Here is a 57,671-nt window from a genome sequence, read left to right as displayed (position 1 = left end):
CCGGTGGCCGGGTGGTCGGTGGCCGGGTGGGCGGCCGTCGCCGCGGAGTCGGGCAGGCGGAGGAAGACCGTCATGACGGCACTGGCCAGGTACAGGACCGCGAAGGTCCACATGACGCCCCGGACCCCGAGCGGCCCGAGGAGCAGGCCCACCAGGGCGGGGCCGAGGAAGGTGCTCGCGCCGGCGCCCAGGTTCAGGGCCGACAGCGCCTGGCCCTTGTGGTCGGGGGCCAGGGAGGGCAGCAGGGCGGAGAGCGGCACGTACCCGGCCAGCGTCGCGCCGAAGAGGCTCACCAGCACCATGGCCAGGGCGTAGTTGTCGCCGGCGGCGGTCGTCCCGTAGTAGAGCAGCAGGGTGGTGACGGCGCAGCCGACGCCGCCGAACCAGGCGATGGTGCGCTGCCAGCCGAAGCGGTCGCCGACCACGCCGAAGATGAGGTTGAAGAAGATGTTGGTGGCGAACATCGCGGACAGCAGTTGCAGCCACTCGCTGAGCGCGAATCCGAGCGTGTCGGTGAAGAAGACCGGCAGGAAGACCAGGAACCCGAACTGGGGTGTGGTGTTGATGGCCCGGACGAGTGCGCCCGTCCCGACGCGGGGCCGGCGCCAGATGATGGCGAGCGAGCCGAGCAGGGTGGCGACCGGGCGCTCGCCGGCGGGTGCCAGGCGTGCTCTGCCGGTGGGTTCGCGTACCAGCAGCAGGGCGATGGCACCGCCCGTCACCACCAGGCCGAGGGCGAGCCACAGCGTGGCGTACGCGCCGGCGCGCGGCACGGCGAGGCCGGCGAGCAGGGAGCCGAGCGTGGGCAGGCCGCCGGTGAAGGCGAACCAGAACCATCCCACCGCGGAGCCGAGCCGCCGCCGGGGGGTGACGGCCGTGACCCAGATCAGGAAGCCGTAGGCGAAGAGCGGGTAGCCGAACCCGCGCAGCCCGTACCCGAGCAGCAGGAGGGGGAAGTCGACCGTGGGGAGGGCGAAGACCAGGAAGACGGTCTGGAACACCACCCAGAGGGCGAGGCCGAGCATCATCACCCGGCGCGGCCCCCACAGGTCGGACAGCGCGCCGGAGAACCAGGCCGCCACGCTCGCGGTGGCGCCGTAGACGCTGAACAGCAGCGCGATCCGCTCTTTGGACACCCCCTCCTCCAGCAGGTAGGGCGAGAGGTAGCCGGACTCGACACCGTCGCCGACCATGAAGACGAGAACGCCGAGGAACCCCCAGGCGAGTGCCCGGGGAATGCCGATCCGCTCCAGCAGGCGCGGGCGGGGCATGTCGTCGGCGGACGACGAAGGGGCCATGACGGCCGTCACGGGAACCACCTCTTCCGAGGTTCGGGGGAAGCCGGGGAAAGCGCGACGGAACGTGCGCTGAGGCGACACGATGAAACGGCGCGGCGGGGGCGTCAACGACCGGCAGGAACACCCCGCGAGCCGGGCACACCGTGGCGTGAAATCGCCCCCACGACCCCCGCGTGGGAGCTCTTCGGTCAGGTGTCGGCGCAGCTCAGCTCCGTGGCAGCGGTGCGGAGGGCGGCCGCCGGCCGGGTGAACTCGGTGTGATGTTCACGCGGTGCCCGCCGCCTCCTTCCGGCGTCGCGGGCCGGCTGCTCAGCGCGGGGCTTCGACCGTGCGGACGTCGACGCCGCTCTCCCGCAGCCGCCGCACCTCCGAGGCCGGTGCCGCGTCGTCGACGAGGACCAGGTCGAAGTCGGTGAGCGGCGCCAGGGCGTACAGCCCTTGGTTGGCGAACTTCGTGTGGTCCACGAGCAGCACCCGGCGTGCGGCCGACGCCATCATCGCCCGCTTGACCTGCACCGTCTCCGGTGACATGTGGTAGCAGCGTCCCCCGGTGACGGCCGTGGTCGACATGAACAGCACGTCCGCCCGGAAGGACTCCACGCTCTGCGCGGTGTGCAGCCCCATGAAGGCGTCGTAGGCCGGGAAGTAGGTGCCGCCCAGTGCTATCAGCGAGATGCCCGACTCCCTGGCCAGCGCGGAGACGGCCGGCAGGGAGTTGGTGATGACGGTCAGCGGCGTGTGGTCGGCCATCTGCCGGGCCAGGCTCAGGCAGGTCGTGGAGTCGTCGAGCATGACGATCTGCCCGGGGGCCAGCAGTGCGGCGGCGGCCCGGGCCAGCCGGTGCTTGGTCCGCGCCATCGTCGTCATGCGCTCGCTGACGCTGCCGTGGAACTGCGTCGACGGAAGAGAGCTCGCACCGCCGCGCACCTTGCGGAGCCACCCTTGTGACTGCAGCGCGTCGAGGTCTCGGTGGACCGTCATCACACTGACGCCGAACTCCTCCGCCAGCGCGGACGTCCGCACGAACCCCTTGGCCGTCACCAGATCGCGCAGCGCGCGGCGGCGCTCCTCCTGGACATCCATCCGGGCCATGCCGCCGTTCCTTCCGGGTCACGCGATCAGTGCGGGGCAGGCGCGTCACCGGGGGCCGGACGGGTGGTGCGAACCTCACGTGAAGTTAACACGGGCGGGGCGCGCCGCCTCCTGCCGGAGCCGGGCGGGCACGGGACCTCACACCGGCGTCCGGGTGCCTTGCGGGAAAACGCCGTGGCCGATTGACGGCCCTGTCGGCGGCGCGTTTCGCTGTCGTCCGTGAGCCGGCCGCGGCTGTGTGCCGCGGTCACTGCGAAGGGGCAGGTATTCCGGTCATGTCGGTTCTCAGCATCGATGTCGGTACGTCGGTCATCAAGGCGGTCATATTCGACGGCCAGGGGCGGGAGACGGCGGTTTCCCGCATCAGCACGGAGGTGCTGCGCCCCCGGCCCGGGTGGGCGGAGCAGGACATGGACGCCGTGTGGGACAGCGTGGTCCGTACCGTGCGCGGTGCCCTGGCGCAGCTCGGCCCCGGCCAGGAGCCGGTGTGGCTGGTGACCTTCACGGCGCAGGGCGACGGCTGCTGGCTCGTCGACGGGGACGGCCGGCCGACGGGGCCGGCGGTCCTGTGGTCCGACGGGCGGGCGGGGGAGCTGCTGACCCGCTGGGCGGCGGACGGCGTCCTGGAGGAGGCGTACCGCCGCAACGGCTCCCTGACCTGCGGGGGCATGCCCAACGCGGTGATCAGCTGGCTCGCCGCGCACGACCCGGAGCGCCTGGAGCGCTCCCGGACGGCGCTCACGGCGGCCGGCTGGCTGTTCCTCAAGTTCACCGGAATCACCGCGATCGACGCGTCCGACGCGTCGGCCCCCTTCCTCGACCACGCCACCGGCGACTACGACCCGGCGGTCCTGGACCTCTTCGGGCTCGCCTGGGCGCACCGCCTCCTGCCGCGCGTCCTGGGCGAGGACGAGCGCCTCGCCCCGATCACCGCGCGGACGGCGGGCGAGCTGGGGCTGCCCGCCGGGCTGCCCGTCGTCATGGCCCCCTACGACGTCGCCGCCACCGCCCGCGGCGCCGGCGTCGCGGGCGTGGGCCAGGCGTGCGCCATCCTCGGCACCACCCTGTGCACGGAGGTCGTCACCCCGCAGGTGGACACCGGCGGCGAGCCGTGCGGCATCAGCATCGCCTACGGGGACCGGGGCCGGATCCTGCGCGCCTACCCCACCCTGTCCGGTACCGAGGTCCTGGACTGGGCGGCGCGCGTCCTCGGTGCCGACGGGCCTTCGGCCCTGGGTGAGCTGGCGTTCGGCGCGCGCCCGGGCGCCGGCGGGGTGGCGTTCCTGCCGTATCTCTCACCGGCCGGTGAGCGCGCTCCGTTCCTCGACCCGGGGGCCCGCGGCGCGTTCTGGGGCCTCTCCCTGCACCACACGCGCGCCGATCTCGCCCGTGCCGTCTTCGAGGGCCTGTCGATGGTGGTGCGCGACTGCCTCCAGGCCTCGGGGGCCGCGGTCCGCGAACTGCGGCTGTGCGGCGGGGGCTCGGTCAGCGACGACTGGTGCCGGCTGATCGCCGATGTCACCGGGGTGCCCACGGCCCGCAGCACCGACACCGAGCTGGGCGCCAAGGGCGCGTTCCTCACCGGGCTCGTGCTCAGCGGGGCGGAGAGCAGCATGGACAGCGCGGCCGCCACGTACGTGCGAATGCGCGCGAGCTGGGAGCCCGACCCCGGGCGGAGCGCGTTCTACGACGAGCTCCACGCGTCCTTCCTCGCCTGGCGCGGCGCGGCCCGCTCCCTCGGCTGGGCACCGCCGCTCCCCTCCCCCACCGCCCCCACCGCTCCGAAGGTCACGCATGTCTGACGCCCGCTCCCCCCGCTCCCCCGGCCCTCTCGATCCCGACGGCGTCCACCTCGGGCTCGACCTCGGCACGCAGAGCGCCCGCGTGGTCGCGGTGGACGGCGCCGGCCGGCTGCTCGCCGCCGCCTCGCGCCCCCTGACCGGCCACCGCGACGGCGTGCGCCACGAGCAGGACCCCGAGCAGTGGTGGTCCGCCCTCGCCGGTGCCTGCCGCGAGGCCCTCACCGGCATCGCCCCGGAGCGGATCCGCGGCCTGGCCCTCGACGGCACCTCCGGGACCGTCCTCCTGGCCGACGGCCGGGGCAGGCCGCTGACCCCGGGGCTGATGTACGACGACGGGCGTGCCCGCGCGTACACCGAGCGGGTCGACGCGGCCGGCGGCGAGGTGTGGCAGGAGCTGGGTTACCGCTCCATGCAGCCGTCCTGGGCCCTGCCGAAGCTGTTGTGGCTGCTCGACCACTGTCCGCCGCCCGCCGGTGCCCGGCTGCTGCACCAGGTCGACCTGATCACGTGGCGGCTGGCCGGGCGGCAGCTCGCGAGCGATGCCAGCCACGCCCTGAAGACCGGTTACCACCTCGTGGACGAGCGCTGGCCCGAGGCGGAACTGGGCGCGCTCGGTGTCCCGGCCGCCCTGCTGCCCGAGGTGGTGCGGCCGGGCACGGTCATCGGCACGGTGTGCGCCGACGCCTCGGGTGTCACCGGCATCCCGGCCGGTACGCCGATCGTCGCCGGGATGACGGACGGGTGTGCCGCCCAGATCGGCGCCGGTGCCCTCACCCCGGGCGCCTGGAACTCCGTCCTCGGCACCACCCTGGTCCTCAAGGGTGCCAGTCCCCACCTGGTCCGCGACCCCGGCGGGGTCGTCTACTGCCACCGCGGGCCCGGCGGCATGTGGCTGCCCGGCGGGGCGTCCAGCAGCGGTGCCGGGGTGCTCACCCGGTGCTTCCCCGGTGCCGATCTCGACGCCCTCACCCGGCGGGCCGCCGCGTCCGGGTCGACCGCCGTCGCCTATCCGCTGGCCGGGGCCGGCGGCGAGCGCTTCCCGTTCCGCGCGCCCGACGCCACCGCCTTCGTCCTGGGCGATCCCTCCGGTGCGGCCGAGCGCTTCCACGCCTTCCTCCTCGGCGTGGCCTGCGTCGAACGGCTCTGTTTCGACTACCTCGACCACCTCGGCGCCCCCGTCGGCGGCCCGCTCACGCTCACCGGCGGCGGCGCCCGCAACCGCTACTGGTCCCAGCTGCGCGCCGACGTCCTGGGCCGCCCCGTCCGGCTGCCCGAGCAGGCCGAGAGCGCCACGGGCATGGCGGTGCTCGCCGCGACCGCGTCGGGCGCCGGCCTGGAGCAGGCCGCGGCCACCATGGTGCGGGTGCGGGAGGAGCTGCGTCCGGATCCGGCCCGCACGGCCCGCCTGGTCCCCCGCTACCTCGACTTCGTCGACGAACTGACCCGGCGCGGCCGGCTGGACCCCGCCGTGGCGGAGCACGCGCGCAGAAAGGCAGAGCAGTGACCGACTTCGTCCTCGTACGCCACGGTGAGACCGAGTGGCACGCGGAGAACCGCTACGCGGGCCGCACCGACGTCCCCCTCACCGGCCTCGGCCGCCGGCAGGCCGCGGCGCTCGGCGTCTGGGCGGCCGGGCAGCGGCTGGACGCCGTGCTGTGCTCGCCGCTGTCCCGGGCCGGGCTCACGGCACAGCCGGCCGCGACCGCACTCGGCCTGTCGCCGCGCGTGGACGAGCGGCTGTACGAGGTGGACTTCGGGCGCGGCGACGGGCTGACGCGCCGTGAGATGGCCGCGGAGTTCCCGGCCGAGCTGGCCGCGTTCCTCGACGACCCGGTGGCCCACCACCTGCCCGGCGGCGAGGACCCCGTGGCGGCCGCCGCGCGGGGTGTCGACTGCCTGCGGGACGTCGCGCGGGACCTTCCCGACGGCCGCGTCCTGGTGGTGGCGCACTCCACCCTCGTCCGCCTGGTGCTGTGCGAGCTGCTCGGCATCCCGCTGTCCCACTACCGGCAGGTGTTCCCGGCCCTGGAGAACGGGGCCCTGACCGAACTGCGGCTGAGCGGGGGCCGGGCGTCCCTGCTGCGGCTCAACGTCCCCCTCACCCCCGGCCTCGACTGAACCTCTCGGACTCGACCGACCCTTCGGAGTACTGCCGTGACCACCACTGTCCTCGCCGCCGGCGACCACTTCGTCCTGCCCCGCCTGCTCACCGGTGAGCTGCGCGCCGCCGTTCCGGGCGCCGACCTGGACGTGCGCGAGCTGACGCTGCCCTGGCCGCACGTCCCCTTCGGGCCCGTCGCGGATGTCGACGAGGCGTCCGGAACGGAGGAGGAGCTGATCGAGGCGCTGCGCGGCGCGCGGATCTGCGTCACGCAGATGGCACCCCTGACCGAGCGGGTCCTGGCCGCCTGCCCCGGTCTGGAGCTGTACTGCGTCAGCCGTGGCGGCCCGGTCAACGCCGATCTGGCCGCGGCCACCCGGCACGGCGTCGCCGTCTGCAACGCGCCCGGCCGCAACGCCGTCGCCACGGCGGAGCACACCCTCGCCCTGCTGCTGGCCGCCGCCCGGGGCGTCGGCGACGTCCACACCGACCTGAAGCGGGGCATCTGGCGCGGCGACTACTACGACTACGACAACTGCGGCATCGAGATCAACGGTTCGGTCGTCGGCCTGGTCGGCTTCGGGGCGATCGGCTCGCGGGTGGCCCGGGTGCTGGGCGCCATGGGTGCCCGGGTGCTGGTCCACGACCCGTACGTGCGCGAGGAGGCGGTCGGGGGCGTCGCCGAACTGGTCTCCCTGGACGAGCTGTTGAGCCGATCCCGGATCGTCTCCCTGCACGCGCGGGTGACCGAGGAGACCAAGGGCATGATCGGCCGGGCGGAGATCGCGGCCATGCCGCGCGGCTCCGTCCTGGTCAACTGCGCGCGCGGCGCGCTCCTGGACTACGAGGCGGTGTGCGACGCGCTGGACGCGGGCCAGCTCGCCGGGGCCGGCTTCGACGTCTTTCCCACCGAACCGGTCCCGGCCGGGGCCCGGCTGCTGTCCACGCCCGGCGTCGTGCTCACCCCGCACATCGCGGGCGCGAGCCAGGAGGTGGCCCGCAAGGCGGCCCGGATCGTGGCGGGCGAGGTGGGCCGCTTCCTGCGCGGCGAGCCGCTGGCCCACTGCGCCAACCCCGAGGTCCTGGGCTCCTGAGGCCCCGGGGCCGCGGCTACGCGCCGGCGCTCCGCGGGCCGGCCCGGGAACCGGCGAAGGTGTCGCACGCGTGTCCGCATCAGAACGGAGCACGGGCGCGCCGCAGTCCCAGGGGGCACAGATGGAACACGAACGGGAGCGACCCCGGGGCATCAGCCGGCGCGGGCTGCTGCTCGGGGGCGGTGCCGCGGCGGTGGCGGGCGCGGCGGGGTACGCCGGGCGGGACGAGCTCGCGCGGTGGTGGTGGCGCGCCTCGGGACGGGAGAAGCCGCGCAGGGACGGGGAGCTCGACCACGCGGGCGCCGAGTGGCACGCCGCCTCATCGGCGAACTGGCGGCGGGCGCGGCGGCCGGCCGACTACACCGTGGACCTGGTCGTCATCCATGTGGTCCAGGGCAGTTACGGCGACGCCCTCCGGGTCTTCCGCGATCCTCTGCACCGGGCGGCCGCCCATTACGTCGTACGCAAGGACGGACGCGTCGCTCAGACCGTCCGCGAGCTGGACGTGGCCTTCCACTCCGGGAACCGGCGGTTCAACGAGCGCAGCGTCGGCATCGAGCACGAGGGGTACGTGGACCGGCCCGGGGACTTCACGGAAGCCATGTACACGGCTTCGGCCCGGCTCACGGCCGGGATCTGCGCCCGTTACGCGATTCCGGTGGACCGGTCCCGCATCGTCGCCCACTCCGAGGTACCGGGCACGGACCACACCGACCCCGGGCCGCACTGGGACTGGGACCGGTACCTGAGGCTCGTGCGGGCGGCCGCGGGCTGAGACCCGCCGGCGCACCCGCCCCGCCCGGCGATTCGCATACGTCTTCGAGGCTTAAGCGGATGGGTGCCTTCCTTGATTCTTTACCTTCGTCCCTTGCACGTTCGGGCTCCGTCGACCGCTTCTATAGCGGAGGACGACGAGGGGACGCCTCCACCGTGTCCGTCCCGACTGGAGGGGTTTCCTCTTTCGTGAATGCACATCTCACAGACCTGCTCGCCGCCGTGGTGGCCGCACGTGTCTTCGGCGGCGACCTCCGGTGCCTGCTGCGGCGCGCCACGGCGGTGGGCGTCCGGATCGGCCTGAGCGAACTGCGCCGGCCCCACCCGCCGCGTGCGCGCCGGCGCGGAGGGGTGCGATGAGCCATCTCCCGCGCCGTACCGCTGCCATCCCGATGACCACCCTGCCCGCCGACTACCGGGCCTTCCACGAGCTCTACCGCGGCCACTACGTGCACTGGGCCGAGGTCGTCCTCGGCAACCGCCACGACGCGGAGGAAGCGGTGGACCAGGCTTTCGAGCAGCTCTTCATGTCCTGGAACCGGATCCTGACGCTGGAGGCGCCCAACGCCTACGCCTGGGCGGTCGTGCGCAACCGCACCTTCGACTGCGCCCGGGCCCGGGACAAGCGCCCCACCGTGATCGACACCGCCGCCTTCGAGACGACCGCCCTGCGCCACGCGGTCGACCCCATCGGCGAGCTCGAACACAGTCTCGCCGTCTACCAGGCCATCCGGGCCTTACCCGAGCGCCAGCACGACGTGATCGTGCTCCTGTACTGCCTGGGCCACACCGTCGCCCAGGTCGCCGACATCATGGGCACGACCTCCGGCGGGGTCCGCTCCACCGCCCGCTTCGCCCGCCACCGCCTGCGCCAGGCCCTCGGCTACGACCACGACACCACCGCCCGGGAAGGCCGGGACGACAATGAATGATCACCTGCTCGACCGTGCCCTGGCCCGCGTCCGCCAGCAGCACCGCCCTTATACCCTCACCGACACCGCCAGGGCCCAGGCCCGCCTCACCGCGCGCATCTCCGCCCGGATGTGGCACGGGGCCCTGACGTTCGACGACCAGATGGCGCCCGCCCGCACGGCCGCCGCCCGGGCGGCGGACCGCAGCCGGCTGACGCACCGGGCCTACCGCCATCAGCTGCGCACCCTGTGCCGCACCGTGGTCACCCAGGACCTCCCCAAGCTCGGGGAGTTCCTCGCCCACCGGATCCTCGAACCCGACGGCGCGCTCGTCCTCGGGTGCGTGCTGCAGCTCGCCGAGCGCGACCAGTCGGCCCAGTTCTGGTGGCAGTTCGCCGCCGGCGCCGGCAACCGCGGTGCCGCCTGCTGCCTCTACCTCCACCACATGGCACTGGGCGAACGCGAGGAAGCCGAGCTCTGGCACCACCAGGCGGGGCTCGAACCGCTCCTCCCCCAGGCCCCCGAGGCCGAGGACCGCACCGACCTGGACGCCGCCCTGCTCCTGCTGGACCACCTCCGCGACACCGGTGCCGACACGTTCTCCGCGGCCGCGAACGCCGTCATCGCCTACGTCCCCGACGCGCTCGACGACGTGGACGACGTCGACCTGCCCCTGCCCGAGCCCAGCTTCCCCGAACGCATCGGACAGCTCACGGCCACCACCTGAACCATGCGTGGGCGGCGGTCACTTGGGTGACCGCCGCCCCGGCATGAGTGGCACGCGTCTCCGCCACGTCCAGGCCGGAGCGCGACTGCGCGCCCGGGGCGCCGAATTGCGCGCCCCACCGGTGCGCGCGCGGGGCGCCAGACACCTCGGAAATCCTTATGAGGCAGGCGGTTTTATTGCGCCAGAACACAACGGCCCTACCGGAAAAATAGAGAGCGACAAATCCCCTCCGCGACGGTTATGGTCGTGGTCCGGCACCACCGTCACATTACCGCCCACCGCGCCCGCCCTCACTCCGGAAAACCGAAGGATGAATTCCGGAGAGCCCGTGCGACGTGGCGGTACCGGTGCCTCGATAACGTCATCAGTCGGGTCGGAGACCTGCTCATGAAGTACACCCGTTATTGCCGTTCTCTGTTGTCCACACCGGCGTCGGACGTGGACCGGTACCCGAAGAGCCACCACTCGGGCGCCGATATGTGTGTCGTAGATCTAGAGGATTCGATTCCGCACCGGGACAAGGCGGAGGCACGCCGGCGGGCCGAGTGGTTCTTCACCGGCCCCTCGGCCGCGGCCACCCGCTGCGGGATACGCATCAACTCCGTCACCGAGCCCGATGGGCTGCGGGACCTGCTGGCCCTGCGGAACTACGCCGTCAAACCGGCCGTCGTCGTGATCCCGAAGGTGGAGTCGGCGCGCGACATCGAGATCGTCGAACGCGTCCTGCACGGCTCCTGCCCCGAGACCCGGTTCTTCGCCGTGGTGGAGACGCCGCGGGGGCTGGAGAACGCCGGCCGGATCGCCGCCTCGTCACCGCGGCTGCGCGGGCTGATCTTCGGTGCGGCCGACTACTCCTTCGACATAGGGGCCCGGCTCGCCTGGGATCCCCTGCTCCACGCCCGCGCCCGGCTCGTCAACAGCGCCCGTGCCGCGGGCATCGACGCGGTGGACGCCCCCTTCTTCGCGTTCGCCGACGCCGCCGGGCTGAAGTACGAGGCAGCGCTCTCGCGGGACCTCGGGTTCAGCGGGAAGATCGCCGTGCACCCCCGTCAGGTTTCCGCCGTCAACGAAGCCTTCTCGCCCGACGCCGAACTGCTGGCGAAGGCCCGCCGGGTCGTCGCGGCGGGCCGGGCCGGCGGCGACGGCATCGCCGTCGTGGACGGCGCGATGGTGGGCACCCCCTTCTTCGAGGCGGCCCGGCGGCTGATCGAAGAATTCGGAACGACCGAACCCTCCGCCCTTCCCTCGGTAAGCGGGAGTCAGCAGTGAGCATCGAAACGCACGGAATCCAGAACTGGCAAGGGCCCCGGAAGTACCGCAACAGCGAGAAACTGCTGGCCTCCTCCGACCCCTATTGGCAGGCCGCCGCGGACCACGGCCTGATCGACATCCACGTCGAAGCGGAATCCAACAACCGGCTGATCGTCCGCGAGACCGGTCATGAATTCATCAACATGTGCTCGTGCTCCTACCTGGGTCTGAACTACCACCCCAAGGTGGTGCAGGGAGCGATCGACGCACTGGAGGAGGCCCGCAGCCTCGGCCTCTCGCTGGCCAACACGCGCATCCGGCACGACCTGCTGTTCCGCCTGGAGGAAGAACTCGGCGAACTCTTCGGCGCGTTCATCCTCCCCGGCGTCACCTGCAGCGTGCTCACCGCCGGCATCCTGCCGCTCCTGGCCTCCGGCCACCTCGCCCCGGGCGGCCCGCGCGTGATGGTCTTCGACCGGATGTGCCACTTCTCCATGGCGTACGTGAAGCCGATCTGCGCGGACGAGACCCTGGTGCTGACCAGCCCGCACAACGACCTCGACTACCTCGAGGACGTCTGCCGCAGGTATCCGAACGTCGCCTACGTCGCGGACGGCGCGTACTCCATGGGCGGCGCCGCCGCCCTGGACGGGCTGCGCGACCTCCAGGAGCGCTACGGGCTCTTCCTCTACCTGGACGACTCCCACGGCCTGTCCATCTTCGGCGAACATGGCGAGGGGTACGTCCGCTCCCACCTGGGCGTCGATCCCCTGACCATCATCGTGGCAACCCTGAGCAAGGGGTTCGGCTGCGGCAGCGGGGCGGTGGCGATGCTGGGCGACCGGCGGGCCCAGAGCCTGCTCATGCGCCACGCGGGGCCGGTCGGCTGGTCGTCGAACATGGAGATCCCGATCGTCGGCGCGGCCCTCGCCTCCGCCGCGCTCCACCGCTCCCCCGAGCTCGGCGACCTCCAGCGTCGCCACCAGAGCAACATCGACTACTTCGACGAGCTGTTTCCCACCGCGCACGCGGGCAACGGCCTGCCCGTGCGCCGGATCGACGTGGGGGACGGCGACCGGGCCGTCAAACTCTCGGCCGAGCTGTACCGGCGCGGCTACTACAGCTCCGCGGTGTTCTTCCCGATCGTCCCGCGCGGCGAGGCCGGTCTGCGGATCATGCTCCGGGCGGACCTCGGCCGGGAGCAGATCGCCGCCTTCGTCGAGGACGTCAAGGACGTCACCGGCGCCGGCCTCTGAGCCGCGGGCGGGAGGAGAGCCGAAACCGCCGAGGGAGAGAAAGGGAGAGACGGAGATCATGGACGAACCGGCGATCACCGGCTACCGGCTGGTGGGCGAGCAGCGGTACCGCGAGCAAGTGGGCTTCTCCTACGAGGACTTCACCGTCGGTGACGTCTTCGAACACCGGCCGGGCCGCACCGTCACCGAGATGGACAACGTCCTGATGAGCATGCTCAGCATGAACGCCGCGCCGCTGCACATCGACGCGGCGTACTGCGCCGGGACCCGGTGGGGCCGCCCGCTGGTCTCCAGCCTGGTGACGCTGAGCATCGTGGGCGGCATGGCGGCGCGCAGCACCAGCGGGCGGGCCGTAGCGAACCTGGGGTGGGAGCACATCCGGCTGCCCGCCCCCGTGTTCGCCGGCGACACCCTCTATTCGGAGAGCGAGATCCTCTCCAAGCGCCTGTCCCGAAGCCGCCCGGGAGAGGGCATCGTGGGCTGCCGGACGACCGGGACCAAGTCGACCGGAGAGGTGGTGCTCACCTTCGAACGCAGCTTTCTCGTAGCGACACGTGACAAGGACACCGGCGACCTGGCAGGTTACTGACGGGCCACTCACCGACCACGGACGGGCCACCGGCCGGCCGGCTATCGACGGGCTGCGGACACCATGGACAACCCTTACGGCAAGATCCTCTCCGTCCCCGGGGCGCCCGGTTTCACCGCGGCCGGGTTCGTGGCCCGGCTGGCGCACCTGATGACGGTGCTGGGCACGGTGTTCCTCGTCTCCTCGGTCACGGGCTCGTACGGCCTGGCCGGTCTGGTCTCCGCCGCGTACGCGCTGACGTACTCGGTGGTGAGCCCCCTGCTCAGCCGCCGCGTGGACCGGCAGCGGCAGAGCAGGGTGCTCGCCGTCACCACGCTCGCCAACGCGGCGAGCCGGGCGGGGTTCCTCGCCGCCGTCCAGTTGGACGGCCCCGCGTGGAGCCTGCTGCTGCTGTCCGCGCTGTCCGGCGGCACCATGCCGGCGATCGGATCGCTGGTGCGGGCGCGCTGGAGCCACTTGCTGCGGGGCTCGCCGCCGCTGCTGCACGCCGCCCTGGCGTTCGAGTCGGTGGTGGACGAGGTGATCCTCGTCGCCGGTCCCATCGCGGTGGCCGTGCTGGTCACCGGGGTCGACCCGATGGCGGGGCTGGTGCTGGCCCTGGTCTGCACGGTCGCCGGGCAGACGGCGCTGGCCCTCCAGCGGGGCACCGAGCCGCCGGTCGCGGACGCGGGGCGGCACGCGCCCGGCACCGCGCTGACCGCTCCCGGCCTGCCCCTGCTGATGCTCACGTTCATCGCCGTGGGCGCGGCCGGGAGCATCATCGACCTGGGGGTCGTGGCGTTCACGGACGAGCACGGCGCGAAGGCGGCGAGCGGCTGGGTCCTCGGCCTGCTCGCGCTGGGCAGTGCGGTGGCCGGTCTCTGGTACGGCGCCCGCCCGTGGTCGTCACCGCCGGAGCGCCGGCTGGCCGCCACGCTGCCGCTGTTCACGGGCGGCACGCTGCTGTTCGCCGTCGCGCCCGGGGTGGCCTTCCTGTTCCCCGCGGCGGTCCTGCTGGGGCTGACGATGGCCCCGGCCCTGATCGCCGGGTTCTCGGCCGTCGAGCGCTACGTGCCCCGGCACCGGCTCACCGAGGGCATGGCCCTGGTGACCACCTCGATGGGCCTGGGCATCTCCCTGGGCTCCGCGACGGCGGGCAAGGTGGTGGACTTGTGGGGGCCGCGGGCGGCCCTGGGGTGGGCGGGCTGCTGGGCCGCGGCGGCGGCCCTCGCCGGCCTGTGGACGGCGCGGAGACTGCGGCGGGCAACACCGGCCGCCGATGAGCCGGAGCCCGCCCGGACGGGGTGAGCGCGGGGCTTCGACCGCGCGGGAGAGCCGGCCACCTCAGTGGTCGGCAGTCACCTTTATTTCCGCCCCTGCGGCGGCCGGGCCGTCCCGTTCGACGAACTCACGGGCTACCCGCGCAAGAGCGGTATCCGCCACGCGAGCACGTGCGGCACCGGGCGGACACTGCCCGTGACCTGGGACTGTGCCCGCCCGCGGTGCGGGCGGCGGACGGCCCGCTCACGACCAGGCGCCGGGGCCTCCGCCGGTCCATTCGATCAGCGGCGAGTCTTCGAGCCGTACGTCGTCCGGGTCGATGCCGGCCCGGCGCAGGAACTCCAGCACGTCGATCACGCCGTACGCGGTGCCCAGGACCTCCCGGCCGACCGTCACCCGCCGGCCGCCCGACGGCGTCGGTGGGTGCACCGTGACCCGGGTGTGCGCGGAGTTGGCGGACATACCTCCAGCGTCCGCCCGGAGCCGTCCGGCCGCATCCGGAGGCGGTGACGGCCACCACCCTTCTTCGGGCGTGGCGGACGTCGGCGCGGGCGGATGTTCCCTGTCCCCCGGTGGGGGCCGGGGGACAGGAGTCCGTGCGGCGGCCTCAGGCCGCTGCCTCCCCCTCCGTGGGCTCGGAGGTAAGGAGCTGCCCGCGCAGCGCCGTCACCAGCGCGTCGTCCACGGCGAGCCGCTCGGCGGCGTAGCCGCGGACCGACCCGTACCGCGCGGTCAGGTCGGCCATGAAGAGCCGCATGATCTCGGCGGGGGCGCGGCCGTAGCCCGGCCAGCTGAGGGTGCGGTCGGGGTAGTTGGCGTGCCACTCGGCGACCAGCCGTTCAGTGGCCAGCCCGGTCAGGGCGAAGTCGGCGACGATGTCGTCCTGGTGCACCCCGAGCAGGTCGAGGACCAGCATGGCGAGCAGGCCGGTGCGGTCCTTCCCGGAGTGGCAGTGGAAGACCAGCGGCGCGGAGTCGCCGGCGATGAGCTCCAGCGCGCGCCGGAGCTCCTCGACACCGTCGTGGGCGACCTCAAGGTATTTGTCGGCCAGGAAACGCGCGGGCTCGACGTCGGGGCCCAGGCCCGCCTGGTCGTACGGGCGGTGCTCGGTGCTCAGGTTGTGGTAGGCGAGCCCCTCGTGGTGCGGGACGCGTCCGCTGCGTTCGATCTCCCACGGGTACCGGAGGTCGATCACGGTGCGGATGCCCAGGGCGAGGAAGCGCTCCCGGTCCCGGCCCCGCAGCTTGCCCAGCGAGTCGGAGCGGAACAGCCGGCCCCAGCGGACCGTGCGGCCGCCGGCGGCCCGGTAGCCGCCCAGATCACGGAAGTTGTGCAGCCGCTCGAACGCGATATGTCTCGTCACGGGGGTCACCTTATGACAGCCGCACCCGCTTCGGCGGCGGCGGTGAGTGACGCCACACCTCGTCAACTCGCGGTGTGCGCGGGGCCGGCGCCCGGTCGGGGGCCTGGAAGACACACCCCGCGTAGGCCTTGTTGTCGAAGGAGATCACGTCGGCCCGGCCGGCCGGCAGGCCCCGCAGGAAGGCGCCCGCGTACTGCCGGCCGATGAGGAAGGCGCCCCAGTTCAGTGCCCACGGGGAGCGTCCGTCCGCGCTGCCTGGGTCGGGGAACGCCTCGGGGCTCGGGGTGACCAGCTCCTGGACGATGTACCGGTCTTCAGCCGCCCGGGCCAGGGCGTCGGCCCATTCCCGGTCGCCGACGCCGCGGCCGAGCACGGTGCCGGTGCCGCCGAGGGACTCGCACCGCTGCCGCATCAGCGACTTGTCCTTCAGGGCCCGGACGGTCCCCAGCGGGTTGCCGCCGACCGAGGGCGTCACCGATGCGGGCGGCGGTCGTCAGGAACCGCTCCCGCACGGTGACCACCCGGTGCAGCGGGGTCACCCGGTGCGGCCCCCCGGGCGGGGCGTATGCGCTGCTCGCGCCGGGCCGATCGCCCGCCCGGGCCCGGGCCTGGGCGGGCGGCACGGCTTCGGCGATCTTCGCCGGGCACGGCGAGTGCGGGGGCGCTCGCTTCCTTCGGGCCGGGCACCGCCCGTGGCCCGCGGAGGGCACCGGCCGGGCGAGGGGCCGCCCGGCGGTGGCGCGGTCCGGCTTCCGCGGGGCCTGTCCGCTGCGGGCCGGGCGCGCGCAGCGGCACCTCGGTGCCGCCCGGTGCCCCGAGCCGGTGATCCGCCGGAGGCACCCCGCTCAGGCCGTGGTGGGTTTCGATCGCGACGCGGCCGCGGCACCCGTGAGGAAGAGCACGGCTCCGCACGCCTGGACGAGGGCCAGGGCCGCGAACGTCCGGGCGAGGCCCGCGGATTCCACCGCGGTGCCGACGGCCGCCAGGCCCAGCGTGCCGCCGCACAGCCCGCCGGCCGCGATCACGGTGAGGGTGGCGGACCGCAGCGGCGCGGGGATCGCCGCGGTGCGTATCGCCACCATCGGCGCGTTCGACAAGCCGTTCAGGAGGCCCACCACGGCCAGGAAGACCGCCAGGGAGGCCGGTCCCAGCGGGAGCATCAGCGCCAGGAAGGCGATGCCCTGGCCGGCCCGGCCGAGGACGGCCAGGCGCATGCTGGACATCCTGCGCAGCGCGCGGCCGACCAGGAGGGTGCCCAGCAGGGCGCCGCCGCCGAACGCTCCCAGCAGCACTCCGGACAGGGCCGACGAGCCGTGTCTGAGCAGGACGAAGACCGGGATCAGGGCGAACAGGGCCTGCCAGGCGCTCTCGCCGAGGATCTGGGCCAGTGTCCAGCGGCCCAGCAGCTTGTCCTTGACCAGTACGGCCAGGCTGTCGCGCAGCCGGCCGCGGCGCGGGGCCGGCGCGAGGGGCAGGCCGCGTGGCAGGCCCCGGCGCAGGAGGAGCGCGGACGCCGTGAAGCTGAGCGCGTCCAGGAGCAGGACGGCGGGCGCTCCCATCACGGCGATCAGCAGTCCGGCCGCCGGCGGCCCGAGCAGGATGGTCAGGCGGGTGGCGCCCTGGAGCCGGGCGTTGGCCTTGCTCAGCAGTGCCTCGTCGTCCCCGACGAGCGCGGGCAGGACGGCCTGCTGGCTGGCCACGTACGGGGCGAAGAAGGAGCCGACCGCGAAGAGCAGCACCATGAACACCGGCATGGTGAGCAGGCCGGCCGCGTGCAGGATCGGCACCAGGGCGATCAGCGGTCCGCGGGCCGCGTCGGAGAACACCAGCACTTTCCGGGGGCCCAGCCGGCCGGCCAGGGTCGCGCCCAGCAGGCCGAACAGGGCGACGGCGACCATCTGGGCCGCCATCACCTTGCTCATCGCGGCGGGCGAGCCGGTGCTCTGCAGGGCGAACCACGGCAGCGCGACCGCGCTCAACTGGGACCCCGTCATCGACAGTACTTCCGCGCACAGCAGCGTGCGCAGGGTGCTCGAACGGCCGGTTTCGGGCGTCCGGGCCGGTGGAGTGGTGGGAGTCGTCGACCCCATGGCGTCCCTTTCGATGGATGGAATCCTGATGCCCGGACGCCCCGCCCGGCCCGTGCCGCCGTGCCCGGGAAGGGCACGCAGAGGTGGCACGGGCCGGGCGGGGGCGCCGTCACCGTCGGCGGCGTTGCGCCTGGAGAGCGGCGGCCGCGGTCCTGGCCCGGGCCGCCCGCTCGCGCATGTCGACCCGTTTGGCGCCCGGGCCGTCCAGCGGCCGGGCGTCCGGCTGCGCGCGGTCGGCGAGCGCGTCCGCGAGGGCCGCGACCGTCGGGTGTTCGAACAGCTGCGAGATCGGCAGGTCCCGGCCCAGTGCGGCGCTCAACTGGCTGTGCAGCTTGGCCAGGAGCAGCGAGTTGCCGCCGAGGTCGTAGAAGTTGTCGTGGGCGCCGACCCGGGCCAGGCCCAGCACGTGCGACCACACCTCGGCGATCCGCTGCGCGAGACCCGCCTCGGGCGCGACCCAGGCCGCGGGGGCACCCAGGTCCTCGCGCCGCGGGCGCGGCAGCCGGGCCTCGTCGACCTTGCCGTTGGACTTCAGCGGCAGGGCGTCGAGCCAGATCACAGCCTCGGGGACCATGAAGGCGGGGAGGCGGGACCGCAGCCGCCGGGCCACTTCCGCGGTGCCCGGGCGCGGCTCCGCCCGGGGCACGAGGTAGGCCACCAGGGACGGTGAGCGCCGGGGGTCCGCGTGGACCAGCGCCTGGGCCACCTCGGGCTGTTCCAGCAGGACGGACTCGATCTCGCCCGGCTCGATCCGGTACCCGCGGATCTTGACCTGCCGGTCGGCGCGGCCGAGGTATTCGACGGTTCCGTCGGCCAGCCGGCGTCCGAGGTCGCCGGTGCGGTAGAGCGGCCCGGGGGCACCGTCCGGGCCGCTGGGCAGGAAGCGTTCGGCGGTGAGGCCGGGGCGTCGCCAGTAGCCCCTGGCCACGCCGGAGCCGCCCACGCAGATCTCGCCGACCACTCCGGCGGGGCAGCGCCGTCCCCGGGGGTCGAGGATCAGGGCTGTGTAGCCCGCGAGCGGGCGGCCGAGCCGGTTCAGCGGGCCCTCGCCGTCGGCGGTCAGTTCGTGGTGCAGGGCCAGGACCGTGGTCTCGGTCGGCCCGTAGACGTTCCGTACCCGGTAGGTGAGTCCGGCCGGCGGCCACATGGTGAGGGCCGCTCCGCCGACCAGGAGGTGGCGCAGGTGGCGGGGGGCGGGGGTGCCGGCGGTCCACATCGCCTCGGCGAGGGGGGCCATGACCATGCAGGCCGTGATCCGTCGCTCGTCCAGCCAGCCCGGCAGGGCGGGGACGACCATCGGGCCCTCCAGCGGCACCAGGCAGGCCCCTGAGGTGAGGGCCGACCAGATGTCCCACTGCGAGGCGTCGAAGCCGGGGCTGAGTACCTGGCCGATCCGGTCGCCCGGTGCGAGGCCGAAGGACTCGCGGCCCCAGAGGACGAGCTGGGCGAGGCCGCGGTGGCGGACCGCGACGCCCTTGGGTTCGCCGGTGGTGCCGGAGGTGTAGATGACGCAGGCCAGGGATTCCGGGTCCGGGGCGTGCGGCGGGAGTGCGGATGCGGCGGTGCGCTGCCCGGTGGCTGCGTGTCCGGTGACGTCGAGCACCGTGCGGCCCGCGTCGCTCAGCCGCTCGCGCACCGCGGGGTCGTCGGTCAGGACCGCGCACGCCTCCAGGTCGTCCAGGATGAGGTCGACCCGGGCCGGGGGCTGCCCCGGCTCGATCGGGCAGAACGCGGCGCCCGCCCGCCAGGCGGCCAGCATGGCGACCGGCAGTTCCGCGCCGCGCCCCAGCACCAGGGCGACCACGGGTTCGGTGCCGTGCAGGTGCGGGCGTATGCGGTCGGCGAGGGCCGTGGCCCGCTCGGCCAGCTGACGGTAGTCGAGCGGGCCGGCGGCCGTCTCGACGGCGGGCGCGTCCGGGTGCTCCTCGCACCGGCGGGCGACCAGTTCGGGCACGGTGGTGACGGGTGCCGCGACCGGGCCCCGCTCCCCGTCGTGCGGTCGGACCGGGTCGGTGCCGGTCAGGTCGATCTCGCCGATGGGGACGTGCAGGTGGTCGAGGAGCGTGTTCATCGCTCGGCCGAGGAGCTCGGCGAACAGGGCGGCGTCGGCCGGGCGGTAGCGGTCGCCGCGGTAGGTGAGCGTGCCGCTCATCGTGCCGTCGCACACGGTGAGGACCACGGTCAGGCCGAGCTTGCCGATGAATCCGGCGCCCTGCCGGTCGAAGGCGAAGGGGGTGAGCGCGCGGCCCGCGAGGGTGGGCGGCTCGCCTCCCGCGCTCTCCAGGCTCAGCTGGATGTCCGCGTAAGGGGTGCGGCCGGGCCGGCGGGCAGGGTTGAGGCGGTCGATGATGTCCTCGAAGGGCGCGCCGCGGTGTTCGAAGGCGCCCATGAGTTCGCCGCGCATCGCGTGCAGCAGGTCGAGCACCGTGGTGGTCCCGGCGGTGCGCGAGCGCAGTGCCATGGTGTCCAGGCACGGGCCCAGCAGTTCGGCGAGCTCGGGGGCGTCGCGGTGGGTGAGGGGGCCGGCGAAGACGACGTCGTCCTGGCCGGTCCAGCGGTGCAGCAGGGCTGCCAGCGCCGTGGCGGCCGTCAGGTACGGGGTGAAGCCGTGCTCCTGTTGCAGGGGGCGCCAGCGGTCCAGCAGACCCTCGGCCAGCGGGATCGGCACGGCGCCGTTGGGCCCGGGCTCGCGGGGGGCGGGGAAGTCCAGGTAGGGCGGGGCTCCGGCGAGGTGTTCGGCCCAGTAGGCGAGGTCGGCGGCCCGCCCGGCGCTGTCCCGGCGGGCCTCCTGGGCCGCGACGTAGTCCCGGTACTGGATCCGGCCGCCCGGGGTGATGGCGGCGGGCTCCTCCGGGCGGGTCCCGTGCACCGGTGCGGGCCGGGACGGGGCGCCGGCGCCCGGGGCCGGCAGCCCGAGCTCGTCCAGTTGCAGGTCCAGGAGCTCGGGCAGCTCGGAGAGCAGCGCGCCGAAGGCTCCGGCCAGTGCGCGCACGTCCTCGGCCGCGAAGCGGTGGCCGCGGTAGGAGAACGCGCCGGACAGCACGCCGTCCTGCTCGGAGAGGGTCACGGTCAGCGCGAACTTGGTCTCCTTCTCCCAGAAGGAGTCGAAGAACAGGGGGATCAGCTCGCTGGTGCCCAGTACGGTACGGCGGCCGCTGAGCAGGTTCATGTTCAGGGCGACGTCGGCGTAGGGCGTCCGGCCGGGGAGCCGCTCGGGCCGCAGGTGCTCCACCAGCTCGTCGAACGGGGCGTCGGGGTGCTCGAAGACGTCCAGCACCTCGGATCGCATCGCCTGCAACAGGTCGCGTACGGTGCCGTGCTCGGCGGGGCGGGAGCGCAGGACCGTCAGGTCCAGGCAGGGGCCGAGCAGTTCGGCGAAGCGGCCGCGGTCACGGGTGGAGACGGGCACGCCGAAGGTGATGTCCGGCCGGCCGGTCCAGGAGTGCAGCAGGGCCGCCAGTGCCGTGGCGGCCGCCATGAACCAGGACACGCCGTGCTCGGCCTGCAGGCGGCGCAGCCGCGCCATGGTGCCCGCGGGCAGCGGGACGGCCACCGCGCCGTCGGGTCCGGTCTCCGCGGGCTCGGGCAGGTGGGTGTGTGCGGGGGCGCCGGCGAGCCGGCGCGCGCCGTGGGCGAGGTCGGCGGTGCGCCGGGCGCTGTGGCGCGCGCTCTCCTGGTCCGCCACGAAGTCGCGGTACTGGACGGCGGGCGGCTCGGCCTCCCGGCCCGTCGCGGCGGCCTGCCAGCACCGTTCCAGCTCGCGCAGCAGCACCGGGACCGACTCGCCGTCGACCACGAGGTGGTGCAGGCACAGCATCAGGACGTGGCCGGTGCCGCCGGTGTCGGCCAGGGCCACCCGCAGGAGCCGGCCCGAGGCGGGGTCGAAGGGCCGGTTCGCTGCCCGGTCGAGCCAGGTGCGCAGTCCGGCGTCGGGCGTGGCGGCGGCGCGCAGGTCCAGCAGCTCCGGTTCGGGGCTCCAGGGCTCGCCGACCAGCTGGCACAGCCGGCCCTCGCGCTCCACGAAGGCGGTCCGCAGAATTTCCTGACGCTGGGTCAGCTCCGCCAGGGCCCGGCGCAGCAGCGCGGTGTCCAGGCCGCCCGGGGCCCGCCAGGCGAGCACCACGTTGTAGCGGGCTTCGTCGGGGGCGGCGCGCTCGGCCAGCCAGATGCGTTCCTGGAAGCCGGCGGCGGGCAGCAGGTCACCGGCGGGTTCCCGCTCGGCGGGCGGGGCGGTCGCGGGGGCGCTGCCCCCCTGGGCGTCGACGAGGTCGGCGAAGTCCTGCAGCCGGGGGCACTCGAACAGGCTGCGCAGCGGCAGGGTGGGGCCGAACTCGCGGGTGATCCGGCTCAGCAGGCGTACGGCCAGCAGGGAGTGTCCGCCGAGGGCGAAGAAGGAGTCCTCGGCGCCGACCGAGGAGACGGCCAGCAGTTCGGCCCATACGGCGGCCAGGGCCCGCGCGGTGGCGGTGCGCGGCTCGCCCGTCCCGGTGCTCTCCAGGGCCACGCCGGTGGCGTGCAGGGCGGCCGTGTCCAGCTTGCCGTTGGGGGTCAGCCGGATCTCCGCCACGGTGCGGAACCGGGCGGGGATCATGTAGGAGGGCAGTTTGGCCCCCAGGTGCTGCCGCAGCTGTGCCACGGCCGGCACCTCGCCCGCGGGCTGGAGGTAGGCGACGAGCCGGTCGTCCTCGACCAGCACGGTGGCCTGCTCGACGGCCGGGTGCTCGCGCAGGCAGGACTCGATCTCGCCGAGCTCGATCCGGTACCCGCGCAGCTGAATCTGGGAGTCGCCGCGGCCCAGGTACTCCAGCGAGCCGTCCGGGCGGTAGCGGGCCAGGTCACCGCTGCGGAAGAGGGTGCCCTCGCCGAACGGGTCGGGCACGAAGCGCTCGGCGGTCAGCTCGGGGCGCTTCAGGTAGCCCCCGGTGACGCCCGCGCCGCCGACCATGATCTCACCGACCGCTCCCACCGGCAGCAGTCGCTTGCCCGTGTGCGGGTCGACCAGGCGGACGGTCGTGGTCGGGATCGGTGTGCCGATCACGCTGCGGTCGGCGTCCGCGTCCGCCCGGGTGACGGTCCGCACGGTCGCGTGCACCGTGGTCTCGGTGATCCCGTACATGTTGACCATGCGCACGTGCGGGCGGCGCTCCAGCCAGCCGCCCAGCATGGCGGGGTGGAGCTGCTCCCCGCCGAAGATCACGTAGCGCAGGTGGTCGAGCGGGGCCGCGGCCTCCGCCTCCACCGCGCGTTCCGCCGCGAGCAGTTGCCGGAAGGCGCTGGGGGTCTGGTTGAGCACGGTCACCCGCTCGCGCCCGAGCAGTTCCCAGAACTGCCGTGCGTCGCGCGCCGTGTCCTCGGGGACGATGACGACCCGGCCGCCGTGGGCCAGCCCGCAGAACAGCTCCCACACCGAGAAGTCGAAGGCGTACGAGTGGAACATGGTCCACACGTCGGCGGGGCCGAAGGTGAACGGGAAGCGGTCGTTGCTGATCAGCCGTACGGCGTTGCGGTGGCTGACCACCACGCCCTTGGGGCGTCCGGTGGTGCCGGAGGTGTAGATGCAGTAGGCGGGCGAGTCGGGGCCGGTCTCGGGCAGCGCCGCTCCCGCGGCGTGCGGAAGCGCCATGAGCTGATCGACGGTCCACGCGCTTCCGGTGAAGCCGAGGCGGTCCGCGTCCTGCGCGTCGGCCGTCACCGCCCAGCGGGTGCCGGAGTCGGCGAGGATGAACGCCTGGCGCTCGGTGGGCACCGAGGGGTCGATCGGCAGGTAGGCCGCGCCGGCCAGCAGGACCGCCAGCATCGCCTCGGCCTGCGCTGTTCCGCGCGGCAGCAGCAGGGCCACCAGTTCGCCCGGCCGGACGCCGTGCGCCACCAGGGCGTCGGCCAGCAGCTCGGCGCGGGACTGCAGTTCGGCGTAGGTGCGCCGCTCTTCCCCGTGGCTGAGGGCCACCGCCCGGGGGCGGGCCGCGGCCTGTTCGCGGACCAGCGCGTGCAGGGTGGTTCGCGGGTAGTCGGCGTCGGTGGCGTTCCACACCGCCAGCTGGGTGTGCTTCTCCCGCTCAGTCAGCGGATCGCACTCCCCGACGGGGCGCTCGGGCGCGGCCAGCAGCTGTTCCAGCAGCCGCGCGTAGTGCTCGGCCATCAGCTGGATCTGTGCCGGGTCGAAGTACAGGTCGTTGAAGACGAGCCGTCCGTCCAGCGCGGGGCCGTCGGGCCGCAGGAAGAGCGTCAGGTCGTACTTGCCGTAGCCGCCGCCCTCCTCGAAGAGGTCGGCGCGGGTGCCGTCGGGGCAGGTGAGCGTGCGCGCCCCGGCCGCGTAGCAGAAGAACACGTCGAACAGCGCGGTCCTGCTCATGTCCTTGTCGGGGTCGACGCGTGCCACGAGCTCGTCGAAGGGCGCCAGCGGGTGCCGGCGGGCGAGGCCGAGGGCGTGGCCCGCCGCGGCGGCCACCTCGTGGAAGGGGGCCGCGGCCGTGGCGCGCAGGCGCAGCGGCAGGAGGTTCGCGAGCGGGCCGACGATCTCCTCGTCGCCCTCCCGGCGGCCGGTGTCGGCGACGCCGAGCACCATCTCCTCCTGACCCGAGTACCAGCTCAGCAGGACGGTGAAGGCGGCGAGCAGCACCTCCTCCTGACTCAGCCCCTGTTCACGGGCGAAGCGGGCGAGGGGCAGGGTGGCCGGCAGCCGCAGGGGGACGGACTGTTCCTGGTAGATGTGCACGGCCTGGCGCGGGCGGCGTTCGGGCAGCCGGAGCGGGTCGATCTCCCCGGCGAGTTCCTGCGCGCGTGCCGCGAGGTCGTGCTGTTTGCGGTCCGGCGCGACGCTGTCGAGCCAGTCCTGGTAGCTGCGCGCGGGGGCCGGCGGGCCGTCGGGGGCGGACAGCAGCTGTTCGGCGATGACGGTCAGGGAGACGCGGTCGACCACCGCCTGGTGGCCGGCCAGGGCCAGCCACGCTCCTCCGTCGGCGGACGGCTGGACGGCTATGCGCAGCAGCGGTTCCGTGGCCAGGTCGAAGGGGTTCGCCGCCCACTCGCGCAGGGACGCCGGCACCGCTTCGCCGTCGCCGGGCCGGGGGTCGAGCCACTGGGGTGCCAGCCGGGGTCCGGTGCTGACGTGCTGGGTGATCCGGCCGTCGGTGAGGACCAGGTTGGTCCGCAGCGCTTCGTGGGCCAGCTCGACGCGGGTCACGGCAGCGTGCAGGGGCGCAGGGTCGGGCGTCCGGGCGAGGCGCACGTACAGCGGCAGGTTGTGGTAGACGGGCGGGCCCTCGTAGACCACGCCGCGTTCGAAGTGGTCGATGAAGCCCATGCGTTCCTGGTGCGCGGAGGCCGGGCGGACCGCTTCCGGAGCGGGGGCGGCAGCAGGGGTACCGGCGGGCGCGGTGGCGGGAGCCCGAGGCGGCGTCGCGGCCGGGTCGGCGGCGGCGTAGCAGTCGGCGAGCTCGCGCAGGAAGACCGCGGCCGACTCCCCGTCCCACACCAGGTGGTGCAGGCAGACGAAGAGCACCTGGTCGCCTTCGTCCAGCTGGGCCAGGCCCGCGGTCAGCAGCCGCCCGGAGGCGGGGTCGAACTCGTGGTGCGCCAGGCGGTTGAGCCACTCCTGGAGCGCCTCGTCCTGATCGTGGCGGCCGCGCAGGTCGAGGACGTCCGGTCGCGGGTTCCACGGTGCGCCGACGACCTGGCGCAGGCGTCCGTCGTGCTCCACGAAGGAGGTGCGCAGGATCTCGTGCCGGGACACCAGCAGGGCCAGCGCGCGGCCGAGGGCGCCGGCTTCCAGCCCGCCGGCGAGGCGCCAGGCGAGCGGGACGTTGTAGGCGGCGGTGCCCGGCTCCAGCCGCTCGGCCAGCCAGATCCGCTCCTGGAAGCCGGAGGCGGGGAACGAGGGCTGCCGCTCGTCCGGTACACCGGCCGTGCCGGCCTCCGGCACACCGGCCGTGCCGACCGGGTCCGGTGCCTCCGTCGGCTCGGTGTCCTGGGCCGCGGGGGTGCCGCGCAGCCGGTCGAGGTGGGTGGCGAAGTCGTTGAGCCGGGGGTGCTCGAAGAGGACGCGTACGGGGGTGTCGACGCCGAAGTGCCGGGACACCGTCTCGACGAGTTCGACGGCGAGCAGGGAGTGGCCGCCGAGTTCGAAGAAGGAGTCGTCGGCGGTGATCCCGTCGATGCCCAGGACGTCCTGCCAGAGCTCGACCAGCACGGCCGTGGTGGTGCTGTCCGCCGGGGCGCTCCGGCCGGTGTCGGGGGCGGCCGGGGCGGCCGTGCCGAACCGGACCCGCGGCGCCCGCTCGCCGAGCCGCTCGCGCAGCAGGGCCGACGCCGCGGCCGTCACCGCGCGAGGGTCCGCGGCCTCGTCGAGGGTCAGGCGGGCCGCGAGGTCGGCGTCGCCGCCGGTCGGTGTCACCACGGCCCGGATGACCGCCGGGTGGTTCTCGAACAGCCGGGCCGCCTCACGGGCGTTCACCGGGCCTCCGGTGGTGGCGACCCGCTCGCCGAGGGTGGCCACCAGGGCGTGCGGGTTCTCCGCGATCGCGGTCAGCACCTCGGTGTAGTGCTGTGCCATCAGCGCCAGCAGGGTGCGGCCGACCGCGCCGGCAGGGTCCTTCCACAGCACGTGGGTGCCGGCGCTGTCCTCCCGGACCATGACCGCGAGCGTGTAGTCGGCGCTGCTTTCCATGTCGAGCAGGCTCAGGAAGCACGAGGCGCCGTGCGGGGCGCCGGCCGCGCGCAGTTCGAGGCGCTGTACGTCGATGTCCTCGCGCAGCCCGGCGTGCCAGTACTGGAAGACGGTCTGGTGGGTGCGGGCGCGGGCCTGCCATCCGGTGAGGCCGGCCTCGCGCAGGATCGCGGGCAGCGGCAGGTCGCCGTGGGCCGTCGCGGCCCGTACCTCGTCGCGCAGGGTGCGGATGAGGTCCGCGTAGCTGTCCGTGCCGCGGACCTGCCGGCGGATCGGCAGCGCGTTGACGAAGTAGCCGATCTTGTCGCGGAGTTCTTGCCGGGAGCGGCCGTGGAAGGGGATCGACGCCAGCAGGTCGTCCTCGCCGGCGAAGCGCCGCAGCAGTGCGAAGTAGCCGCCGAGGAGCACGGTGAAGTAGGACACTCCCAGCTCGCCGGCCCGCTCCCGCAGCCGGGGCACCAGCGCGGCGGGCACCTCGGTGCTCAGGACCGTGTAGCCGGGCTCGTCCACCGAGGCGGGCAGCTCGAAGGTGGTGCCGGTGCCCAGCGCGGTGCGCCAGTGGGCGCGCTGGGCGTCACCGGCGGGAGTGTCGGCCAGCTCGCGCGAGCGCCGGGCGTAGGCCGTCAGCGGCCCGATGTGGTCGGCCGGTGCCGGTGCGTGCCCGGCGTAGGCCCCGCGCAGCGCGTCGAGCAGCAGGAGGATGGACGCCCCGTCGTGGACGAGGTGGTGCACGGCGATGAGCAGCACGCTGCCCTCGTCGCCGTGCAGCACGTCGACGCGGGCCAGGGGGCCGCTGGTCAGGTCGAAGGGCTGTTGCCAGGTGCGGCGGACCGCTTCTTCCATGCCGCCGGTGACGGTGTGTTCGGTCACCGGGATCGGTGGCGCGTCGGCCCAGGTGAGGTGCGGGCCCGCCGGGCCGTCCGCGACGCGGGCCCGCAGGTGCGGGTAGGCCGTGCCGAGGGCGGTGACGGCCTGCCGCAGCCGGTCGGGGGCAAGGGTGCCCTCGATCCGGAACGGGGTGGGGATGATGTGGCTCCACTGTCGGGGGTCGAGCCGCCAGGAGATCCACATGGCCTCCTGGCCGACCGAGAGCGGGAGTTCGGTGACGGCCGCGCCGCCCGTGCCTCCGGTGGTGTGCGGGCCGGCCGCCCCATGGGTGTCGGTCATCGTCGGTTCCTCACTCATCGGCCGGTCCCGCGGGCTTCGGCGGTGGTCACGTCGTGGGTCGGGTGGGTCGGTTCCTGCGCGGTCGGCGGGGTGCCGGCCAGCCGGGCGACGGCGTCGTGGACGGCGCCGGGCCCGTACTCCTGGTGACGCCGGTGGAGCAGTGCGGCGAGCCGGGCCCTGGCCGCGGTGCAGTACACGTCGGCGAGGTCCTGGACGTCCTGCTGCCCGGCGGTGGTCGCGCTCGCGGCGCGGGCCAGAGTGAGCGACATCGTCAGCAGCTCGGTGGCGGTGCGGTTGAGCAGGATCAGCAGGCGCTGCCTGGCCATCAGTTCCGCCCGCCGCGGATGGCGGCGGACCAGCTCCAGGCAGTCGTGACCGAAGCGGTGCACCTGTTCCCGCACGAAGCGCAGGTGTTCCCGGTTGCGTTCCGACAGCGCGTGGTCGTCGCCGAAGGCCGCGGGCGGGGCCTGCTCCTCGGCGAGCTCGGCGGCGTGGTCGGGCTCGGGGTAGTAGTAGGACAGCAGGGTCCGGCCGGCACTCCAGTTGTCGAGCAGGAAGTCCACACCGCCGGTGATCCGCAGGCCGCGGACGTCGCGGAAGGCCCGCTCCAGGGGGGCGGGGGTGACCTGTCGGCGCTGCTTGCTCTGCGCGGTCTCGTAACCCTCGCCCGCCAGCATGGACAGCGTCCGTTCGACGATCCGCCAGCCGAGCACCGAGCAGATGTTCTTCGACGCGTTCTGCTCGAACTTGAGATTGACGGCCGCCCCTTGGTCCTCGCCGAGCAGGCTCCAGCGGGCGGTGCTCTCCAGGGCGAAGGTCTCGGCCCGCGACTCGGCCAGCCGGCGCCGGATCTCCTCGTACTCCCCCAGTCCCCGGCCGTCCACCGAACGGCGCGCCACGAAGTCGTGCGCCCAGCCCAGGCAGAGCTTCGCGGCGGCCAGCGCGGGTGCGGCGATGATGTACAGGCGGCCGCGGACCACCAGCAGCGAGACCGCCGGGGTGAGCCGCGAGGTGTGCTCCGGGTCGGGTTCGGCGAGGGCCAGCTCCGCCGGGACCCGGACGTTCTCCAGGTCGAGGCCCCCGAACGGCAGACCGCGCAGGCCCATCAGCTCCTGCGGGCCGCTGCGCCGCACCCCCGGTGTGGCGGCGTCGACGAAGAAGAGCCGGTTCCGCTCGGTGCCGTCCGCTTCCCGCACCGAGGCCGTGACGCTGAACAGGTCTCCGGCCGGTGCGTTGACGACCTGGATCTTCCGCCCGTTGAGCAGGTAGGCGGCGCCGTCCTCCACAAGGGTGGCCGTCGTGGTGCGCCCCTGGTTGGCGGCGCCGGCGGGCTCGGTGTCGGCGGTCCCCGACAGGCCCCCCGACAGGACGTGGGCGCGAACCCGGTCGGCGAGGGGGCCGGGGGGCAGCACCCGCAGGAAGGCACTGGCCCCCAGGGCGTTCTCGATGCCCATCAGAACCGCGACCGGCAGGCACCAGGAGGCCGCCTCCTCGATCACCCGGAAGGTGTTGAACGAGGACAGGCCGCGGCCGCCGGTCTCGGCGCCGGTCTGCAACTTGAGGTAGCCGTGGCCGGCCAGCTCCGTCAGGAAGCCGTCGGGCAGGCTGCCCCGCACGTCGACGTCGGTGGCGTCGACGCGCTCGCGCAGGAAGGAGCCGACCTCGGCCACCGCGCCGTCACCGCGCTCGCGGTCGGCCGGCTGCTGTTCGGGGAACGGGTGGATCAGGTCCCAGCGGAACCGGCCCTGGTACAGCTCCTCCAGGAAGCTGGGCCGGTCGGGGTCGCTGGCGAGGTTGCGGGTGCGTGGAGCCATCACAGTCCTTCGGGGGTGCGTACCGGTGCGGGGCCTGCTGCCGGGGAGTCGGCGGGCGGTGGCGGGGCGGCCTGCCCCGGCCACGCGGAGAGCGCCTTGCGGTCGGTCTTGCCGGAGGGGTTGACCGGCAGCTCGCCCAGGCGCACGAACCGCCCGGGAACCATGTGCGCGGGCAGCACTTGGCGCGCGTGGGCGGTCAGCCGCTCCGCCTGCTCCCGGTCGCCGTGCCCGCCGTCCGCCGGCGGGGCGGTGTCGGGCGTGGTGTAGAACGCCGTGAGCATCGGCTCGCCGATCCGGCTCACCGTCCTGACCGCCACCAGTTCCCGGACGCCCGGGGCGCTCCGGAGCCGGGCCTCGACCTCGCCGAGTTCGATGCGGAAACCGTTGATCTTCACCTGGTCGTCGGCCCGTCCGGCGTAGCAGAACGTGCCGTCCGGCAGCAGCCTGGCCAGGTCGCCGCTGCGGTAGTGGCGGCGGGGTGCGCCACCGGGGTGCGCCAGCAGCGGAAACCGCTGTGCGGTCAGCTCCGGCCGGTGCAGGTACCCGAGCGCGACTCCGGAGCCGGCCACGAGGATCTCGCCGGTCTCGCCGGGGCGGACCGGCGCGCCGTCCTCGCCGACGACCCGCAGCTCCCAGCCGTCCAGCGGCTCGCCGATGTCCAGCGCGAAGGCGGACCCCTCGGGCGCGTCGGGCGCGCGGTCCAGCTCCTGGTCGGTGAAGAGCCGGTAGGTGACGAAGACGGTGGCCTCGGTGATGCCGTAGGTGTTGACGAACCGCGTGTCCCGGCGGGCCACCGCCCGCCACGCCCGTACGTCACGGATGTCGACCGACTCGCCCCCGAAGATCACGTAGCGCAGGGCCGTGGGCGTCGTCCCGGTGCGACGGGCCGCCCGCACCAGGTGGCGGAAGACCGAGGGGACCACGTTGAAGACGGTGACGCCCTCGTTGCTCAGCAGGTCGAGCGTCGCCTGCGGGGAGGCGGCCGTCCGGTGCGGCACCACGACCAGGGTGCCGCCGCTCAGCAGCGCGCCCCAGATCTCCCAGACCGAGAAGTCGAAGGAATAGGAGTGGAAGAGCGTCCAGACGTCGTCCTTCCGCAGCTCGTAGCGGCGGGCGCAGGCCCGCACCAGGGCCGCCACGTTGCGGTGCGGCACCTGGACGCCCTTGGGCCGGCCGGTCGATCCCGAGGTGTAGATGACGTAGGCGGGGGCACCGTCGTCCACGGCGGGCCGGGGAGCGGGCACCGGGGCGGCGGGCTGGACGAGGTCGTCCAGGCGCAGGAGCGGCAGCCGCGCGAGGTCGGCGGGCACGGGCTGGTCGGAGACGATCAGGCCGAGACGGGCGTCCCCGGCGGTGAAGAGGAGCCGCTCCGCCGGGTAGCCGGGGTCGAGCGGCACGTACGTGTGTCCGCTCTTGAGGACGGCGAGCATCGCGACGACCACGTCGGTACCGCGGTCCAGGTGCAGCCCGACCAGCTCCCCCGGCCGCGGGAGGCGCTCCGCCAGGTGTGCGGCAAGCCAGTCCGATCTCTGGGCGAGCTGGGCGTAGGTGAGGGAGCCCCGGGCGTCCCGCACCGCGATCTGGTGGGGAGAGCGGGCGGCCTGCTCGTCGAAGAGCAGGTGGAGGAGGGAACCGTGGGGAGGAATCTCAGCGGCCGCCGGGCCGGCACCTGTCTCGGTGTCGGTGTCGGTCTCGGTGACGGTCTCGGTGTGCGTAACGTCGGTCATCGCCGGGCTCTCTTCGGCGTCGGGGTGCTCGCGAGGGCCCGGGCCGCGGCGCGGCGCCGCCGGGCGGGAAGGGCGTGCACCGTGTTCATGGCGTTCATGGCGTTCATGGCGTTCATGGCGTTCACAGCGCGAGCCTGATCCGCCGGCTGCGCAGCCAGCCGTCCAGCTGGAGCACCATTTCGGTGTCGGCCCGCCCCAGCCAGCCTCCGCGGTCCAGCAGCCCGGGGTCGTCCACCACCTTCCAGGCGGAGGGCAGGTCCAGCAGCGGCAGCACCGGCGCGCCCGGGTCCTCCAGCACCTCCCGCAGCCGGGTGGCCAGCGACTGCTTGTACCCCGCGTGGTAGGTGATCGGGAACGGCACCTTGGGGCGGTCCAGCACCGAGGCCGGCAGCAGATCCTTGGAGATCGCCCTCAGCAGGCTCTTGTCCCGGCCGTCGAAGGACTTCATCCGCCAGGGCACGTTGAAGAGGTAGCCGAACAGCCGGTGGTCGGAGAAGGGGAAGCGGACCTGGAGGCCCGCGGCGGCGCCCAGCCGCTCGGAATGGTTCACCGCCTGCTCGTACAGCCTGGTCATGTGCAGGTAGTCGAGCTCGCGGGCCCGCCGGTCGTCACCGGCCGCACCGGACAGGTGCGGCACCTCGTCCACGGCCTCCTGGTAGCGCTCGGCACAGAAGGAGGCGTACTCCACCTCGCGCAGCAGTTCCTCGTCGAAGAGGCCGTTGCCGATGCCGTGCGTCATCCCGAAGGTGCGGGCGCGCTCGATCCACGGGAACGTGCGGTGCTCCGAGGAGGCCCGCTCCTGCTCGCTGATCAGCCCGCCGAACACGGCGTCGGCGGCCTCCCCGCTGAGGGCCACCGGCGTGTGCGCGGCGACCTGGCGGTAGAACAGGTAGGGGGTGAGGTTCTTGTCCCCGAACGGCGAGGGGAAGTCCTTGGCCTCCAGGACCGCGTCCAGGGTCAGCGGGTCGGTCAGCTCGCCCGGCTCGACCAGGATCTCCCGGTGGTCGCAGCCCAGCCGGTCCACCACGGCCTGGGCGAACGGCCGGTCCGGGACCGCGGCGGCGTCGCCCCCGAAGGAGACCGTGAAGGTGCGCGGCGCGGTGCCCGCGACCTCCGAGGCCAGACCGGTGAGCGCGCTGGAGTCCAGGCCCCCGGAGAGCAGGACCGCCGGTGTCCCGGCCCCGGCCTCCCGGGAGATCGCCTCGTCGAGCAGGCCGCGCGCGGTCTCGATGGTCCGCGGCAGGTCCTGGGTGTGCGGACGGGCCTCAAGCGCCCAGTACCGCCGCTCGACGATACCGTCCGCCGTGCACCGCACCAGGTGGGCGGGCCTGACCTCGCGCAGACCGCGCAGCACCGCGTGTCCGGGCCGGCGGACCTGGGCCAGGACCGAGCACAGCCCTTCGGCGTCCAGCTCGGTGCTCACCAGCGGGTGTGCGGCCAGGGCGGTCACCTCCGAGGCGAACAGCACCCCGCCCGGCAGCGGCAGGTAGCTCAGTGGTTTGACCCCGAACCTGTCGCGGCACAGCAGCAGTTCGGACGTCCGGACGTCCCAGACGGCGAACGCGAAGAGCCCCTCCAGCCGCTCGGCGACCGCGTGGCCCCAGCGCAGGTAGGCGCGCAGGACCACGTCGGCGTCGGTGGCCAGCGGGCCCCGGCGGCCGTCCGCGGCCAGGTGGGAGCGGAGTTCGGAGGCGTTGTAGAGCACCCCGTCGAAGGTGATCACGGCGATCGGCCGGCCGTGTTCCCGGATCACGGCGGGCTGCGCACCCACCGTGTCCAGGGCGTCGGAGCGGTGGCCGAACACGGCGGAGCGGCTGGTCCACAGCCCTTCGCCGTGACGGCCGCGTGCGGAGAGCCGGGCCGTCATCACCGACGCGGCCTGGCCCTCGCGGGTCAGGTCGCGGCGGTGGTCGACCCAGCCGGCGATCCCGGACATAGCAGCACCTCTCGCGGAAGGAAACGTCGAGCGTCAAGAAGGAACGTCGGGGAGGAAGGCCCACCGGAGACCCCGGTGGGCCGGGCCGGTCAGTCGACGCGCAGCGGCAGCTCGCTCACCCCGCGGACCGAACCGGCGCGCCAGCGCAGCTCGTCGGCGGGGACGGCGAGCCGCAGGCCGGGGTAGCGGCGCAGCGCGGTGGCGAGGGTGATCTCGACCTCCAGCTGGGCCAGCCGGGCGCCGATGCAGTAGTGCAGGCCGTAGCCGAAGCCGAGCTGCCGGGCGCTCGCGGTCCGGGTGATGTCGAAGCGGTCGGGGTCCGCCCAGTGGCGGGGGTCGCGGTTGGCGGCGGCCACCCCGAGGATCACGTAGGAGCCCTCGGGAATCGTCACGCCGCCGATCTCGACGTCCTCCAGCGCGTAGCGGTTCAGGCCCGGGTTGACCGGGCCCTCGTGGCGCAGCACTTCGTCGACGGCGCCCGGCAGCAGCCCGGGGTCGCGGCGCACCGCGGCCAGTTGCCCGGGGTGACGGAGCAGCGAGAGCACGACACTGCTGATCAGCTGTGCCGAGGTCTCGTAGCCGCCGAAGAGCAGCAGCCCCGCCATGCTGACGAGTTCGTCGTCGGTGAGGCCCTGGCCGCCGGTGGTGACCGTGGTCAGTTCGCTGAACAGGTCGGGACCGGGTTCGGCGCGCCGTGCCGCGACGAGCGTGCGCACGTAGGCGTCGAAGGCGTCCAGGGCCTCGATCGTCCGGCGGGCGGCCTCGTCGTCCGGGAGCAGGCCGCCGAGGACACTGGCCGCGGTACGGAACAGGTCGGCGTCGCTGGAGGGCACGCCCAGCAGCTCGCAGATCACCGTGATCGGCAGTTGGTTGGAGACGGCCTGCACCAGGTCGAACTCGTCCTGCCCGTCGAGTGCGTCGAAGAGTTCGTCGGTGATTTCCTGGATGCGCGGGCGCATGCTCTCGATCCGCTTGGCGCTGAAGGCCCGGACGACCAGCTTGCGCAGCCGGTCGTGGTCCGGCGGGTCGAGGTTGGCCATCGCCCGGCCGAGCAGGCTGCTGGTGCGCAGCGCCACCTGCCAGCGCGGCGGCAGCGGCTCGGGGGGCAGGACCTTCTGGAGACCTCGCCCCAGTTCGTTGCTGAGCCGGGGGTCGGCCAGCGCGGCCATCACCTCGTCGTAGCGGGTGATCAGCCAGCGTTCGGTGCCGTTGGGCAGCTGCACCCGGTGCACCGGGCCGGCCTCGCGCAGCCGCTCCAGGTGGGGGTAGGGGTTCTGGACGAAGTCGGCGTCGAGCTGGTGGACGGTGTCGGCGGCGCCCGCGAGGTACGGGCAGCCCCCCGTCTGGTCGGTCTCTGGCACGGGAATCCTTTGTCCGCCGGGCGGTCGGCCCGGTCATGGCGGGTGGATGGGCGGAGTGCGGCTCTGTCGGCGGTTCGGCTCCGCCGCGTGTACGGCCCGGTCGCGTGCGTGGCTCTGCCACGTGTTCGGCCCGGTCGTCTTCGTGACGACCGTCGGTGTTCGGCCGTACGGAGAGCCGGCGGGGCAGGGTGAGGTCGCCCTGCCGCGGCGCGCGCGGGGCGTGAGCCGCTGCGGGGAGGGAGTTCAGTCCAGCGGGGCGAGGTGCGGCTGGAGGCGGGCGGCCAGGGTGGCGGCGTGCGCGGGGCCCAGGGCCGACCAGTGGTCGCCGGGGACCGGCTCGACCCGCACCTCGCCTTCGTAGAGCGGGGCGAGGTGCCGGGCCAGTGCCGCGCACCGTGCCTCGTCGGCCGCCGCCTTGAACAGCACGACGTCGCACGGCGCGGTGCGGGGCCGGTGGCGCAGCATCGCGGTGAGGTTCGCGTTGTGGACCCGGATGTAGTCGGGGACTCCGGCGGCCGTGGCCCCGGCGAGGTCGCCGATCCGGGTCAGCCCGCCGGCCGCCGCCCCGGTCGCGCGGCCGGGGCCGGCGCCGATCAGTTGGGAGCGGCCGCGCTTGACCAGCGCTTCCAGTTGGAAAGACAGGGCCTGCTTCAGCCAGCGCTTGCGGGTGGCGACCGGCCGGCCGCCGGTGTCGGGCAGGTACCCGTCGATGGCGAGCAGCAGCGTCACGTCCGCCCCTTCCGCGGCGAGCTGCCGGGTCATCTCGTGGGCCACCATCGCCCCGAACGACCAGCCGCCGAGCAGGTAGGGGCCGTGCGGGCGGGCCCGGCGCAGGACACCCACCTGGTGGGCGGCGATCTGCTCCAGCCGGTACAGGGTGCGGCGCCGGTCGTGCATGCCGGGCGATTCGATGCCGTAGACGGGGCGCGAGTCGTCCATGGCGGCGGCGAGGTGCCGGTAGCTGAGCGTGCTGCCACCGGCCGGGGCGAGGAGGAACAGCGGGTCGCGGGGGCCGCCGTCGCGCAGCAGGGTCAGCCCGGGGACGTCGGGCACCGCGCTCCGGCCGGCCGGCCGGGCACCCGGGGCCGGGGCGGTGTCCTGTGAGGTCTGTTCCCGTACCCGGTCGACGAGCTGGCGGAAGGTCAGCGTCGCGGCAACGTCCGCGGCCGGGATCTGGGTCCCGGTCTCCGCCCTGACCTGGGCGAGCAGCCCGACGATCATCAGTGAGGAGCCGCCGAGCTCGTAGTAGTCGTCCCCGGCGACGGCGGTGCCGACGCCCAGCGACGCGCACCACAGCGCCGCCATCCGGTCCCTGAGCGCATCGCCCGAGCCGTCCTGGCCGGCCACTGCCCGCGCGGGTGTCGCGCTGTGCGCCGGCCGTTCCCGGTCGGTCACGTGCGCGGCCGGTACGGGTGGGCCTCCGGCCGGATTCTGCCCGGTGGGTCCGGGCCGGTCCGGGCCGGGCGCGGCACGGCAGGGGGTCGGGGCCATCGGGCAGGGCGGGAGCGAGACCAGCCGGCCCCGGGTCCTCGGCCGCAGTTCCTCCCACGGCACCTCCACTCCGCGCTCCCACAGGCGGCCCAGGGCGCGCAGCACGGCGGTGGCCTCCTGCGCGGGGTCGCGCCCGAGGAGCGGCACGGCTTCGGTGCGGGTGCCGGGTGCGCCGCCGGTGGCCTGCCGGCTCAGGCCGTCGCCGGGGCCGAGCTCGATCAGCACCTCGGCGCCACCGCCCGCCAGGGTGTCGAGACCCTGCTCCAGGCGTACGGTGCCCAGCAGTTGGCCGGCCCAGTAGTCGGGGTCGCCCACGCGGGCCGGGTCGGCCCAGTCGCCCGTGAGGTTCGAGACGAACGGGATGCGGGGGGCTTGGTGCGGGGTCGCGGCCACCGCCTCGCGCAGTGCCTCGGCGGAGGAGGCCATCAGGGGTGAGTGGAAGGCGTGTCCGGTCTCCAGCAGCCTGCCGTGGACGCCGAGTTCGCGCTGTGCCGCGGCCAGTGCGGTGATCCGGCGCTCGGGTCCGGAGAGCACCACGTGGTCGCCGCCCGCCACCGCGAGGGTGACGTCGTCGTCGAGCAGCGTGGCCGCCTGTTCCGCACCGATCCGCAGGGCGAGCATCCGGCCGGGGGCGGCGCCGTGCATGGCCTCGGCGCGCTCCCGGACCAGGCCGAGCGCGTCCGGCAGGCTCCAGACGCCGGCCACCGCGGCGGCGGTGTACTCGCCGATGCTGTGCCCGAACAGCGCGGCCGGACGCACGTCCCAGCTCTCCAGCTGCCGGGCGAGGCCGTAGCCCAGCACGAACAGGCCGAGCTGCTGATGTCTGGTGTCGGCGAACCAGGGCGCGGGCGTGGCCGGGTCGAGCACGGGGGCGAGCTCCACACCGAACCGCCGCCGCACCTGCTCGCGGCAGTCCTCGAAGACGTCCCGGAACACCGGCAGGAGGGTGTGGGCGCCCTGGCCGTAGCCCGCCCGCAGGGCGCCCTGGCCGGGGAAGAGGAACGCCGTGTCGGGGTCGCGGCCGGCGGGGGTGGCCCGCTCGGTCTCCCGCAGCCGCTGCGCGGCCTCGGCGGGGTCGCGGGCCACCACCGTGGCCCGGTAGCGGAAGCGGCGCCGCTCGGCCAGGGTGCGGGCGGTGTCGGCCAGGGCGGGGGAATCCGCTGCCCCGAGCCGGTCGGCGAGCTGTTCCCGCAGCGTGTGCAGGGTGTCGGGCGAGGGTGCCGACAGGCACAGGACCGCCGGCTCGTCCACCGGCCCGCTGTCCGGCCCGGGCTCTTCGGGGCCGGCGGGGGGCGCCTCGCCCAGCACCACGTGCGCGTTGGTCCCGCCGATGCCGAACGAGCTGACCCCGGCCAGGCGCGGCCCTTCGCTCGTCCAGGGGCTCAGCGTGGTGCTGATCCGGAACGGGGTGGTGTCCAGCTTGAGTTGGGGGTTGGGGCGCTCGAAGTGCGGGGTCGGCACGAACTCGCGGTGCTGGAGCATCAGCGCGGTCTTGATCAGCCCGGCGACGCCGGACGCGGCACCCGTGTGACCGATGTTGGCTTTCGCGGCACCGAGCAGGCAGTAGCCGACCCGGTCGGTGCCCGCCCGGTAGGCCGCGGTGAGGGCGGCGAGCTCGACGGGGTCGCCGACCCGGGTTCCGGTGCCGTGCGCCTCCACGTAGCCGATCTCGTCCGCACCGATGCCGGCCTGTGCCAGCGCCAGCTCGATCACGTCGCGCTGGCCGGTCACCGAGGGCGCGGTGAAACCGATCTTCTCGCCGCCGTCGTTGTTGATCGCCGAGCCGTGGATGACCGCGACGACGCGGTCGTGGTGCTCCAGCGCGTCGGCCAGCCGTTTGAGCACGACCACGCCGGCGCCGCTGCTGCTCACCGTTCCGGTGGCGGCGGCGTCGAAGGACCGGCAGCGGCCGTCCCTGGAAAGGATGTTGCCGTCCTGGTGGAGGTATCCGCCGGCCTCGGGCAGCCGGACCGTCACCCCGCCGGCCAGCGCGGTGTCGCACTCGTAGCCGATCAGCGCCCGGCAGGCCTGGTGCACGGCGACCAGTGACGTCGAGCAGGCGGTCTGCACGGTGACCGCCGGTCCGCGCAGCCCGAGTTTGTACGCGGTGCGGGTGGCCAGGAAGTCCTTCTCGTACCCGATGATCCGCATGGTGGCCCGTGCGGGGTCGGCGGTGACGGGCGGGGGCGCCGCGGAGGTGTCGCAGCCGGCGTAGACGCCGGTCCAGCCGTCGCTGCGGGCGGGGTCGACGCCCGCGTCGTCCAGGGCCTGGGCCGCGCACTCCAGGAACACGCGCTGCTGGGGGTCGATCCCCTCGGCCTCGGCCGAGCTGTAGCCGAAGTGTTCCCAGTCGAACCGGTCACCGCCGGCGATCACGCCGCGGGCCGGTACGTAGTCGGGGTGTGCGGCCAGTGCCGGGTCGATCCCCGCCGCCAGTAACTCGGCCTGCCCGAAGCGGCTGATGCTGTCCGTGCCTGCCCGGAGGTTGTGCCAGAACTCGTCGATGTCCCGAGCTCCCGGCAAACGGCAGGACATCCCTATGATCGCAATCGCGTTTTCATGACTCAAGGGGACAAAACCTTACGTGGAGTGGCTGAACGGCGGGCGATGCCACCGGCGCCGAAGAGGCTCAGTTCGAAGGAGGCGCGGGAGACGAGGGTCGCGAAGGAGGTGACGGCGTGGTGGTCGCCGACACGGCCCTGGTCGATCCGCACGACCGCGCGGCGAACAGGGCAGGGCGGGTGGAGATACGCATGCGGGCTCCCCGGGTGATGCAGTCGGTGCCGTGTGCGGGCAACTGATCTGCGCACAGCTTCGGGGCCGGTCCTGCCGTTCTGCTGACGTGCCGCTGCTGTACGGCTGACGTCTCGCTGCCGCTTTCCCCGGTCCGGTCCGCCGGGCCGCCGGCCGCGACGGCGGAGGGCGCCCAGCGCAAAAGCCCGCCTCCGTGAACCCTGGGGGTTCACGGAGGCGGGCTTTTGCGCCGTTCTCGGGTCCGCGTCAGATCGTCGCGGCGTCGATGACGAAGCGGTACCGGACGTCGCTGGCGAGCACCCGCTCGTACGCCTCGTTGATCTGGTCGGCGCGGATCACCTCGATGTCGGCTCCCAGGCCGTGCTCACCGCAGAAGTCCAGCATCTTCTGGGTCTCCGGGATGCCGCCGATCATCGAACCGGCGAAGGACCGGCGTCGGGTGATGAGCGCGAAGGGGGCGATCGGCAGCGGCTTCTCCGGGGCGCCGAGCTGGACCAGGGTGCCGTCGGTCTTCAGCAGGCTCAGGTAGGAGTCCAGGTCGATGTCGGCGGAGACGGTGTTGACGATCAGGTCGAACGTCCCCGCCAGAGCCGTGAACGTGGCCGGGTCGGACGTGGCGTAGTAGTGGTCCGCGCCCAGCCGCAGGCCGTCGTCCTTCTTGCGCAGTGACTGGCTGAGCACGGTGACCTCGGCACCCATCGCGTGCGCGATCTTCACGCCCATGTGGCCCAGGCCGCCGAGCCCGACGACAGCGACCTTCTTGCCCGGGCCGGCCTGCCAGTGGGCGAGCGGCGAGTAGACGGTGATGCCGGCGCACAGCAGCGGGGCCGCGGCGTCCAGCGGGATGCCGTCGGGGATGCGGAGGACGTAGTTCTCGTCCACGACGATGTGCGTGGAGTAGCCACCGTGGGTGGTCCGCCCGTCGCGCCCGGTGGCCGCGTAGGTGCCGACCATGCCGAGCTCGCCCGTGCAGTACTGCTCCAGACCGGCCCGGCAGCTCTCACAGGTGCGGCAGGAGTCGACGAAGCAGCCGACGCCCACCCGGTCGCCGACGGTGTGGCGCGTGACGCCGGCGCCGACCGCGCTGACCACTCCGGCGATCTCGTGGCCGGGGACGATCGGGTAGTCGCCGCCCGCGCCCCACTCGCCCCGGACGGTGTGGATGTCGGAGTGGCAGATTCCCGCGTACTTGATCTCGATGAGGATGTCGTGCTCGCCCGGCTCGCGGCGCGGAACGGTGATGCGCTCCAGCGGGGCCTGGGGCGACAGTGCGGCGTATGCGGGGACAGTGTGGTGCGTCATGCGTTCGATCGTGCGACGGTCCGGGCGGGGTAGCCAGCACTCGGTTGAACCCACGCTTGCTGTGCCTACCACTGGCAGGACCACCCTGGCCTGCGGAAACGACCGCATACTGGGAGTCATGGACCAGCGCACCGAACTGAGTGAGTTCCTCCGCTCCCGCCGGGCCCGGCTCACCCCCGAGGACGTCGGGGTGCTGCCGCACGGCGGCAGGCGGCGGGTGCCGGGGCTGCGCCGTGAAGAGCTGGCACAGCTCGCCGGGGTCAGCGTCGCCTATTACACGCGCCTGGAGCAGGGCCGGGGGCAGAACGTGTCCGCGTCCGTCCTCGGCGCCATCGCCGACGCCCTGCGGCTGACCGTGCCCGAGCGGGCGCACCTCACTGACCTCGCCCAGCCGGCAGGCCGGGCCCGCAAGGCCCCCGGCCGCCCGCAGCATCTGCGCCCGGCCGTCCAGCAGCTCATCGACACCATGGACAACGTGCCCGCCTACGTCCTCGGGCAGCGGATGGACATCATCGGCTGGAACCGCATGGCCTGCGCGCTGCTCGGCGACTTCGCGGCCGTTCCCGAAGCGCAGCGGAACATGGTCTGGCAGATCTTTCTCGCCCCCGCGACGCGGGAGCTGTACGTGGAGTGGGAGCGCAAGGCCGCCGACCTCGTGGCCTGTCTGCGGCTGGCGGCGGGCCGCCACCCCGACGACCCCCGGCTGACCGCCCTGGTGGGCGAACTGTCCGTCAAGAGCGAGGAGTTCCGCACCCTGTGGGCCGCGCACGACGTGCGCGACAAATGCTTCGGCATCAAGGAGCTGCGCCACCCGCTGGTGGGTTCGCTCACCCTCGCGTGCGAGTCGCTGGTGCTGCCCGCGGACGCCGGCCAGCAGTTGATCACCTATCACGCGGAGCCGGGTTCGCCGTCCGCCGAGTCCCTGCGGCTGCTGGCGAGCTGGACCCTGGACACGCCCGCGCAGACGGAACGTCCGGTTCGCCCCGGCCCGTAGGAGCGGTTTCGCGGCCGACCCGACAGCGCCCCGCTCAGGGGCGTGGCACCCCCATCGGATTCGGGCGCTCTGGCCGCGGTTCGCCTCGCTGATCACGGACCTCGTCCGCCGCGCCGAGGCGGCCCCGCGGCCCCGCTGACGGGCGCCGCCGCCCGCGCGCACGCGGTATCCGGTCCGGCAGGAGGGCGCACGGGCCCCCTACCGGGTCGTCGCCGGCAACGCCCGCTCCCCGGCGGGCTCCTGGGCTCCCCCGGCGCTGCCGGCCCGGTGGAACAGGTAGGAGCCCAGCAGCACTCCGGCGATGACGAGCAGGCCGCCCCAGAACTCATGGAACGTGGGCGTCCGCCCCTCCCACACCAGGTTGAACGCCGCGCCGAAGACCGCCTCCATCCCGATGACCGGTCCCATGACGGTGGCCGGCAGCCGTTTCGAGGCGATGTTCCAGAACCACGTCGCGCACCAGGAGCCCAGGACCGCCAGGGCCGCGCACCACAGCAGGAACGGCCACAGCGTCCCGGCGTCCGAGACCGGGGAGGGGCCGCCGGCCGTCCCGGCCAGGGGCAGCAGGAACAGCGAGCCGCCGAACGCCCCGAGGCCGATGCAGGCCGTCCAGGTGCTGTTGTCGGCGGCGGGGCGGGCCCGCGCCAGGACCCTGCGATTGACGATCACGAAGTAGGACCAGGCCACGGACGCGAGAACGCCCAGGGCTCCCCCGGCCAGCAGGTCCCGCTCGCTCGCCGAACGGTCGCCGGAGACACCGCCGTTGACCAGGAGCAGTCCGGCGGAGATCGCCACGACGGGCAGGAACAGCCTGCGCCAGGGCAGGACCTTCTCCGTCGCGTTGGAGGCCAGGGTCACCAGCAGCGGGATCAGCCCCGTCAGGGTGGAGGCGAGCACGCCGCCGCCGGTGGCGGAGGACATCGACAGCAGCAGGTAGAAGCCGATGTACCCCACCACGCCCAGGTGCGCGGCGATCAGCAGGTGCCGGGCGCCGAGGGCCCGCAGTCTGCCCAGGTGCGCCGTCAGCACGGCCAGGGACATGAGGCCGAAGACCGCGTACCGGCCGACGACGAGGTAGTAGACGTTCACGGGGGCGACGGCGGCCGGTCCCAGGAACGTGAAGCCCCACAGGGCCGTGGCCGTGAGCGCCGCCAGCAGGCCCACGGAGTACGCGCGTGGCGCCCTGATTGTCATCTGTCCACCTCTTCCCGGCGGTTGTCGCCGTGCGTCGTGCCGGTGCGCAGCCCTGCCTCCACGGCCGCGCCCGCCGGGCCGGGCCCCACGGGCGGCCTCCGCCGGTCCGCGCACCGGCGATCACGGAGATCCGCCGTCCACGGTAGGGGAACGGCGGTCCGGCGGCTGGTCCGGGACGAGGGTGATCCGGGTGCGGGTGTGCGCCTCCACGGCCGCGCGGCTGTAGTGGAGGGGGAAGGCGCGGTCTTGTGCCCAGTCCTGGTAGAGGTCGTCCCAGTGGGGGCTGTCGGGGTTCCCGGACTGGCCGGGGGCGTTCATCGCGCGGGACCGGTCCCAGGCCCCGACGTCGACCACGATGCGGAAGCTGGCGCCTTCCTGCTGGGTGAAGTGCTCGTCGTAGCCCGTGCTCAGCACCGTGTCCCCGCTGCCCGGCCGTTCGCGGGCCGGCAGCCGCGCCCGGTGGTGTCCGAGGCGGTCCGCCAGCGGGTGGGCGGGTGCCGCGTGGTGCAGCGCCCCCCACCTCCAGCGCGTTTGGTCCGCCCCGAGCAGTTCGCCGGTCTCGCGCAGGGCGCCCTCCAGCGACGTGGTCAGCAGCGCGTCCAGGACGGGGCGGTCGGTGCGCAGGGTGCGCAACAGGGCGATGTCGGTGCGTACGTCGGCGCCCAGGTCCTCGTCGGCGAGCAGCCGTCGCGTCACCTCCTCCACCTCGTCCGGGGCGACGAGCGCGGAGAGGGCGTGCCGCAGCAGCGCGGGCCGGAGGTGGCGGCGTGACCAGACCTGGTAGAGGGCCGCCGCCGCGGAGTCGGCCCTCTCGTCGCGGTCCCAGGAGCGCAGCAGCCCGACCGCCTCCCGCAGCCCGTCGCCCGGGCTGTAGCCGTCCAGTGCGCCCAGCACGTGCCGGGCCGCCGCGTTCACGGTGTCGCCTTGCAGTCGTACGCAGTCCTCGACCGTCATCGCCGGTGTCGCCTTCAGGACTTCGGCGATGCGCTCGTACCGGTACCGGTGGTGCCAGTCGAAGCCGACGGTGCACCGCTCGTGGGGGAAGCCGTCGGGCAGGTTCATCTCGTTGGCGCTGGCGAACCAGCCCTCGGCGGGGTCGCGCACCGCCGGCATCCGGTCCGGGGCGTGGAAGCCGGCCCACTCGTAGCGTCCGTCACCGGGGACCGGCAGCAGTCCGTCCCAGGTGGGCCGGACGGGCACCAGCCCGGCGGGGCGCCAGCCGATCGTGCCGTCGGGGGTCGCGTACACCATGTTCTCCCCCGGTGCTCCCCAGTGCTTCAGGGCGTCCAGGAATCCGTCGGCGGTGCGGGCCCGCAGCAGGGCCAGGCCGCCGAGGTAGGGGGCGGCGCCCGGCTCCAGCCAGGCGGCGCGCACCGCGAAGGCCGTGTGCCGCGCCGGGTCCTCGTGGACGACGGGGCCGTGCCGGGTGAAGCGCAGTTCCACCTCGACGGGGTCCCGCCCCGCCACCTCGACCCGTTCGCGGACCACCTTCATCGGTTCCCAGCGGTCCCGGTAGCGGTACCGGTCGGGGGCCCGCGGGTGGGTCTCGTACACATACAGGTCCTCCTGGTCGATGGAGAAGATCGTCAGCCCGAACGCCAGGTGGCCGTTGTGCCCGATGGACAGGCCCGGCAGCGCGGGCTCGCCGGCTCCAATCGCGTCCAGGCCGGGGGCCGACAGGTGGACCAGGCGGCGCAGGGACGGCAGGGTGATCGCGCGGTGCGGGTCGTTGGCGAGGAGGGGGCGGCCGGTGGCGGTGCGCCGGGGGCCGATCACCCAGTTGTTGCTGCCCTCGGCCCGGGTGCGCGGGCGGGGCGGGGTGAGGCCGGTGAGGTCGGCGGGGGTGGTCGCGAGCCGGTAGACGTCGAGCACGTCGTCGGGGATGACGGACAGGTCGAGCCCGTCGGGCACGCGGACGTCCCGGGCCGGTTCGCGGACGCGGCGCAGGTCCTCCACCGCCCGGCCGTGGTCGCGCAGGGTCAGGGCGCGGGCGACCTCCTGCTCGACGTTGCCGGCCAGGCCGTGGCCGCGGATGACGGCGACGTCGCGCGGCTCCCAGCGTGCGGGCCGGTGCCCCAGTTCCCGGAACTCCGCCGGCAGCAGTTCGGGCCGCCGCTCGCAGAGCTGGACGAACGCGTTGATGCCGCCGGTGAACGCCGTGGCCACCCGCTCGGTGCCGGGGCCGTAAGCGCGCCACTCCGCGCGCATGTCACCCCGGTACAGGAACAGCCGCGCGGCCCGGTCGCGGGCGGCGAACCGCTCGCCGAACACCTCGGAGAGCAGGCCGAGGCCGCGCCGGCGCCACAGGTCGAGCTGGAAGAGGCGGTCCCGCGCGGCGTCGAAGCCCTGCGCGCGGAAGACGTCGTCTTCGGTCCGGGCGTAGAGGTGCGGTACGCCGTGGTCGTCGATCAGGATCTCCACCGGCGCGGTCAGGCCGGCGACCGGGTACCGCTCCGGCGGCGCCATGTCACTGTCCGCCTGTCGGCGCGGCGCCCGGGCCGGTGGTCTCCGCGGCAGCCAGCTCCGCCCCGGTCTCCAGCACCCGGGCGACGAGGAAGTCGAAGTCGGCGAGGGCCGAGCGGTGGTTGTTGTCGGCGACGCGGAGGACGAACTTCCCGTCGATCACGGTGTGCGAGGGCATGGCCAGTCCCTGGGTCTGCAGGTGGTCCAGGATCGCCCGGTTGACGCGGTCCAGTGCTTCGGGGGCCGCACCCGGCCAGATGTACCGGAAGCAGGCGACGTTCAGCTCGCTGCGGGAGACGAGTTCGAGGTGTTCCGACGCCTCGACGAGCGCGGTCAGGTGGGCGACCTGGGCGATGTTCCCGGCGATGGCCGCGGCGAACGCCTCGATGCCGTGGGTCTTGAGCGCGAACCACACCTTCAGGGCCCGGAAGCGCCGGGACTGCTCGATGCCCCGGTCGGAGAAGGCCGGGGAGTACGCGGCGGGGCCCCGCGCCGTCTTGCTGATGTAGTCGGCGCCGGAGCTGAACGCTGCCTCCAGCACCCCGGCGCGGCGGGTCAGCAGACAGCTGACGTCGAACGGCATGTACAGCCATTTGTGCAGGTCGAAGACGAGCGAGTCGGCCTCGGTCAGCCCGGCGAGCAGGGCCCGGTGGGAGGGCAGGAGCTGGGCGAAGGCCCCGAACGCGCCGTCCACGTGGTACCAGAGGTCTTCCTCCCGGGCGACGGCGAGGAGGTCCTCCAGGGGGTCGACGGCACCGGTGTTGACGGTGCCGGCGTTGCCCACCACGCACAGGGGGTGCAGCCCTGCCGCGCGGTCGGCGCGGATCGCGGTGCGCAGCGCGCCGACGTCGACGCGGAAGTCCTCGTCCACGGGGATCCGCCGGAAGTACCGGCCGCCGATGCCGAGGAGTTCGACCGCCTTCTCGATCGAGTGGTGGGTCTGGGTGGAGCCGTAGACGGTGAACTGCGCCCCGCCGGCGACGGCCCCGGTGCCGCGGAAGTCGGCCGTGGGGCTCTTGGCCTGCCGGGCCGCGGCGAGTGCGGTGACCTGTCCCATGGAGGCGCCGCTCGTCAGGAGCCCGGAGCCGGTGGCGGGCCAGGACAGGGCCTGCCGCAGCCACTCGATCACCTGTTGTTCGACCATCATGGCCGCGTTCTCGCCCGAGCCGAGGGTGCAGTTGACGAGCGAGGCCAGCAGGTCGCCGTACGCCGCGACGGGCACGCCGGATCCGTTGGCCCAGCCCCAGAAGCGGGGGTGGATGTTGCCGCGCGGGAACGGCAGGACCGAGGACCGGAACTCCTCGTACACCTGGGCCATCGGCAGGCCCGTCCGCGGCAGGCCGGTGGCGAAGGAGGCCCGCACGTCGTCGGGGACGGGCTGCCATACGGGCCGGTCGCGGAGACCGGCGAGGTGGTCGGCCATGTCGTCGATGATCTGTTTGCCCAGGGCCCGGAACTCGTCCCAGTCGGGGTCCAGATGGTGGTCAGGGTGCTCGGGGTGCATGGTCGTCCTCGTTTCACGTGTCCGGGTGCGCCGCGGCGGAGGTCAGTGGTGCGAGGCCAGGGGCAGGGCGGCGAGAGCGTCCGCGGGGCGGGTGCCGGCCAGGAAGGCGGTCAGGCGCTCGGGGTGGTAGAGCGCGTGCATCGGGTGCGTCCGGCCGCGCAGTGAGGCCAGCACGGCGCGGGCGGTCACCGGTGACTGGGCGAATCCACCGGTGTTGTGGCCGCCGGTGATGACGAACAGGCCCGCGTCGGCAGTGGGTTCCGCGTGGTAGAGGCCGAGGGAGGTGGCGGTCCAGGGGCGGACGCAGTACTTGAATCCGTAGTCGTCGTCCCGGTGGGCGGGGGCGAGCGGGCCGGGGCGGTCGGGGAAGAGTCGCTCGACGGTGTCGGCGATGGCGGCCCGCATAGCGGTCAGCTGCCGTTCGTCGGCCTCGGTGGTGGTGCCCGTGTAGCCGTAGCCGGAGCCGACGATCAGGACCTCCCTGCCGTCGCGGTCCACTGCCACCGTCACGTTGGCGTCCTCGGTCACGTGCCCGCGGCGTCCGACCTTCAGCGAGTTCCGCAGGGGCGCGGAGGGGTTGCTGACGCGCATCCAGCCGCCCAGCACACCATGGATCTTGCCCTCGCAGGGGGTTCCCCGCAGCAGCTCGCCGCCGTACACCCCGGGTGACGCGACGACGTGGGCGCCCGGGGGGATGTGTACCGCGCAGTCGAAGCCGGTCACCGTCCCGGAGGCGTCCCGGCGCACCCGCGACACCTCGGTGTTCCAGTGGAAGCGGACGCCCCGCTCCTGGAGCCGGGTGACGGCCCGCTCGGTGAACTTGTGGACGTTGAGGGTGAAGCCGGGCACGAGGAAGCCGCCGGCCAGGGCGCCGTCGCGCAGCGGTGCGGCCAGGGCGGGAGCGGCGCGGGCCAGCTCGTCGGGCGAGAGCTCCGCGAGTACGGCGCCGAGGGCGCGGTGGCGGGCGAGGGCGGCCTTGAGGTGGGCCGGGTCCGAGTAGACCCGCAGGATGCCGTCGGTCAGGACGACGCCGTCGAACAGCCCGGGCAGGCGGTGGCGCAGCAGCGTCCACTCCTCGGCGGCCTCGGCGGTCAGGGAGAAGATGTCGTCGTTGTACGCGCGGGCCAGCCAGGAGGGGACGCTCTCGAACTCCGCTATCCAGGCGTGCTCTTCGGGCGTGAGGGACCAGGCGTCGCGGGCGAGCCAGCCGTGCCGTTCGACGGGCTTGCGAAAGTGGTCCGGGGGCGGGCCGTGGAAGTCCTGGTTGTTGTAGCTGTCCATTTCGGTGAAGGTGAACATCCGTGCGTCGTCGCCGGCGTGGGTGCACCCGTACGCCTCCCAGCCGGCGCTGCCCGGCGCCGGGGACCGGTCGAGGACGGTCACCCGGTGGCCGTGCTCGGTGAGGTACAGCGCGGTGACGAGGTTGACGATCCCGGCGCCGACGAGGAAGACCTCACCCGGCCGCCCGCCCGCCGGGGTGGCCGCGCGGGTGGTGGGGCGGGTGAACGCCGCGTGCCGTTCGCAGTGGGCCAGCGCGGTGGCGATCGCCTCCAGGCCGTCGCCGTCGCGGGGGAGCTCGGTGAGGCCGGGGCCGGTGTCGTCCAACGGGTACCGGGGAGGGGCGCCGGAGGCGTAGGAGAGGAACGTGGGCCCCGGTGCGTTCCGCGACCAGCTGCGCAGCGTAGGGCCGTCCGGCCGGTGCGAGGTGATCAGGGCGGTGGCACCGTGCGAGAGGAGGGCGTCGAGCAGTTGTCCGCCGGGGGCGGTGTCCAGTAAGGGCGCGTGGATGATGTTGCCGGAGCGCAGGAAGTCCGAAGTCCCCAGGTCGGCGGTCGGAAGGGTGAGCAGAATCTTCATCTCGCTGGCATTCCTGTTCTGGCTGTCGGTGTGCGATGAGGTCCTGTCGTTCGAGCTGTCGGGTGGGCAGGCGTGGGTGAGGGACCAAGGGGGAGGGCCGCGTTCCCCGGGGCAGGTGTGCGGCGCGGGCCGGCGGTCGGGCCCGGCCGGGCGGGGTGGTCAGGGCCGGGCGTCGGCGAACGGAAGGGGCCGGCGCCGCATCCGCAGCTGTGCGTGACCGTGCGCGTCGTGGGAGATGCCGGTGCCGGTCCAGCCGTCCCGGAAGGCCCGTTCGAGCTCGTCGGTGGCCGAGAAGGCGATGGTCTTCTCCGGTGACTCGCCGGCGGTGGGCCACTGCGCGGGACTGGGGCGGTAGAGCAGGAACCGCAGGCTGCCCCCGAACTTCCGCACGAGGTCGACGGGCTGGAAGCCCGCCTCGATCAGGGTGCGCACGCCGTGCGGATTGGCCGGTGAGCTGGTGGCGAAGAGGTGCCGGATGCCGGTGTCCGCCAGGTCGGCGAGGGCGCGGACGTTCAGCCGCCGGGCCAGGCCGTGGCCGCGCCACCCGGGCAGGACCGCGACGGTGTCCCAGTGGGCGACGCGGTGGTACTCGGCCGGGGGCAGCGCGGTGTCCTTCGCCAGGTTGAACGCGCGGTCGCGGGGAAAGTAGACCATCCGGTAGGCGACGGTCTCGCCGCCGTGCGTCACGCCGTAGCAACGCCCGCCGTCCGCAAGGCAGTACGTGATGAATTCGGGGGTGCTGGTCCGGAAGACGGATCGGTCGGGCAGGGCCGAGCTGACGCGCTCCTGGAGGTCGAGCAGCGTCCCCAGGCTCTCGGGGCCGAGCCGGCGGACTTCGAAGGTCATGCCCCTCCCGCCGCGGACACGAACGCCGAGATCAGCGGGTCGGTCCGGTCGCCGACCCCGTCGACGGGCAGCTCCGGGTGCCACAGGACGCCCACGGCCCACTCCTCCCCCTCGCGTTCGATCGCTTCGACGAGGGAGTCGTCGGCGCGGGCCGTGACCCGCCACCGGATGCCACCGGCGGTCTGCTCCCCCAGGCCCTGGTGGTGGTACGAGGTCACCTTCAGGGACCGTTCCCCGTAGGCGCGGGCGACCGTGCTGCCCTCGGCGAGGGTGACGGCGTGCTGCGAGGGCTCCGTGAGCGAGGCCCGGTGCGGGACGAGTCCGCCGGTGACGTCGGGCACGTGGGGGATCAGCGGGTTCCCGGTGGCGGCGTAGAGCACTTGCGCGCCGCGGCAGATGCCGAGGGTGGGAAGTCCCGCGTCGATCGCCGCTCCGGCGAGCTCCAGCTCGAAGGCGTCGCGCCGGGGGTGGTAGGTGTAGCCGGGCTGCCGGCGGGTGCCCCGGCAGTACGCGGGGTCCATGTCCTCGCCGCCGGTGAGCAACAGGCCGTCGAGCGCGGCCAGATAAGGCGCGCAGAGACCGGTGCCGGCGCAGGGAATGACGAGGGGCAGCCCGCCCGCGCGGGTCACCTGCTCGACGTATCCCTCGTGAATGCTGTGACTGCGGAGGGCCGGGCGAAAGCGGGAGGTGATCCCTATCCGCGGTTTCATGAGCGCCGCCGTGGACGGCGGGCCGGAACCACTTCGGCCGGATATTTCGCCCCGTCTTTTTCCGAGGCTGCGCGCATTGTCTCAACTCCCCCTGAAATCGAGCACACGACGAGCGGTATTTCCTGGGCCGCCGAGTCGTCACCGACCCGTTCCCCGGCAGGATTTCACCACGCGACCGGACGGCACGCTATCCGACCTCCGACGGGTCACGCAAGATCAAGAATTGGGCCGGTGCGACGGCAGCCGCGCCGGCCCGGGCGGGAGAGATGCGCCGTATCAGATATTAGGTGCCCATTCCATCCACTTCGCTTTGATGATCGATACTGCCCCCCCTCGACAGCGGCCGGTCTTGATCATTGACAAACCCGGGATCGGGTCAGCATCCTTGTCGGGTTCAGCGATCAGGCGGCTCGCGCGCGATCGCCACCACCGGACCCGGCACAGCGGAAATACCCGTACGGCACGCATGAATTCGGCCCTGCGGAAATCAGCATTCCCGGCCGATCGGATTCCCCGGCCGTCCGTTGCCTGAAGCGCCGATGCGGCCGGCGCGATGGATGCGGTCGATGCGGTCGATGTGGAGAAGAGCTCCGGCGCCGTCTCGTCTTTCCGCCCGCCTCGTGCACAGACTCGTCCGGAGCGGCGCTTGGCGCCTCCGCTCCGCACAGACCGGACATCGCAGGGACGCGATGCCCCTACGGGAGAGGCATACCAGTGGCCAGTCGCTCCGTCCGCACGCCGAAAGACCTCTTAGCCAACAAGCTGATCGACGAAAGCGACCTTCCGGCGATCACCGAGGTCGCCCAGCGCTACGCCGTCAGCATCACACCGGCCATGCAGGACCGCATTTTCGAGGCGGATGACGCGGTGGGCCGGCAGTTCGTCCCCACCGGCCTGGAATTGGCCGGTACCCCGGAGGAAAGCGAAGACCCCATCGGGGACATCCCCTTCACCCCCGTCAAGGGAATCACCCACCGCTATCCCGACCGGGTGCTGCTGAAGCCCGTGCACATCTGCCCGGTCTACTGCCGCTTCTGCTTCCGCCGGGAAGTCGTCGGACCGGGCGACCCCATGCTCCGGGACCAGCACCTCGAAGCCGCCCTGGACTATATCCGGGAACACCCCGAGATATGGGAAGTCATCTTCACCGGCGGCGATCCCCTCATCATCGCGCCGGCCAAACTGCGTCCGATGCTGGAGGCACTGGACGCGATCGAGCACGTGAAAGTGATCCGCTTCCACACCCGGGTGCCGGTGGTGGACCCCGGCCGGGTGACACAGGAGCTGGTCGAGGCCCTCCGGTTCACCACCCCCGTCTGGGTCGTCGTGCACACCAACCACAGCCAGGAGATCGGCGACGACGCCCGGACGGCCCTGGGCCGCCTCGTCGACGCCGGCATTCCGCTCGTCAGCCAGACGGTACTGCTCAAGGGGGTGAACGACACTCCCGAGGCCCTTGAGGATCTCTTCCGCACCCTCGTCGTGAACCGCGTCAAGCCCTACTACCTGCACCAGGGCGACCTCGCGAACGGCACCTCCCACTTCCGGACCACGATCGCCGAGGGCCAGGACATCATGCGGAATCTGCGCGGCCGCGTCTCCGGAATGTGTCAGCCCACCTACGTGCTCGACATCCCCGGCGGTCACGGCAAGGTGCCGATCGGCCCGGTCTACCTGGCGGGCGACGCCACCCGGGTCACCGACCCGTGGGGCGAGGAGCACGCCTACCCTCCCCCGCCCGCCGGATCGTAGGGGCGGGCGGATGACCAGCCGATCGAGCCGGACGATCCTCTCGAACCTCAACAGCGACACCATGGCCGACCACCCCACGGACCGCTACCTGCGGGCCATGGCCGTACCCACGCCGCGGATGCTGTGGGAAGCGGAGCCGGGCGACTGCGTGGTCGTCCTCGCCCCGTGCGACCCGGAGTTCCGCGCGTACGTGGCGCGCACCGTCCACCTCGATCTGGACCGGGTCGACATCGTCGCACCGCCCGAACCCGCCACGGCCCACCCGCTGGACGTCGCCGCCGGGCTCGGCGCGACCGGGCTGCTCGCCGACCGACCCGTACTGGACCCGTTCGCCCTGGACCGCCCGGTCCTGGACTTCGTCCGCCGCACCGGCATGCGGCTGCACCCGTACCCGGCCCACCCCGGTGACGCGACGCTGGACATGGTGCGCCGCGTCAACACCAAGAGCGGCATCCGGGAGACCGTGACCGCCCTCGGGCTGCCGGTCGCCGACGGCGGATTCGCCGCGACCCGCGCCGAACTCGTCGAGAAGACCGTCGCGTTCCTCGGCGACCACCGCGCCGCCATCGTCAAGCGGGACCGGTCCTCGACGGGCTTCGGGAACGTGGTGGTGCGGGCCGGCGCGCGGGCGTCACGGGAGCGACGGGTGGAGGAGGCCGTCGCCGACGAACCGGACGACGGCCGCGGGTGGGTCTACGAGGAGTTCCTGCCCCTCACCGCCTCACCGAGCATGGAAATGATCGCCGACGAGGACGGCGTCAGCGCGTACTACAGCTGTGACCAGCGGACGGTGAACAACGCGTGGACGGGAATGGTGACGCCGGCGGCCGAGAGCCCCTGGTCCCCCGCGCTGCACGAGGCCGCCGTGGTCATCGGGGACTGGCTGCGCGCCCGGGGCTACCGCGGCGTCTTCGACGTCGACTGCGGCACATACGACGGCGGGTACGTCGTCACCGAGGCCAACGTCCGCACGACCGGCGGCACCTACCTGGAGAAGCTCGCCCGGCGGCTGCGGCCGGGCGGCTCCCCCGTGCACTGGCGCGCCGACGGGCGGCTCGCCACCGGGAACCTGCGCTTCGGCGAAGCCGTGCGCCGGCTCGCCGCCGCTGGGCTCGACGACGCGTCCGCCGCGACGCGCGCCGTCCTCACCACGAACTCCCGCGACCTCGACGGAAAATGGCGCTATCTCGTCGTCGGCGATGATCCGGAATCGGTCGCCGACGCGGAGCGGATCGTGGAGGATGCGCTCGGGATCTGATCACCCCGCACCCCGGATCACGGTGCGGGGACACCCGCCCCGCACCGGTACACGTCACGAAAGGCCGAGAGAAACGCCATGCCCGACGAGCGCAGGCCGGCCCCGGCGGTGGCCGGCCCCCGGCAGTCCCACCGGCGCTGCCGGTTACCCGGCCGTTCGGTGGCCGGATGAGCGGCGTCATCACGCGACAGCAGCGCGGGCTCCTGCCGCTGCTGATCGCCTCGGTCCTGTGGGGAGTGTGGACCACCGGTGAGAAGTACTCACTGGGCGGGCTCTCCGTCGTCACGCTGCTGGCCATCGCACTGGCCGCGTCAGCGGGGCTGCTGTGGACGATCCTGCTCTGCAAGGGCCACGAGCGGCCGAGCAGGAGCCAGCTGAAGCTGCTCGCCCTGCTGGGCCTGTTCGAACCGATGCTGGGCTACGGGGCGATCGGCCTGGGCCTGGCCTACATCGACGCCACCGAGGCCGCCCTTCTCGACGGCACCGAAGCGTGTTTCATCGTCGCGCTGGCGGCCTTCGTCAACCGCCGCCTCCCGACGGGACGGGCCGTGGCGGGCGTCGTCCTGGCCACGGCCGGCGTCGCCCTGCTGGGCGGCCCGAGAGCCGACCTGGGGCTTTCCGCCGGCTCGCTGCTGGTGCTCGGCGGCTCACTGGCGGCGGCCATCGCGACGATCATCGCCGGCCGGGTGGTGCTCGACATGGAGCCCCTGGTGGTGACCGCCTACCAGTTCGGCTTCGGCCTGCTGTTCACGCTGCCCCTCCTGATCTGGCAGTGGGGCACGAACGGCTCCGCCCTCACCGCTTCGGTCCGCTCCAGCCACTGGCTGGTGGCGGCGGTGGTGTGCGGATGCGGCCTGGGGGTCGCCTACCTCCTCTACAACCACTCCATCACCCGGCTCTCCGTGAGCGCCGCGGGGATCATCCTCAACATCATCCCGGTGTTCGGCGTGGCCGCGGCGATCGTCTTTCTCGGGGAGAGCATCAACGCGTGGCAGTTCATCGGGGCCGCGCTGATCGTGGGCGGGATCTTCCTGTTCTCCGAGGCGGACAAGGACGAATGACGGGTGCCCCGGCGGCCCCCACGGGCGGACGGGCACCCGGCTACAGGTGCCGCGCCAGCAGGCCGGCCACGTGGGTGACGGTCCGGTCCGCCAGGTGCGGCCCGATGAGCTGGACGCCGAGCGGGAGACCGTCGCAGGTGTGGCCGAGCGGGACCGTGGCCGCGGGCAGGTGCACGGGGGCCGCGAGGTTGAGCCAGGTGGTCTGGTCCCAGTAGCCGCGGCGCTCGCCGTCCACGGTGATATACCGCTCGGGGACGGGCACCCCCGTCTGGTCCGGCACGGCGGCCGTCGGCGCGGCCGGGGTGACGAGGATGTCGATGTCCGTGAAATAGGCCGCCCACTGCCTCCGCAGGCGCCGGCGCTCCTCGTTGGCCAGCAGCCAGTCCCGGTGCCGCATCGTGCGGGCCCGCAGGTAGGCCGCCCGGGGCGAGCGGTCGTCCGCCGCCAGCTGCCCGGCGGCCGCTTCCTCGGTGGCGAACGCCTCCGAGGAAGCACCGGCCGAGGACCCGGCGAACATCAGGGACTGGAAAAGGCGGTCGGAGTCGCCCAGATGGACCGGCCGCGTGGAGTCGTCGACCCGGGCACCGCGCTCCCGCAGGGACTTGGCGACCTCTTCGAGCAGCGCCCGGGTCTCGGTGTCCACGCGGCAGTACGGGTCATCGGCCCAGATGCCGACGCGGTACGCGTCCAGCCGTTCGTGGCGGGGAGCGGGCAGCTCCAGCCGCCAGGCGACGCCGTCGTCGGGTGACGGGCCGGCCAGGACGCCGAGGGCGAGGTCCAGGTCGGCCGCGCTGCGCGCGAGGGGGCCCAGGGTGAGCATGTCGGAGGTGGAGAGCCAGCCGGGCGGGCGCGGGATGTGACCCCGCGTCGGGACGATGCCGTAGCTGGTGCGCAGGCTGTGGACACCGCAGTAGTGGCCCGGCAGCCGCAGGGACCCCGCGAGGTCGCTGCCCAGGTCCAGGGGGCTCAGGTGCGCGGCCACCGCCGCGGCCGGGCCGCCCGAGGAGCCGCCGGCCGAGCGCTGCGGGTCGTGCGGGTTGGGCGTGGTGCCGAACAGCGGGTTGCCGGTCTCGATGGCCTGGCACATCGTCGGTGTGTTGGTCTTGCCGAGGATCACCGCACCGGCGGTGCGCAGCCGCGCCACGGCGTCGGCGTCCCGGCCGGGTATGTGCTCGGCCAGCTCCACCGCTCCGCAGGTGGTGCGCAGCCCTTCGGTCTCCAGCGAGTCCTTGACCGTGACCGGCAGCCCGAGGAGCGGCCCGCCGGCGCGGCCGCCGGCGCGCCGCCCGTCCGCGGCGGCGGCCGCGGCCAGGGCGCCCTCGGTGTCGACGGTGACGACGGCGTTGTACTCCGGGTGGCGGGCGATGCGCTCCAGGTGCGCGGTGACCAGTTCGCGGCTGGAGACCTCGCCCCGCTCCAGGGCGTCCAGTTGCTCACCGGCGGAGAGGTGCGTCAGGTCCATGAGGTGGTGACTTCCTGTTCGGCGCGTGAGGTGGCGAAGTGCGCGGCGATGCGGAGCAGCGCCCGGACGTCGTCTTCCGGCGTGCGGACGTCCTCGTGGGTCTCGGCGTCCGCGTACGCGGTGGGGGTGTGCGGGGGCTCCCCGCGGGCGTGGGCGGCGAGTGCCGCGTGGAGCTGGTCGGCGGTGACGGCGTAGGCCAGTTCGGTGCCGGTGCGGCCGGCGGCGCGGTGGCGGCGCCCGGCCGCCTCCCGTACCGGCTCGTCCAGGTGGTGCCGCAGGGCCCACTGGCCGTCCCGGATCTCCACGGTGCGGCGGTACAGGTGCCAGGTGGTGTTCCACAGGCGCAGCCGGTCCGCGGCCGGGTGACGGGCGGGCTGGAGGGCGATCGTGGGCAGAGCGCGGTGCATCGCCTCCCACAGCGGTGCCAGGGCGCGGTAGTCGCGGCGCGCGCGGGCCCAGGCCCGTGCGCGCGGCACGACGTGCACCGTCAGGGCCGGAACGAAGAACCCGGTGAGCACGAGGGCGTTGCCGCCGTCGGCGCAGATCCACGCGAAGCTCTCGGCGGCGCGCGGCGGGCGGTCCGCACCGAGGGCCGCGGCCCGGACACCGGCGAGCCGGACGGCGCTGTAGCCGAAGGTCAGCACCGCGCCGGCCCCGACGACGTACAGCCCGCGGGCGACCCACCGCTGGTCCGTGCGGCGGGCGGCGACCCAGCAGCCCGTGGCGAGGACGGCCTGGCCGAGGGCGTAGGCGCAGATGTAGAGGGCGAGGTACGCCTGGTAGACGCCGGTGTGGAGGTAGGCGGCGGTGATGCCCTGCGGGGTGGTGGTGGGACCGGAGGAGGGGAGCTGGAGGAACAGGGCGGTCAGCGCCGCGACGACCACGGCCCCCGCCGCCAGGCACGCGCGGCCCCACGTGCGCGCCTTCTCCGGGGGCAGCACCCAGTAGGCGAGGGCGACGGGCTGGAGGGACACCTGGGCCACGACGGTCGCGAACGCGGCGAGGATGCCGGCGGCGGGGAGGCCGGTGGTGTCCCCCAGCGTCTTCCAGACCGGTGCGAGGGAGACCAGGAAGGAGAGGGCGCAGAAGCCGTAGACGCCGACGAGCGCGGCCAGCGCCCGGTCCTGGCGCAGGTGCCGCGGCGGGCAGAGCAGCAGCAGGAATCCGGCGACGGCCAGGGCCGCGCAGACGGGATGGAGGAGTTGCTGCACAGGCCTCTTACTTCCTGTTGCGCAGTAACGTATCTGCCACGCGGTCGTGGCCTTCGGCACCGCGGCCGGGGCGGTGGACGTGGCGCTGGAGGTAGGAGCCGATCAGTTCGGCCTCCCGCTCGTCCTGGTACGCGTAGTCGCTGCGGCCCAGCATCATCTTCACCGCGGCCGGGTCGAGGGTGGTGATCAGCCGGTCGGTCATCGGCTTCCGCGGCGGGAAGGCGCGGCTTCCGTGGTGGTCGTAGAGGAGGATGTGGGCCACCTCGTGGGCGATGATGTGGTCCTGGTGGGCCCGGCTGGTCCGCTCGTGGACGAAGATGCAGTCGATGCCGTCCATGGTCCGGACCCACATGCCGCACACGCCCTGCGCGCTGTCCACGGGGGCGGGGGCCAGCAGGATCCGGTGGCCGGAGCGTTCCTCCACCGCGGGCAGCAGCTCCCGGATGCCGCCCGCCGCCGGCAGGCCGAGATCGCGGACGAAGCGGCGGCAGTCGCGCTGTGTGGTGTCCCTGCGCCTCACTGGCACAGCGGCCTCCCGAGTGCCGTGAGTTGATGCTGCGTTGCAGAGTGTCAGATCTCCGGCGGCAAGGTTAGCCGAGGTCGATCACCCCTGTCAGCCGGGCTCCGCGCCGCCGGGCCCCCGGCACCGACCGCACCGCCCTTCCCCCGTACGAGTGATGGACGGGGAAAGCTCGTCGGTATGACAATGACGGAGATATCCGGATGAGCGCATATTCGTGCTCATAGGTCGGGAGGATCACCATGGTCCGTCGCAGCATCGCCCTACGTCTCGCGCTCGCGGGAGCGTTGGCCCTCGGGGCCACCGGGCTGGCCCAGGCCGGCTCCGGCACCGGCTCTCACGCACAGGCCCGCGCGCTCGAACCGGCCTGCCCGCCCCCGGGCGGAGGCACCTGCTACTTCGAGTGGTACGACGCCTCCGGAAACCGCACCGTCGAGCTCAACCCCCAGATCGGTGCCTGCTACAACACGAGCAGCGCGGGCGCCGTCCGGGGAACCAACAAGACCAACCGCACGGTCCACCTCTGGCCGACCGGCAACTGCTCCGGCAGCGCGACGGCCCTCGTCGGCTCCGGCCTCTCCTGGAACGACCCCTCCCACCGCTACTACTCCTACCGTCCCATTCGTTGAGTACCGTCGGTTCCGGACAGCGGCGCACCGGAACCTGACGGGGGGAAAGCTCGGTGGAGGACGGCACGGGGCACGCCCCCGGGTTCGCGGTGGCCACCGGAGCCGGCGGCGCCCCGGCGGGGAGCGCGCGGGAGCGGGAGCGGGCCGTCGCGGTGGCGCTGGAGGGGCTGCGGGAGATCCGGCGGCTGACGAACACCCGGGCTGACGATCCCCTGTCGGTACCCGCCGCGTGGGAGCGGCACCAGCCGGTCCGTGCCGTGGCGCTGGTCCTGGAGGCCGCCGGGATCCCGCCCTCGGCCGGGGGGGCGGGCGGGGGGGCCGGCGCGGCCGGGGGGCGCGGGGGCGCGGGGGGGAGGGCACCCGGCGGTACGGCCGTCACAGGTAT

41 protein-coding genes and 1 pseudogene (1 of these 42 running past the window's edge) are annotated in these 57,671 nt (G+C 73.6%); 19 read left to right on the top strand and 23 right to left on the bottom strand.

From position 1 onward, the window contains the following. Positions 1–1,310, bottom strand: the 5' portion of a protein-coding gene (locus tag ABZ951_RS19535) for an MFS transporter (protein ID WP_344091954.1). It extends 31 nt beyond the left edge of the window; only the first 1,310 of its 1,341 coding nucleotides appear in the window; the start codon lies at positions 1,308–1,310; its stop codon lies off the left edge, out of view. Positions 1,311–1,607: 297 nt separating this feature from the next. Beyond that, the gene (locus tag ABZ951_RS19530; protein WP_344091951.1) at positions 1,608–2,390 is read right to left on the bottom strand and encodes a DeoR/GlpR family DNA-binding transcription regulator; all 783 of its coding nucleotides are present in this window, start codon (positions 2,388–2,390) and stop codon (positions 1,608–1,610) included. A gap of 275 nt (positions 2,391–2,665) precedes the next feature. Between ABZ951_RS19530 and ABZ951_RS19525 the strand changes: the two genes are divergently transcribed. The 12 genes from ABZ951_RS19525 (at position 2,666) to ABZ951_RS19470 (ending at position 14,182) form a co-directional block, all read left to right on the top strand. After that, on the top strand, positions 2,666–4,192 hold the full coding sequence (locus ABZ951_RS19525) for an FGGY-family carbohydrate kinase (protein WP_344091949.1): 1,527 nt from the start codon (positions 2,666–2,668) through the stop codon (positions 4,190–4,192). Next, the gene (locus ABZ951_RS19520) at positions 4,185–5,696 is read left to right on the top strand and encodes an FGGY family carbohydrate kinase (protein ID WP_344091947.1); all 1,512 of its coding nucleotides are present in this window, start codon (positions 4,185–4,187) and stop codon (positions 5,694–5,696) included. Before ABZ951_RS19525 ends, ABZ951_RS19520 begins: the two co-directional genes overlap by 8 nt. After that, the gene (locus ABZ951_RS19515) at positions 5,693–6,310 is read left to right on the top strand and encodes a histidine phosphatase family protein (protein WP_361280334.1); all 618 of its coding nucleotides are present in this window, start codon (positions 5,693–5,695) and stop codon (positions 6,308–6,310) included. Before ABZ951_RS19520 ends, ABZ951_RS19515 begins: the two co-directional genes overlap by 4 nt. A 36-nt stretch (positions 6,311–6,346) precedes the next feature. Beyond that, the gene (locus ABZ951_RS19510) at positions 6,347–7,387 is read left to right on the top strand and encodes a 2-hydroxyacid dehydrogenase (RefSeq protein ID WP_344091943.1); all 1,041 of its coding nucleotides are present in this window, start codon (positions 6,347–6,349) and stop codon (positions 7,385–7,387) included. A 121-nt stretch (positions 7,388–7,508) separates the two neighbouring features. Next, the gene (locus ABZ951_RS19505; protein ID WP_344091970.1) at positions 7,509–8,162 is read left to right on the top strand and encodes an N-acetylmuramoyl-L-alanine amidase; all 654 of its coding nucleotides are present in this window, start codon (positions 7,509–7,511) and stop codon (positions 8,160–8,162) included. A gap of 188 nt (positions 8,163–8,350) precedes the next feature. Further along, a complete protein-coding gene (locus ABZ951_RS19500) occupies positions 8,351–8,521 on the top strand; it encodes a hypothetical protein (protein WP_344091941.1) in 171 nt (56 codons plus the stop codon). Beyond that, a complete protein-coding gene (locus tag ABZ951_RS19495) occupies positions 8,518–9,093 on the top strand; it encodes a sigma-70 family RNA polymerase sigma factor (RefSeq protein ID WP_344091938.1) in 576 nt (191 codons plus the stop codon). Before ABZ951_RS19500 ends, ABZ951_RS19495 begins: the two co-directional genes overlap by 4 nt. Further along, on the top strand, positions 9,086–9,799 hold the full coding sequence (locus ABZ951_RS19490; protein ID WP_344091936.1) for a hypothetical protein: 714 nt from the start codon (positions 9,086–9,088) through the stop codon (positions 9,797–9,799). The genes ABZ951_RS19495 and ABZ951_RS19490 overlap by 8 nt, the downstream gene beginning before the upstream one ends. A gap of 417 nt (positions 9,800–10,216) precedes the next feature. Then, positions 10,217–11,068: a CoA ester lyase gene (locus ABZ951_RS19485; RefSeq protein WP_344091933.1), complete on the top strand. Its 852-nt coding sequence runs from the start codon at positions 10,217–10,219 to the stop codon at positions 11,066–11,068. After that, positions 11,065–12,306, top strand: a complete 1,242-nt coding sequence (locus tag ABZ951_RS19480) for an aminotransferase class I/II-fold pyridoxal phosphate-dependent enzyme (RefSeq protein ID WP_344091931.1) — start codon at positions 11,065–11,067, stop codon at positions 12,304–12,306. The genes ABZ951_RS19485 and ABZ951_RS19480 overlap by 4 nt, the downstream gene beginning before the upstream one ends. Before the next feature lie 58 nt (positions 12,307–12,364). Next, complete coding sequence (locus ABZ951_RS19475) at positions 12,365–12,895, top strand: MaoC family dehydratase (protein ID WP_344091928.1); 531 nt, start codon at positions 12,365–12,367, stop codon at positions 12,893–12,895. A gap of 63 nt (positions 12,896–12,958) precedes the next feature. After that, entirely contained in the window at positions 12,959–14,182 is a 1,224-nt protein-coding gene (locus ABZ951_RS19470) for an MFS transporter (protein ID WP_344091926.1), read from the top strand. Between the two features lie 216 nt (positions 14,183–14,398). On the opposite strand, the gene ABZ951_RS19465 is transcribed toward ABZ951_RS19470, so the two are convergent. From ABZ951_RS19465 to ABZ951_RS19415, 11 genes are all read right to left on the bottom strand, one after another. After that, complete coding sequence (locus ABZ951_RS19465) at positions 14,399–14,617, bottom strand: hypothetical protein (RefSeq protein WP_344091924.1); 219 nt, start codon at positions 14,615–14,617, stop codon at positions 14,399–14,401. Positions 14,618–14,762: 145 nt separating this feature from the next. After that, positions 14,763–15,518: a tyrosine-protein phosphatase gene (locus ABZ951_RS19460; protein ID WP_344091922.1), complete on the bottom strand. Its 756-nt coding sequence runs from the start codon at positions 15,516–15,518 to the stop codon at positions 14,763–14,765. Positions 15,519–15,528: 10 nt separating this feature from the next. Then, positions 15,529–15,993: a hypothetical protein gene (locus ABZ951_RS19455; protein WP_344091920.1), complete on the bottom strand. Its 465-nt coding sequence runs from the start codon at positions 15,991–15,993 to the stop codon at positions 15,529–15,531. Between the two features lie 370 nt (positions 15,994–16,363). Next, the gene (locus tag ABZ951_RS19450) at positions 16,364–17,608 is read right to left on the bottom strand and encodes an MFS transporter (protein ID WP_344091917.1); all 1,245 of its coding nucleotides are present in this window, start codon (positions 17,606–17,608) and stop codon (positions 16,364–16,366) included. A gap of 109 nt (positions 17,609–17,717) precedes the next feature. Beyond that, on the bottom strand, positions 17,718–27,440 hold the full coding sequence (locus ABZ951_RS19445) for an amino acid adenylation domain-containing protein (protein WP_344091915.1): 9,723 nt from the start codon (positions 27,438–27,440) through the stop codon (positions 17,718–17,720). A 14-nt stretch (positions 27,441–27,454) separates the two neighbouring features. Continuing rightward, on the bottom strand, positions 27,455–29,254 hold the full coding sequence (locus tag ABZ951_RS19440; RefSeq protein ID WP_344091913.1) for an acyl-CoA dehydrogenase family protein: 1,800 nt from the start codon (positions 29,252–29,254) through the stop codon (positions 27,455–27,457). Then, positions 29,254–30,981, bottom strand: a complete 1,728-nt coding sequence (locus ABZ951_RS19435) for an amino acid adenylation domain-containing protein (protein WP_344091911.1) — start codon at positions 30,979–30,981, stop codon at positions 29,254–29,256. The genes ABZ951_RS19440 and ABZ951_RS19435 overlap by 1 nt, the downstream gene beginning before the upstream one ends. Further along, positions 30,978–31,106: a hypothetical protein gene (locus tag ABZ951_RS19430; protein WP_344091909.1), complete on the bottom strand. Its 129-nt coding sequence runs from the start codon at positions 31,104–31,106 to the stop codon at positions 30,978–30,980. The genes ABZ951_RS19435 and ABZ951_RS19430 overlap by 4 nt, the downstream gene beginning before the upstream one ends. Further along, the gene (gene asnB, locus ABZ951_RS19425) at positions 31,103–32,917 is read right to left on the bottom strand and encodes an asparagine synthase (glutamine-hydrolyzing) (protein WP_344091907.1); all 1,815 of its coding nucleotides are present in this window, start codon (positions 32,915–32,917) and stop codon (positions 31,103–31,105) included. Before asnB ends, ABZ951_RS19430 begins: the two co-directional genes overlap by 4 nt. Positions 32,918–33,006: 89 nt before the next feature. Continuing rightward, positions 33,007–34,278 carry a cytochrome P450 gene (locus ABZ951_RS19420; RefSeq protein ID WP_344091905.1) on the bottom strand — a complete coding sequence of 424 codons (1,272 nt, stop codon included), beginning with the start codon at positions 34,276–34,278 and terminating at the stop codon, positions 33,007–33,009. 243 nt (positions 34,279–34,521) lie between these two features. Continuing rightward, a complete protein-coding gene (locus ABZ951_RS19415; RefSeq protein WP_361280327.1) occupies positions 34,522–38,337 on the bottom strand; it encodes a beta-ketoacyl synthase N-terminal-like domain-containing protein in 3,816 nt (1,271 codons plus the stop codon). A gap of 110 nt (positions 38,338–38,447) precedes the next feature. On the opposite strand from ABZ951_RS19415, the gene ABZ951_RS19410 reads away from it, so the two are divergent. After that, entirely contained in the window at positions 38,448–38,570 is a 123-nt protein-coding gene (locus ABZ951_RS19410; protein ID WP_344091901.1) for a hypothetical protein, read from the top strand. Positions 38,571–38,769: 199 nt separating this feature from the next. Here the strand turns inward: ABZ951_RS19410 and ABZ951_RS19405 are convergent, their stop codons facing one another. Further along, positions 38,770–39,825, bottom strand: a complete 1,056-nt coding sequence (locus ABZ951_RS19405; protein ID WP_344091899.1) for an NAD(P)-dependent alcohol dehydrogenase — start codon at positions 39,823–39,825, stop codon at positions 38,770–38,772. Positions 39,826–39,943: 118 nt separating this feature from the next. Here ABZ951_RS19405 and ABZ951_RS19400 point away from each other — a divergent pair, with 118 nt between their 5' ends. Next, positions 39,944–40,819: a helix-turn-helix transcriptional regulator gene (locus ABZ951_RS19400; RefSeq protein WP_344091896.1), complete on the top strand. Its 876-nt coding sequence runs from the start codon at positions 39,944–39,946 to the stop codon at positions 40,817–40,819. A 198-nt stretch (positions 40,820–41,017) separates the two neighbouring features. Here ABZ951_RS19400 and ABZ951_RS19395 read toward each other — a convergent pair whose 3' ends face one another. From ABZ951_RS19395 to ABZ951_RS19370, 6 genes are all read right to left on the bottom strand, one after another. Then, complete coding sequence (locus ABZ951_RS19395) at positions 41,018–42,013, bottom strand: DMT family transporter (protein WP_344091894.1); 996 nt, start codon at positions 42,011–42,013, stop codon at positions 41,018–41,020. 120 nt (positions 42,014–42,133) lie between these two features. Then, positions 42,134–44,479 (bottom strand): penicillin acylase family protein, encoded by a 2,346-nt coding sequence (locus ABZ951_RS19390; protein WP_344091892.1) that lies wholly within the window; start codon positions 44,477–44,479, stop codon positions 42,134–42,136. Between the two features lies 1 nt (position 44,480). Continuing rightward, positions 44,481–45,980 carry an aminotransferase class I/II-fold pyridoxal phosphate-dependent enzyme gene (locus ABZ951_RS19385; RefSeq protein ID WP_344091889.1) on the bottom strand — a complete coding sequence of 500 codons (1,500 nt, stop codon included), beginning with the start codon at positions 45,978–45,980 and terminating at the stop codon, positions 44,481–44,483. Between the two features lie 42 nt (positions 45,981–46,022). Then, positions 46,023–47,837 (bottom strand): FAD-dependent oxidoreductase, encoded by a 1,815-nt coding sequence (locus tag ABZ951_RS19380; protein ID WP_344091887.1) that lies wholly within the window; start codon positions 47,835–47,837, stop codon positions 46,023–46,025. Positions 47,838–47,996: 159 nt separating this feature from the next. Continuing rightward, positions 47,997–48,683: a GNAT family N-acetyltransferase gene (locus ABZ951_RS19375; RefSeq protein ID WP_344091885.1), complete on the bottom strand. Its 687-nt coding sequence runs from the start codon at positions 48,681–48,683 to the stop codon at positions 47,997–47,999. Next, positions 48,680–49,393 carry a gamma-glutamyl-gamma-aminobutyrate hydrolase family protein gene (locus ABZ951_RS19370; protein WP_344091883.1) on the bottom strand — a complete coding sequence of 238 codons (714 nt, stop codon included), beginning with the start codon at positions 49,391–49,393 and terminating at the stop codon, positions 48,680–48,682. The genes ABZ951_RS19375 and ABZ951_RS19370 overlap by 4 nt, the downstream gene beginning before the upstream one ends. Before the next feature lie 714 nt (positions 49,394–50,107). On the opposite strand from ABZ951_RS19370, the gene ABZ951_RS19365 reads away from it, so the two are divergent. The 3 genes from ABZ951_RS19365 (at position 50,108) to ABZ951_RS19355 (ending at position 53,464) form a co-directional block, all read left to right on the top strand. After that, the gene (locus ABZ951_RS19365) at positions 50,108–51,145 is read left to right on the top strand and encodes a lysine-2,3-aminomutase-like protein (protein WP_344091881.1); all 1,038 of its coding nucleotides are present in this window, start codon (positions 50,108–50,110) and stop codon (positions 51,143–51,145) included. Positions 51,146–51,155: 10 nt separating this feature from the next. Beyond that, positions 51,156–52,403, top strand: a complete 1,248-nt coding sequence (locus ABZ951_RS19360) for a hypothetical protein (protein ID WP_344091879.1) — start codon at positions 51,156–51,158, stop codon at positions 52,401–52,403. A 167-nt stretch (positions 52,404–52,570) separates the two neighbouring features. Further along, positions 52,571–53,464 carry a DMT family transporter gene (locus ABZ951_RS19355; protein WP_344091877.1) on the top strand — a complete coding sequence of 298 codons (894 nt, stop codon included), beginning with the start codon at positions 52,571–52,573 and terminating at the stop codon, positions 53,462–53,464. Between the two features lie 40 nt (positions 53,465–53,504). On the opposite strand, the gene ABZ951_RS19350 is transcribed toward ABZ951_RS19355, so the two are convergent. From ABZ951_RS19350 to ABZ951_RS19340, 3 genes are read right to left on the bottom strand one after another with little or no spacing between them, the layout of a single operon-like run. After that, positions 53,505–54,926: an amidase gene (locus ABZ951_RS19350; protein WP_344091875.1), complete on the bottom strand. Its 1,422-nt coding sequence runs from the start codon at positions 54,924–54,926 to the stop codon at positions 53,505–53,507. Next, positions 54,917–56,137, bottom strand: coding sequence for an MAB_1171c family putative transporter (locus ABZ951_RS19345; RefSeq protein ID WP_344091873.1), 1,221 nt, complete (start codon positions 56,135–56,137; stop codon positions 54,917–54,919). Before ABZ951_RS19345 ends, ABZ951_RS19350 begins: the two co-directional genes overlap by 10 nt. A gap of 7 nt (positions 56,138–56,144) precedes the next feature. After that, a complete protein-coding gene (locus tag ABZ951_RS19340) occupies positions 56,145–56,663 on the bottom strand; it encodes a hypothetical protein (RefSeq protein ID WP_344091871.1) in 519 nt (172 codons plus the stop codon). Positions 56,664–56,899: 236 nt separating this feature from the next. Here ABZ951_RS19340 and ABZ951_RS19335 point away from each other — a divergent pair, with 236 nt between their 5' ends. Both ABZ951_RS19335 and ABZ951_RS19330 read left to right on the top strand, forming a co-directional pair. Continuing rightward, positions 56,900–57,286 (top strand): hypothetical protein, encoded by a 387-nt coding sequence (locus ABZ951_RS19335; RefSeq protein ID WP_344091869.1) that lies wholly within the window; start codon positions 56,900–56,902, stop codon positions 57,284–57,286. 53 nt (positions 57,287–57,339) lie between these two features. After that, positions 57,340–57,671: pseudogene (locus ABZ951_RS19330) on the top strand (hypothetical protein); the annotation flags it as partial.

The organism is Streptomyces sp. NPDC046215, assembly GCF_040646215.1.
Classification (GTDB): Bacteria; Actinomycetota; Actinomycetes; order Streptomycetales; family Streptomycetaceae; genus Streptomyces; species Streptomyces stramineus.
This window is presented reverse-complemented; position numbering and strand designations above follow the sequence as displayed.

What these genes read in the sequence shown, in the direction of transcription:
- ABZ951_RS19530 (WP_344091951.1), bottom strand. Translation starts at nt 2,390, where the DNA reads ATGGCCCGGATGGATGTCCAGGAGGAGCGCCGCCGCGCGCTGCGCGAT.
- ABZ951_RS19525 (WP_344091949.1), top strand. Translation starts at nt 2,666, where the DNA reads ATGTCGGTTCTCAGCATCGATGTCGGTACGTCGGTCATCAAGGCGGTC.
- ABZ951_RS19520 (WP_344091947.1), top strand. Translation starts at nt 4,185, where the DNA reads ATGTCTGACGCCCGCTCCCCCCGCTCCCCCGGCCCTCTCGATCCCGAC.
- ABZ951_RS19505 (WP_344091970.1), top strand. Translation starts at nt 7,509, where the DNA reads ATGGAACACGAACGGGAGCGACCCCGGGGCATCAGCCGGCGCGGGCTG.
- ABZ951_RS19495 (WP_344091938.1), top strand. Translation starts at nt 8,518, where the DNA reads ATGAGCCATCTCCCGCGCCGTACCGCTGCCATCCCGATGACCACCCTG.
- ABZ951_RS19490 (WP_344091936.1), top strand. Translation starts at nt 9,086, where the DNA reads ATGAATGATCACCTGCTCGACCGTGCCCTGGCCCGCGTCCGCCAGCAG.
- ABZ951_RS19475 (WP_344091928.1), top strand. Translation starts at nt 12,365, where the DNA reads ATGGACGAACCGGCGATCACCGGCTACCGGCTGGTGGGCGAGCAGCGG.
- ABZ951_RS19470 (WP_344091926.1), top strand. Translation starts at nt 12,959, where the DNA reads ATGGACAACCCTTACGGCAAGATCCTCTCCGTCCCCGGGGCGCCCGGT.
- ABZ951_RS19465 (WP_344091924.1), bottom strand. Translation starts at nt 14,617, where the DNA reads ATGTCCGCCAACTCCGCGCACACCCGGGTCACGGTGCACCCACCGACG.
- ABZ951_RS19450 (WP_344091917.1), bottom strand. Translation starts at nt 17,608, where the DNA reads ATGGGGTCGACGACTCCCACCACTCCACCGGCCCGGACGCCCGAAACC.
- ABZ951_RS19445 (WP_344091915.1), bottom strand. Translation starts at nt 27,440, where the DNA reads ATGACCGACACCCATGGGGCGGCCGGCCCGCACACCACCGGAGGCACG.
- ABZ951_RS19440 (WP_344091913.1), bottom strand. Translation starts at nt 29,254, where the DNA reads ATGGCTCCACGCACCCGCAACCTCGCCAGCGACCCCGACCGGCCCAGC.
- ABZ951_RS19435 (WP_344091911.1), bottom strand. Translation starts at nt 30,981, where the DNA reads ATGACCGACGTTACGCACACCGAGACCGTCACCGAGACCGACACCGAC.
- asnB (WP_344091907.1), bottom strand. Translation starts at nt 32,917, where the DNA reads ATGTCCGGGATCGCCGGCTGGGTCGACCACCGCCGCGACCTGACCCGC.
- ABZ951_RS19405 (WP_344091899.1), bottom strand. Translation starts at nt 39,825, where the DNA reads ATGACGCACCACACTGTCCCCGCATACGCCGCACTGTCGCCCCAGGCC.
- ABZ951_RS19400 (WP_344091896.1), top strand. Translation starts at nt 39,944, where the DNA reads ATGGACCAGCGCACCGAACTGAGTGAGTTCCTCCGCTCCCGCCGGGCC.
- ABZ951_RS19395 (WP_344091894.1), bottom strand. Translation starts at nt 42,013, where the DNA reads ATGACAATCAGGGCGCCACGCGCGTACTCCGTGGGCCTGCTGGCGGCG.
- ABZ951_RS19390 (WP_344091892.1), bottom strand. Translation starts at nt 44,479, where the DNA reads ATGGCGCCGCCGGAGCGGTACCCGGTCGCCGGCCTGACCGCGCCGGTG.
- ABZ951_RS19385 (WP_344091889.1), bottom strand. Translation starts at nt 45,980, where the DNA reads ATGCACCCCGAGCACCCTGACCACCATCTGGACCCCGACTGGGACGAG.
- ABZ951_RS19380 (WP_344091887.1), bottom strand. Translation starts at nt 47,837, where the DNA reads ATGAAGATTCTGCTCACCCTTCCGACCGCCGACCTGGGGACTTCGGAC.
- ABZ951_RS19375 (WP_344091885.1), bottom strand. Translation starts at nt 48,683, where the DNA reads ATGACCTTCGAAGTCCGCCGGCTCGGCCCCGAGAGCCTGGGGACGCTG.
- ABZ951_RS19370 (WP_344091883.1), bottom strand. Translation starts at nt 49,393, where the DNA reads ATGAAACCGCGGATAGGGATCACCTCCCGCTTTCGCCCGGCCCTCCGC.
- ABZ951_RS19360 (WP_344091879.1), top strand. Translation starts at nt 51,156, where the DNA reads ATGACCAGCCGATCGAGCCGGACGATCCTCTCGAACCTCAACAGCGAC.
- ABZ951_RS19355 (WP_344091877.1), top strand. Translation starts at nt 52,571, where the DNA reads ATGAGCGGCGTCATCACGCGACAGCAGCGCGGGCTCCTGCCGCTGCTG.
- ABZ951_RS19350 (WP_344091875.1), bottom strand. Translation starts at nt 54,926, where the DNA reads ATGGACCTGACGCACCTCTCCGCCGGTGAGCAACTGGACGCCCTGGAG.
- ABZ951_RS19335 (WP_344091869.1), top strand. Translation starts at nt 56,900, where the DNA reads ATGGTCCGTCGCAGCATCGCCCTACGTCTCGCGCTCGCGGGAGCGTTG.